The following is a 57,671-nucleotide window of genomic DNA, read 5'->3' on the forward strand; positions in this document are numbered from 1 at the left end:
AGAACTTCTCGTATTCGCACTACAGCCGCCCCGGACTTGTGCGCCTCGGCTATTCGGGTCAGGCGATGCCCGACGTCGAATGCAAGATAGCCGAGAGTGGCGAGATTCTGCTGAAGTCGCCGACGATGATGCTCGGGTACTATCGCCAGCCCGAGCTGACTGCGGACAGTTTCACGGGAGACGGATTCTTCAGGACAGGCGATCGCGGTGAACTGGACGAGATCGGCCGGCTGAAGATCACCGGTCGAGTGAAGGAGATTTTCAAAACGAGCAAGGGCAAATACGTGACCCCGGCGCCGATAGAGAACCGGCTGAGTCATCCGAAGGTGGAAGCGGTCTGCGTCACGGGACCGGCATTCGCGCAGCCGTTCGCGCTCGTGATGCTGTCGGCGGCGGCACAGGGCGATCTCGACGCCCCCGCGACGCGCGAAGCCTTGCGGGCGGAACTACGCGCGTTGCTGGACAACGTTAACGCGACGCTCGAAGACCACGAGAAGCTGGACTTCATCGTGGTCGTCAAGGATTCGTGGCGGATCGACAGCGGCCTGCTCACGCCGACGATGAAAATCAGGCGCGGCAGTATCGAGGAGCGTTACCTGTCGGCTGCCCGCGCGTGGGCCGAACTCGGGCAATCGGTCATTTTCGAGGACGAAGTCCTGCAAGCGCAACACTGACGCTGCGGGAGCGTCGCCCGAAACGCCGCGCGCGTGCCAGAGCGCGCGGCGTTTCGCTTATCGGAGCGCGTCTTTTATCGAGGCCAGGCCGAGAAGCGATATTTCACGTCGTTCGCGAGCATGGGCCGAAACGCCGACGCTCACCATCTCGCAGTCCCACGCGAGTTGATGCTTCGTCGAGAGCAAGGGTTTCCTGGAGGTATCGGCCGAAGGGGTGAGCCGTTGCAGGCCGGCCGCGTCGGCGCCGCTTTGCACGTACGCGACGCGCGCGCACACGCAGCCTTGCTGATGCCGCGCGCCGATATCGCTCGCGAGCCGCATCGCGCGCTCGTCGTCGAACGTCTCGCGGCCGATGATGCTCGCGCTGCGCAACGAAGTAGCACTTCGAAGCGCCTGCCGCGCCCAATGCCCGCCGCCGACGTCCAGCGCCGATCCGTACGGATATGGATTCCAAGCCATACCCTCCGGCCAGCCCAAGCGCGGCCGAATGCTGCAGTCAACGGCTATGCGCCCGCTCGGCCTTCCACTCGCTCTGGTCCATCGCGAGACGGAAACCCAGGTGCGACATGCCGTTCATCGGGTCGGTGCCGCGCCGCGCGCTCACGCGGTAGCTCTGGCAATACGTTTCGCTGCACAGAAAGGAGCCGCCGCGCGTCACGCGTTCGGGCGCGTAGGCCGTGGGGCCGTTCTCCGGATCGAAACTCTGCGTCGGTCCCGCCGGATTGCTCACGACATCGCCGCGAGCCGCTTCGATGCGAAACGCGTCGGCGCGATACCAGTCCGCGACCCACTGCCACACGTTGCCGGCCATATCGAAGAGGCCATAGCCGTTCGCCGGAAAACTGCCGACCGGCGACGTGCCGACCTGCACCTTCTCGTGCGCGTCCGGCAGGTTGACGGGAAACGTGTGCGCGCTGTCGTTCCACGTGTTGGCCATTTGACGGCCGCCCGGTGTAAATTCCGCGCCCCACGCGAAGTCCGCCTGTTGCAGGCCGCCGCGCGCGGCGTACTCCCATTCGGCCTCGGTCGGCAGCCGCTTGTGCGCCCAGCGCGCATAGGCGAGCGCATCCTCGTACGACACCTGCACGACCGGGTGATTCTCCTTGCCGGCGATGCTGCTGTCAGGCCCGGTCGGATGCCGCCAGTTTGCGCCGGGCACGAATGTCCACCAGCGCGTGTAGTCGTTGAGCGGCACGGGGGCGTCGGTGCCGGTAAAGACGAGCGCGCCGGGAACCAGCGTGCTCTCGGGCGGACGCGGCGTGCCCGGCGGCAACTGCACTTGCAGATCTTCCCAGCGTGGCTTGCGCTCCGCCGTGGTCACATAGCCGGTCGCCGCGACGAAGCGCGCGAACTCGGCATTGGTCACATCGTGCCGGTCCATCCAGTAGCCGCCGAGCTTGACCGTGTGCGCCGGGCCTTCGTTCGGCAGCGCGTGCGGGTGAGCGCTGCCCATCGCGAACGTGCCGCCCGGTATCCATACCATGTCGTTCGGGCCGCTGCGGCCGTCGCCGACGGTCAGCGCCGCGGGCTCGCGCCGCTCGTATTCGTAGTAAGCGAAAGCGGAGCCCGCCAGCATGACGGCAAGCGCCACGACGCTCGCAAAGCGCCGTTGTCGAATCGTGAGCTTCATCTCGAGTCTCGTTCGCGCCTGAGCGCCCGCTCTCGCGGGAGAGCGGGCGCCGCGCATCACTTCAGGGAGATTACGTGGCGTGGCGGGTATTTCTTGAGCACCTCGCGATACCGCTGCATTTCCGCCACGAGCGGCACCGAGACCGGAATGTGACGAATCGCAACGGACTCCTCTTCTTTCGGGTCGCTGTACAGATTGAAGACGAGCGCGGTCCACGCCGACTGCATCGTGCCGGAGAAGCCGCCGTTGTAGCCTTGCCGCGTGACCGAATCGCCCACTTGCATCTTCTGCATCAGCTTGAATTCGTCGACGCGCACGGCCGACAGTTCGTCGTTCCAGAAGTAGAAGATGCTGCGCCGGTTCGACACGCCTTTGTCGGCGAGCAGGAACGAAGTCTGGTCGATGCCGTCGATATAGCTGCTCGCCGGCACGAGCTTCGACACAGCCGCGCCGGGCTGACCGGCGAGGGCGACCGACGTATTGAAGATGTCGGCGAAATCGAACAGGCCGTCCGAGCGGCGCGGCTCGACCATGCCTTTCCAGTAGACGAAAAACGGCGAGCGCACGCCGCCTTCCCACGTCGAACCCTTGCCGCCGCGAAACATCGTGCGTCCGGCGGGCTGCACTTCCTGTTCCGGCCCGTTGTCGGAGGCGAAGAAGATGATCGTGTTGTCCAGCTCGCCATTGGCTTCAAGCGTGTCGATCATCTTCTTGAAGATGTCGTTCACCTCGACGATGCAATCGCCATAGTTCGTGCGCGCCGCCGACCGGCCGCGGTAGTAGTCGTTCGGATAGTTGTCGAAATGGCAGGCGCGCGGCGCGTAATAGAGAAAGAAGGGCTTCGCGGCGTCTTTCTGCCGGTCGAGGAACGCGACCGTGTAGTCCAGCCACTTCTGATCGAGATCCCTGATGGTGTCCGTGTTGATCTCGTAGAGGCTCTCGATCTTGCCGCCTTTCACGGCATGAACATCGCTCTTGTTGAACGGCAGATTCAGGATGTAGCGATACCGCTCCGGACTGAGCGCGACCTCGGGGTTGTACTGCGGATCGCGCCATTCCGTGTACATGTCGGACACGGAGAGGAACCCGCGGAAATCGTCGAAGCCGACGTTCTGCGGCTGGGAGCCCTCGTTCTCGCCCATATGCCACTTGCCGACCGCCTGCGTCGTGTAGCCCGCGCGCGACAGCAGTTCGGGCAGGGTGGTGAGTCCCGCGAGTCCGCCGGGCTGGCCGTACATCGGCGGCACCTGGATGCCGTGGTGCGCCATGTTCTGCCCGGTCATGATGGTGGCGCGCGTGGGCGAGCAGCTCGGCTGCGAATACGCTGAACTCAGAATGAGGCTTTGCTTTGCGATGCGGTCGACGTCCGGCGTCGCGTTGCCCACGGCGTCGCCGCCGCCGTTGAAGCCGAAGTCGCTGTAGCCCACGTCGTCGAGCAGAAAGACGACGATGTTCGGCCGCTTGCCGGTCTTGCCACGCAGCGCAGCGAGCTTTTGCGCTGCCTCGTCGGCCTGATCGGCGTGCTCGACGACGGGCTCCATGTTGTCCGCGATCTTCGTCGCGCGGCGCGCGAGATACTGGTTCGGCTGGTTGTAGCCGGGGAGGTTGTCGACCCGGGTGGGCTGCGTGATGGAAGGGCTGCTGGACGTCGCCGCGAGCGTCTGGCTCGCCGCGATGACGGCCGCCGACGCGGCCAGCAGCAGAGCCGGGATGAAACGTTTCATGCTGTCTCCGATGGTTGTTTCCGCGCCGGACGGCGGCGAGTCCGTGCCGGCGAGCGCGGCGCGCGACGCGCTGGCAAGCCGATGCCGCAAGCCCGACGCGCGATGTTCGCGTCGCTGCTGGCGCCGGCGATGCGGCACGTTGCGAGAATAGCAATGCTGAACAATGCGCCGCCCCCCTCTGAAATGGGGGGCGACGCGTGTAGTCCGTGCGCGGCTTTCGCTGCGAGCGAAAGCGCCGTCGCTCAGAACTGCTCGTCCAGCAGCGCGAGCACGCCGTCGTCGCCCCGTGCGCTCAGAATCGCGACTTCGAGCGTCAGCGCGCGGGGCAAAATGTGCGTCGCGTAGAAGTGCGCGGTCGCCTCCTTCGCGCCGTAGAAGAGCGGATCGCCCGCTTCCAGCGTCGCTGCGGCCATGAGCGCGCGCGCCATCTGCCAGCCGCACAGCACGGTGCCGGAAAGCATCAGATAAGGCACGCTGCCCGCGAAGATGGCGTTCGGGTCCGACTTCGCATGCGTCAACATGAAGTCGATCGCACGCGCGAGCGCGGCGCGGCCCGCATCGAGATGGCCGTGCATCGCCGCGAACGCCGGGCGGCTGCCGAACGCCGGATGCGCGCGCAGTTCGCCGAGCGTCCGGTCGATGCGCGCGAGCATCTGCGTCGCGACCGCGCCGCGATCGCGCAGCGTCTTGCGGCCGAGCAGGTCGTTCGCCTGAATGGCCGTGGTGCCTTCGTAGATCGGCAGAATGCGCGCGTCGCGGTAGTACTGGGCCGCGCCGGTCTCTTCGATGAAGCCCATGCCGCCGTGCACCTGAATGCCGATGCTCGTCACTTCCACCGACAGTTCCGTGCTGAACCCCTTGACGATCGGCACGAGGTATTCGTAGATCGCGCGGTGTTCGGCGCGCACGGCGTTATCGGCGTGGTGCTGCGCGAGATCGTGATGCGAAGCCGCTGCGTAGGCGAGGGCGCGCGCGCCTTCCGTGAGCGCGCGCATGGTGGCGAGCATGCGCTTCACGTCCGGATGGCGGATGATCGGAACCGCCCGCTCCGACGAGCCGTCCACCGGGCGGCTTTGCACGCGTTCCTTCGCATACGCGGCGGCCTTCTGGTAAGCGCGGTCCGCCATGCCGATTCCCTGCAGGCCGACAGCGAAGCGCGCCGCGTTCATCATCACGAACATGTATTCGAGGCCGCGATTTTTCTCGCCGATGAGAAAGCCCGTTGCGCCGCCGCCGTCGCCGAATTGCAGCACCGCCGTCGGGCTTGCGCGGATACCGAGCTTGTGTTCGAGCGAGACGCAGTGCACGTCGTTGCGCTTGCCGAGCGAGCCATCCGCGTTCGGCACGAACTTCGGCACGAGAAAGAGCGAGATGCCCTTGATGCCCTCGGGCGCGTCCGGCGTGCGCGCCAGCACGAGATGGACGATATTCGACGCCATGTCGTGCTCGCCCCACGTGATGAAAATCTTGGTGCCGAAAATTCGATACGCGCCGTCTTCCGCCGGTTCCGCCCGCGCGCGCAGCAGGGCGAGATCGGAGCCGGCTTGTGGCTCGGTCAGGTTCATGGTGCCGGTCCACTCGCCGCTGATGAGCTTCGGCAGATACCGCGCTTTCTGCTCGGCCGAACCCGCGAGCAGCAACGCGTCGATGGCGCCGTCGGTGAGCGAAGGACACGTGCCGAACGATAGATTAGCCGCCATCAGCATTTCGAGGCACGGCGCGGCGATCAACTTCGGCAGACCCTGACCGCCGAATTTCACCGGACGCATCAAGCCTTGCCAGCCGCCTTTCACAAATTGCGCGAAGGCCTCGGCGAACCCCGGCGACGCGCTGACCTCGCCGTCGCGCCAGACCGGAGGATGACGGTCGCCCGCCGCGTTCAACGGCGCGAGCACCTCCCCGCACAGCCTCGCGCCTTCTTCGAGAATGGCCTGCGCCGTGTCGCGCGTGGCATCGGCGCAACCCGGCAGCGCGGCGACCTTATCGAGTCCGGCCAGCTCGGTCATCACGAACATCATGTCGCGAATGGGCGGGGTGTAGCTCATGGTTCTTCCTGAGTGGTCTGAGTGCATGACGACGCCGGCCTCAACACGATTGCGATCGTGGCGGACAACGACTCCGCAGCCGTGCCGGTTCCGACCGGCATGGTGGCGCATCGGTGCGACGCTGCCGCCCCTCGAAACGAGGGGTGAACGCGCGCGGGCGCCATCATCGCGAGGGGAAGGGGTGCATCGAACCGGTTGTTCAGCGACACAAGTCGAGCACGACTGCGTGGTCCGCGTGAAGCGGCCGTCGGGGCTTCGCAAGGCGCCGCGGCAGGTGCGCTCCGTCCAAAGAGACGGGCCGCGGCATTGTGGAAAACGAACGGGCGCGAAGCGCTGACGGCGTTGCGCGTGGCCGAAAGCGCGGGCGTCGCCATCCGCTCGCTCGACGAATACTTCCCGACCATGGATTCGCTGATCGGCGCAATGTTCGACGACTACAGCAACGAATTGCGCGATGCGCTGCTCGCGGGTATCGCGGCGTTGCCGGCAATGGCGACGCTCCTCGACGGCATCCTGCTGACGCTGACGGTCGGGCTCGGCGTGCATCGCAAGAGGATGCTGCTCTATCCGGCCTTCAATGTCCGCTCGATCCACTATGACCAACTTGTGCGGCTGCATCTCGTGAAGGCGGACGAAATCCGGCATCCGTGCGCCACGCCGGCGCTGATGGCGCGCTGCACACGCTGCTTACGCTGCCCCGCGCGATGATGCCCGAACGCCCCGACTATCTCGCCGCGCCGGACACGCCGACGCTGCTTGCGCGGATGATTCACGCGCTCCTCACGACGGAATCGCGTTGAAGGCGCGGCTTTGCCTACCGCTCGCCGGCCGCCCCCTATTCGCGAGGGGGGCGGGGCATCGAGCCATGCGCCTATGCTTGCGGTGCAAAGAGCATGGTGGGCGACGGAGCTTCGCGGTACGAATGATTTCGGATTCGACAGCGGGCGATCGTTGCAGGTCCAGCGTTCAAGAACATCTGCCGCGCTTCGCGTCGACTGGCGCGGTCATTTAAGGGGAACACGTTGAAGCAATTGAAGAAATGCCTCCTTCTTCCGGTGCTGTGCGCGACGGTCGCCCTGGCGCACGCGCAACCCGCGAGCGACGTTTCAGCGAGCGCCGAATCCGCGTCCGCCCCTCGTCAGAAAGACAAGGCGGCTGATCGCGCGCTGCGCAAGGACGTCATTCGCTCGCTCACCCGCACGAAAGGGCTGAACACTGCGCGCATCACGGTGCGCGTGAAAAATGGCGTGGTGATGCTGCAAGGTTCCGTCGCGGACCAGTCGGAGATCGACGTGGCAACGCGCGCCGCTGCGACCACGCCGGGCGTCGCGTCGGTCAAGAACAGCCTCACCATTCAGGGGCCGATGGGTAGTGAGTAGACAGCGAGTAGGCCCGCGCGCCCGCGTGACGAAAACACGCGCGCAGAATGAAAAAGCCCGTCGCGATGCGACGGGCTCTTCGCTTCGACATCGGCAGCAGCGTCAGTCCGCGGTCGTCGAGAGTTCGAGGCGTAGTTCGTTCATCGACATGACGACGCCCGTCGGCGAATTGTCGCCGTTCACGCGCACGAGCGAGACGACGACTTGCTTCAGTTCCGCAGGCGTCAGGCCGCGCAGGGCATCGTTCGCAGGCAGCGTCAGCGTGCCGCCGGCATGGTGCATGGCCGCCGACACTTCGAACGGTCCGACCGTTCCGACGAAGCGCGCTTGCGCGCTCGGATCGGCGTCTCCGGCAGACGGCAAGTTGACGTACACGTTATAGAAATAGCCGCCTTGCTTGCCGAGCGACGTGACCGTCACCGTGTCGAGCACGATCTTCGCGAACTTGGCCTGGCCGGGCGCGGCCTGCGCGTTCGGGCTGGCGTTCGAGGCTGCCGGAGTGGTCAAAGTCGAGGTCACCGCGGTTTGCAGCGCCGTCACATCCGACGTTGCCAGCGAAACCGCCGCGCTCACCGATTTCTCGTTGAGCTTGACATTCGCCACGCCGCCGAGCGAGCGGCGACCGTTCCCGATCGTGCGGGGCCCGGTCGCACTGAAGTTGCCGATGGCCGGGCGCGTCCGAATCGGCGGAATCTGCGCCTGCACGCGGATGATTCTGCCCACCTGCGCGCTAGGCGGCATGGACGTCGGCAACGAATTATTCGCGTACGAATAGCCCAGCAGCGAAGGCTGATACGTCTTCGACTTCGCTATCGTGAGTCCGGACGCATACGTGAACGAACCGTTCCAGTACGAATCCGTCGGCGACGGATAATTGGTTCGCGCGAGGCCCGCCCATCCGTCGAACAGGCGGTCGACGTTTGCGTGATGCAGGTAGAAGATCGGATCGGTCGGCGACTGCATGTCGGCCATCCATCCACCGATAATGTCGTGCACCGGATTGTGCGGCGCATTTTCGAAAGACGCTTCGTACGAGTTACTGGTGCCGCGCTGGAAGTTATTGACCTGCGTCGAGAACGGCGCCATGGTCAGCGCGTTATAGACGTTCGAGTTCTGGCGGCCCGACACGTACAACGGATTACCCGTCGCGCTATCGAGAAACTCGCTCGGAATGGTCGGATGCGCGTAGTAGTCCCAATAAGGCAACGTGAGCGAGCTGTCTCCGCTCACGGTTCGGAGCTGCTGCTCGAAATAGTAGAGATAGCCGCGGTGCCATGCAAAAAAGTACGGCGCCATATGCGGGCAGTAGTTCAAGTGAACATTCACCCAGTACGTCCACGAAGTCGGCTTGCTTGCATCCGTGACGGCCTTCATCAGCTTGATGGCGTTGAGGAACGACGCATATTGCGGCGTCGTTTTGAACGTTTGCCATTCGACCCGGACGTGGCCCGTGGTAGCCGTCATGCCGGGAATGGGAAGCGACATCAACGCCGCGGCGGACGCCGAGCTTTTCAGGAAAGTCCGGCGGCTATAGGGGTTCTTGGCCATATTGATTCTCCTACGGCTAAATCGGTGTTTTGTGCGCGGGGACGCGTTAGGGCCGTGTGCACCGGCAGATGCACAGGCGAGATCATGAGTGCGGTATCGGACCGACCGGACATACGATACCCGTCATCGCGCGCGCGGTAAGCCGCAGTTGCCGCCAGAATGTGGCACGCCGCACACTAGGCAGTTCTGCCGGGCAGCGGGTGAAGGGCATTTGTAGGAAAGCCCTCGACGGGTGCGCAATCCGACCGGTCGGTCGTGCAAAGGTGCCGCGGCTCTCGCGCAACACTTTGCACGTGTGCGCTCCGGTAAATGTCGCGCTCACCGAGAGTTGAGGAGCGCGCCGGCCCGCTCAGCGCTTGTATTGGTTCTATTGACCGGCGGGTCTTAGGCGCGTTCAGTCGTTGTCAAGCTCGGCGTTCGCATCATTGCGCACGAAGCCGGCATCGTGTAGTTGGAAAGTATCCTGCGGCAGACGTTCACGGTCGACCGCCGTCACGCGCCAGACGACGCCCTGCGACGAGGACCAGATCACGAGCGGCAAGCGGTCCTTCTCGCTCCAGCAGACGCGATGCGTCTCGCCCGCCTGCTCGATCCCATACCACCGACACGTCGACAAGGGCGCGTCCGTCTTCGGCGGCGCTTCGGCCGGCACGATGCGGTACGCGCCGACCGGATGCCGCAGTCCGTGCGAGAGATCGAACCAGTCCGAGAAGCGCCCCAGACGCACGAGATTGTTCCGGTCGATGCGCGTCGTGATGCGCTTGTCGTAGTCGACGACGATCATTTGATAATCGTTCGGGTCCGACGCGTCGCGAATGACGTAGGTGTCGACGGCATCGTCGGTACGGCGGCGCAGGCGCGACTCGCCGTCGCGCCAGACCTGCATCGTGTGAAGGCCGTCGCGCGCCGAATACTTCACCGTGAAGTGAAGCGTCGGCGGCTCGCCTTGCGCGGAAAACGCGGACTCGAACGTCGGCGCATGCGCCTTCTTCGGCGAGCCGTGCGCGGGAGAACAGAGCAAAAACGCGCCGCACAGCGATGCGAGCATCGCCGCGCGGCCGCGCTTAACGACGAATGGCCTTGGCATAGTCGAAGTAGCGATATGTCTTGTTGTCCACGGTCAGATCCTTGACCGCGAGGTTGATGGTGTAGGTGCCCTGCGCGAGCGACGTGTCGGCGGTGGCGCCGGTCGGGTCCGTGGGCAGTTCGAAGCGCAAGCCCGTGGCCACCGAAGGCGGCGTGACCACCGACGCCGCCACGCTCGGCGTCGCACTGCTCGCGGCATTCTTGAGCGATTCGTTGATGATGCGGCCATCAGCCTGCGGCATCGAAAGACCGAGCAGGTAGGCTACCGTCGGCGCGACATCGACGTTGCCGGTCGGCGTGCTGACGACCGTCGACGGCTTGAACGACGGACCGTTCGCGATCAGCGTGTTGTGCACGTCGTTGATGCCGAAACTGCCGTGCATGCCGCGCTGTCCGCCGACGCTTTCGAACTCGATGCCAGGCATGCCCTGAACGCTCGTCTGATCGTCCCACGTGAAGCTCGCGACCACGTCCGGCTGGCCGTTGTTCTGGCGCTGGGCGTTTTCGAGGTTCACCATCGACAACGGCAGGGTGCCTGGCAGGTTGCCGTAGCGGCTATCCACGAAGATGGCGCCGAACTCTTCGCGCTGTTGCAGCACTTGCACGAGCTTACGGATGGTGGCGGGATCGTGGCCCGGCACGTAAAAGTAGTCGGAACCGCCGTTCGCCGCAATGACGATGCCGTTCGCCGGCAAGCCGCCGACCGCGGGCACCTTGAAGCTCGCGACGGGCGCGGGCAGGTTCGCGCTGATCGCCTGATACTTCGTGTTGGCCGCGCCGCACAGCGTGCCGGTCGTATCGTTCTTCACGGGCACGGTGGGCGTGCCGTTTGCCGTCAGACCGTACATGGCCGAGGTGACGCAGCCGGAGCCGTCGTAGGCGTTGAAGCCGCGGAAAGTGAGGAGGTCGGCCGAGCGCACGTCGCCGGAGAACGAGTAGCCGTTCGCGTTGACGGCGCCGAGCGCGGCGGCGTCGGTGCCGCTCGTCGAGCCGTTGACGGGGCTGCCCGAAGGCGGCGTCGCGGACGGCGTGATCGCGCGCAGCGGATACAGCGCGAGCGGACCCGACACGGTCGAATGCCCGTGGTCCGACACGACGACGATGTTGGTCGTCTCGTAGAGATTGTTGGCTTTCAGGCCTGCGATCAACTCGCCGAGCCGCGCGTCTTGCGAACGCAGGCCGGCCTTCATGTTCGACGTGCCGGGACCATAGCCGTGCTCCACGTTGTCCGGCGTGCGGAACCAGATGAGCGACAGCATGGGCTGCTTCTTCGGCAGGATGTACTGCGTGAAGACGGACATCATGTACTTGTTGGCCGCGTCTTCCGGCGCGCCTTGCGTCGTGTCGGCGCTGTCGCGCGCGGCGACCGTGAGCTTGCCCGCCGGGTCGTAGGCAGTGGTGTTGAACGTGACGTAGCCGGCGCGCGCGGTCGGATCGCCGTTGCTGGACGCGAGCGTGACCGCGTCGTTGCCGGAATAGCCGAACACCGTGTTCTTCGGCACGGCGATGTTCGCGGCCTGGAGTTCGGACACGAGGCTGCGCGGCTGCACGGTGTTTTCGTCGAGGAAGTAGCCGCCCTGGTTCAGGTTCTGGATGTATGCCGCGCCCGATTTGCCGATGGCGGCCGTCACCATGCCGGCGGCCTGCGCGGTGGCGAACAGACTCTTGACCAGCAACAACTGGCCGCCGTAATAGTTATTGAGCGTGGTCAGGACTTGATAGTCCTCGGTGAACACAGGATCGACGTAATCCTGGCTCCCACCCGAAGCTGACTTGCCGACGGGGATAGTGTTCGACGCGCCTTGCGGCGGTGTCCAGAACGTGTTGCCGTAGAAGCCGCTCGTCTTCGGAAACGAGCCCGTCGCGAACGACGAGCCGTTCATCATCGTGAAGGTTGGATACGTCGAGTGATTGTCGGTGAAATTGACGCCGGCCTGACGGAGCGCGTAGAGGTTCGGCGTATCGGCCTGAGTGACCGAGTCGGGGCGCAGTCCATCCCACACCATGATGACGGTGCGCGTTGCCTGCTGGGGATTCGGATGCGACGCATCGTGTCCGCCGCAACCGAGTAGAGACACACTGCCCACCAGGGCCATTGACCAGAAACGCAAGCTCGCCATTCGATTCACTCCGTTAGTCTTGGACATCGTTTAGAGGAGCGAGGCTAATGACGTTGGATTACAAGGAAGTGACAAAGCTTGCGATTGTGTGTATCGGGCGCTTCATGGATTACTAAAGCGATACATTCGATGTACGGACACAGCCTTCCTCCGTTGCATGAAAGATGCGGAGGGTCTTACGATCGTCGCTGTTCCACCGGTTGCGGGTGCGCGAAGACGGCTGATGGGCTCGTGCGGAATGCGGTCGTCGGTGAATGGTTCTGTAAGCCTTGCTTCGTTTTGCGTTGCTCATGTCCAGTGTTCTGCGTCTCGGCGGTCAACTAGTGCCACGAGCGGCGAGAAGGCACAAACCGGGAGCATGCTTGCACAGGCGCGCAACTTTGAGACCGCGCGTCGGTCCGCACGACCTAGTTGACATAAGGTTTATTAACATCGATTGCGAAGTTTCGGCAAAGTAGTAATGTCAGATCCAGGCTCGTTAGAAATGTCCGATTTCCGCCCTTGGGCGTATGCTGGCCCGATGCGTCGTCGCGGGCTCAATCATGGACAGGCGTGGACTGATCACGGCAAGCATACGCGAACTGGAACGAATCGAGGTCATCGAGGCGCTCGAAGTTAGAACGCGAGGTCATTAAGACTGGCCTGAACTGGGCACAAGCAAGGCAGGCAGAACAGGAGCAATACGTCCCCGATCAAGAACGTTGGTGCAGGCTTTCAGCGCACGCTATACAGTTGCTGACGAAAGCACAAGAGAGCTTGACGGTCTCTCTATCGGACTCGAAACGCTCGAGTTCGGGCCCGACACGACGTCCTTCTGAATGAGTTGAACGTCGGCTGCTTCAATGACCGACTGTCGTTCTGTTCGACCACTGGCGCACAGAGATCCGCAAGCATCATCTCAACATTTCGCTTTCCGTCCGCTGGCTACAGACGCGCCCTGACCGAGCAGCCGTTCAGCGTGTAGCGGCGCAGGTGATGCAACTCAGCGAGTGCCCCTCGATCTCGCGCTCATGCCGTGCGCAGATAACCATGAGGTGGTCGTCGAAGTCCGGCAGCCGGCGTTGATACTTGCCCGCCAGATGTGCCGAAGCGTTACCTATCAGTCGCCGGGAATATTCAGCTTTGGGTCTTAGGCGTCAACGCCGTCTTGGGCTGACGCCGTTACGGTATCGCAGCGGCGCGTTGCCTAGCCTGGGCTTGCAAATGCAAATGGTTATGCAACTGCGTTGCGAGCACGCGCTCGGCCGACCGTTGCTTGATTCGCCCGGCATGACCTACTTGCCCGGATCCACTCGGCGTTCCCGCCTTGGTTCTGCGCGAGCAATCGATGACGAGCCCGGAAGAGCGCAGGATTAACAAACCCCCGCCCCCTCGCCTCATGCCCGAATCGCCGCGCCGCTGACGACGCGCGTTTACCTATACTGCGATTGCTCATTGGCCGTCGCGCAGACTTCCCGATTCACCCGCGTCTACGGCCTAGCCACACAATAGAAACAGCGGCGCGCATCGTTGCGCCCGCGCGTAACGGTGCGAGGCGATGGTATGCGCATACAGCGAAATAATAAGCACATCTATGCAGTTAACACGATCCCCCTCCGCCCGCTCGCCGCGGCAATGCTGATCGGGCTCCCGTTTCCCCTCCACGCGCTGACGGTGGTCCCATCGAGCGACACATCGCAGACTCTTTCGACTGATTCCGTTTATCAAATCAATAGCGGTACGGTCATCACGACAACGTATCAGAACGCGATCAGCGTCGACGGCATCGCTCCCGTCACAATGACAAACGGCGGCTCGATAACCAGTTCGCTCGACAATGCGGCCGCCGCCGTGCGATTCAACGTGCCCGGCACATTGTTCAACCTTTCATCGGGGCAACTGCTCGGCAACACCTTCGGCGTCGCCTTCAACTCCGGAGATAACAACGCGCTCTCCAATCAAGGCGATATCAGCGCGCGCGCCAGTCACGCCGTCGCCTATCTATCTACAGCAGGCGGCGTAGTGGACAATTTCGGCACGCTGAACGGCAGCCCCTCGACAGGCACGACGGTCAACGGCGTCTTCGTACAGACGTCCGGTAACGTGGTGGTGAACAATCACGCTGGCGGCGTCATCAAGAGCGGCGCCGCAGACGCGACGTATGGCTCCGGCGTACTGGCCGTCGCCGGCTCGATCACCGTCAACAATGACGGATTGATCGACGCATATCACGAAGGCGTCGACGTGCAAGGCGCCAGCTCGGCGCGCGTAACGAACAGCAGTACCGGCGCCATACGCGGCAATATTGGCTCCGGCGTGGTGCTCGGGCCGGGCGGCACGCTCGACAATCGTGGCCATATCTCGAGCGCGACGCAATCGGCGGTGCTGATGAGCGGCGCAAACGGCGTAGTGACGCTCGGAACCGGGTCCGTGTTGAACGGCGGCAACGGCACGGACATCCTCAGCATTTCGCCGGGAAACGCGATCATCCTGAGCGGCTCAGGCACTGAAACAGGCAGCTTCGATGCGAATTCGACTTCCAATGGATTCGCCACGTTGAGCGCGAGCACAGGCAGCAACTGGACGCTCAAAGGATTCGTCAGGATGTCCGATCAATCCTCGACGGCGGTGCGCGTGGACGGCACGCTGACACTCGCCAACACATTGATCAACGACACTGGCAGCACGACCGTATCTCCGGGCGGCGTGCTCACGCTGGGGACGGGCGGCAGTAGCGGCAGAGTGACCGGCAACATCATCAATAACGGAGTGTTGCGCTTCGACCGCAGCGACGCATTCACTTTTGACCGCATGCTTTCCGGCAGCGGCACGCTCACGCAAATCGGCAACGGCGCGGCGGTGCTGACGGCCGCCGGTTCGTCACAAGGCGCAGTAAGCGTGAACTCGGGCGCGCTCTCGCTGGCCCAGCCGGGCGCCTTCTCCGCCAACACCTATGAAACGCAGGCCGGCGCGCGGACTATCATTCCCGCCAATTCGACACATGCAGTCGCCAACGGATTCACTCAGCAGCCGGGTTCGACGCTCATCGTCGGACTGCGCAGCGCAGAGCCGGTCATCTCGGCATCGAGCGCCACGCTGAACGGTGCGCTGCTGATCAATGGCTTCGCCCCTTCCGTACCCGTGTCAGCGACTGGTCTTTTGAATACCGTATTCACCGTTATTCATGCAGCGAGCCAAGGGGGCCTGTCCGGGGATTTCACGACAGTCCGTTTCGCCGGATCCAGCCCCGTCGACTATCTGCTTCCGGTGGGCGCGAAAACGCCCGACGCGCGCGATTACGACGTCCGCCTCGGCTTGACGTGGCGCGCGGGCGCGGCGCAGGGCAACGGCACGTTCACGCTCGCCAACGCCGCGGATACCTTCAACGTCGACGTCCCGCTGACCGATCAATCGGGCCCGTTCGCGAGCGGTTGGGACGGCCGCACGCTGACGAAGAACGGCGCGGGCCTGCTGATGTTGTCGGCCGCGAATGCCTACACCGGCGCAACGCTCGTCAACGATGGCATTTTGCGAACCAGCGTGGCGAACGCGCTCATCGACAGCGCGAGCGTCAACATCGGCAGCGGCGCGACACTCGATCTCGCCAGCCTGCCGCAGCAGGTCAACAACCTGAGCGGCAGCGGACGCGTCTTACTCGGCAGCGCGGACGTGACTGCACAGAACTCCGCCGACTCCGCCTTCGGCGGCGAAATCGTCGGCAGCGGCCGCCTCATCAAAGGCGGCGCGGGCGCATTGGCGCTCGGTGGCGCGAACACGTACAGCGGCGGCACCAACGTGCTGTCGGGCACGCTCGTCGCGCAACGCGGCGGCGCGCTCGGGAGCGGCCCGGTCGAAAACGGCGCCACGCTGCGTCTGGATTTCGCGGGCGCGGGCATCGTGCCCAACGTGCTGTCGGGGTCGGGCGCGCTCGTGAAGACCGGCAGCGGCGCGGCCATGCTCGTGGCGGCGGGCTCGCAGCAAGGCAGCGTATCGGTCGATGCGGGCGCATTGGGCTTCCTGCGCAGCGGCGTCTTTACGACCACCGGCGACTTCGCCACCGCACCCGGCGCGACGACCTTGATCGCGTCGCAATCGCAACTGGCGGTCGGCCGGAATTTCTCTATGAACGGCACACTGGACAGCATCGCGGGCCCAGCGGACCCGGTCGTCGCCGCGAATACGGCATCCATCGCGCCGAATGCAATATTCAATCTGAGGGGTTATTCGGCGCCAGCGACAGCGAGCGCGCGCGAACTGGCCAACAGCTTGTTCACGGTAATCCGGGTCGCGTCGCCGGGCGGTCTCACCGGAACATTCGGCGCGACGCGCATCGGGGGATCGGTCAGCGCGCCGGATTTCCTGACCTTGACGAGCGGCTACACGCCTCAGAGCTTCGTGGTCGGCGTCGCGCCGACGTGGTATGCCGGACTCGGCGCAACGCCTCAATCAGCCAACGGCGTTTTCACGTTGCCGGACGCGATGGATTCATTCGACATGGACATCGTTCTGGCCGATCAGGCCGCCAACCCCGCGACGGGCTGGGACGGCAAGACGCTCACGAAGGCTGGGGCCGGCACGCTTCAGTTGTCGAAGGCGAACACGTACACCGGCGGCACCTCGGTGACCGGCGGAACGCTCGCGGCAGGCGCGCCGGACATCATCGCCCGAAGCTCGCAACTGAACGTGGCCTCGGGCGCCACGTTCGACCTGGGCGGCTTCGGCCAGCACGTGAACAATCTCACGGGTTCCGGCAGCGTCGTGCTCGGCGGCGCGGCGCTGAACGTGAACAGCACCGCGGATTCCACGTTCAGCGGCGTCATCAGCGGCGACGGAAGCCTCACGAAAACCGGCGCAGGCGCATGGACGCTCGCGGGTGACAACACCTTCGCGGGCGTCACGACCATCGCCGCCGGCAGGTTGCAACTGGGGGCGGGCGGCGCGAGCGGCAGCGTCACGGGCGATATCGTCGATGACGGCACGCTCGTGTTCGATCGCGGCGGCAACGTCACGTACGGCGGCGCGATCAGCGGATCGGGCGATGTCGTCCAGCAAGGCAGCGGCACTGTGACGCTCACGCGCACGCATAGCTACGGCGGCAACACCGCGGTCAACAGCGGCGCGCTGGTGCTGGCGGGCGGCGCGCAGCTCGCGAACACGCGGCAAGTGACGATCGCGCCGGGAGCGACGTTCGGCGGTTACGGCGCGGTCGGCGGCAGCATCGTCAACAATGGCCTTTTCGCCGTCGCCGATGCCGCGCCGGGCTTCGCAGGCGGGCCGGCCGGTCAGTTCGCGGTGGGCGGCGCGTTAGCGAACAATGGCGAGATTCGCATGGCGAGCCCCGCGCCCGCGAGCGTGCTGACGGTGAACGGCAACTATTCGAGCAATAACGGTACGCTCGCGCTGTCGACGGTCTTGGCCGGCGACGCATCGGCCACGGACAGGCTGATCGTGCGCGGCGACACGTCCGGTCAGACGCGCGTCAGGGTGACGAACGCGGGCGGCGCGGGCGCGGCGACAAGCAACGGCATCCAGATCGTGGAAGTCGATGGCCAGTCGAGCGGCGTGTTCAAGCTCGACGGCCGCCTCGTCGCAGGCCCTTACGAGTACGTGTTGCAGCAAGGCGGCGGTGACTGGTATCTGCGTTCGCTATCGGACGGCCCCTCCCCCGCGCCGCGCCCTGAGCCCGGCGCGTATCTCGGCAATCAACAGGCGGCGGCCAGCATGTTCATGCTGACGCTGCACGACCGCGCCGGTTTCGCCGATCCGTTCGCCGCGCGGCGCGAAGACGGCGGCGCGTCGACCGCGTGGGCGCGAACGCGCGGCGCGCACGTCGACAGTGAGGCGGCGGGCGGAAGAATCGGCGAATCGACCGATACGGCCATCGTTCAGGCGGGCATCGACGTGCTCAATCGCGTGCGCGACGGACAGCGCTGGCAGCTGGGCGTGATGGCGGGCTATGGCTCGTCGACGACGGACACGAGAACGCGCAACGGCGCCGCACAGGCGCGCGGCAACACGAACGGTCTGGGCGGCGGTCTGTATGCGACATGGCACGGCATGGCGTACTCCGCAGCCGGTCCTTATGTCGATACGTGGCTGCAGTACGGCCACTTCGACAACAGCGTGAAGGGCGACTCCCTCGCCGGCGAAAACTACGCGAGCCACGTGTGGTCCGCATCGGTGGAAGGCGGCTGGGCGCTTCCGCTCGGCCAGACATCGACCGGGCCAGTACTGCTCGAACCGCAATTGCAACTGGTCTATACGCACTATCATGCGGACGATCACACTGAAACCGGTGGCACACTCGTCAGCACTCCGAATAGTAGCAACTGGACGACGCGGCTCGGCATGCGGCTCTTTCATGCGCCGGGGACGACGGCGGCACGGGGATGGCTGCCCTTCCTCGAAGTGAACTGGCTGCACGACACGCGCGTGGCGAGCGCGGCCTTCAATGGCTTCACGGTGTCGCAAGACGGCCCGAAGAATCGCTTCGAAGCGAAGATCGGTGCGCAAGGATTGATTGGCCGGCAGTGGCGCGTGTGGGGTAACCTCGGGTATCAGCAAGGCGCGGGCGGCTTTCACGCATACGAGGGTTTGTTGGGCGCGCGCTACGAGTGGTGAATGCGCGAGTGCCTTCGGCAAACGCTCGACAAGAGGCTACCGTCTTCTCGTCTCGACATACGCGTCGCGGAAAATATGGCTGCTCGCTCGGCTTCCCCTTTCTGTGTTCGCGGGTAAACGATAGTGACATCGGTCGATGTGTCGTCCATATTTACTTCGTTTTACTGATGTAAATAACACGAACGAAACGGAGGGACACATGAAACACCGATTCTTTGCGCGCACCTCTTGCGGTGCTCTGGCTGCGTGCACTGCGGCCTTGTTAATGCTCGTCGCGCCACTGGCTTCGGCGGACCGACCGGATGCCGAAGCACGAGATGGCTGGGTCGCAACCTGGACCGCCAGTCCCGATCGCAACAACAACATCACGACGCCGCAGAACTTCCCCGCCGCGACGACCATTCGTCAGATCGAGCATGTGAGCGTCGGCGGCGATCGCGTGCGCGTGCGACTCACAAACGAGTTCGGGACCGCGCCCGTGACCGTGGGACCGGTGCATATCGCGCTATCGGCCGGCGGCGCGAAGATCGCGCCCAACACCGACCGCACGCTGACGTTCGGCGGCAAGACCACGGTGACGCTGTATGCGGGCGCGCCGATTCTGAGCGATCCCATCGACATGCGACTCGCGCCGTTGTCTGATGTCGCGATCACCTTCTTCCTGCCCGACGCCACGCCCGCCTATACCGTGCATCAACTCGCCGTACAAAACGCGTATGTGTCGAGCGGCGACAACACCGCCGCGCCCGACCAGCCGTCTCCTCACAAGTACACCAATCGTTTCTTTCTATCTGCAATCCTAACGGATACGGATCGTCCGACGCCCGCTGTCGTCACCTTCGGCGATTCGATCACGGACGGCTATGCATCGACCGTCGATGCGAACCGGCGCTGGCCCGACAATCTCTCCGCGCGCCTCAATAGCGCGGGTCCGCGACGCGGCTACGCGGTGTTGAACGAAGGCATCAGCGGCAATCGCGTGGTGAGCGACGGCGCGGGCGTGAGCGCGCTCGCGCGGTACGATCGCGACGTGCTGAGTCAGTCGGACGTCAAGTGGGTGATCTTCCTCGAAGGCATCAACGATATCGGCTGGCCGAACACGGCGCTGGACCCGTCCGGGCGCGTGGTGTCCGCGGAAGAGATCATCGACGGCTACCGCCAGATCATCGCGCGCACGCATCTGCGCGGCATCAAAATAATCGGCGGCACGCTCACGCCCTTCCGCAACGCGCTGCAAGGCACCGCCAACGAGGGCTACTGGACGCCGCAAAAAGAAGCCATCCGTCATGCGGTGAATCACTGGATTCGCACGAGCGGGGCTTTCGACGCAGTGGTCGATTTCGATGCCGTGCTGCGCGATCCGGCGCATGCCAACGACATGCAGGCGGTGTACGACAGCGGCGATCATCTGCATCCGAACGACGCCGGCTATGTCGCGATGGCCAACGCCATCGATCTGTCCTTGCTGTTGCGCGGCAACGGCGATCGGAGCGGCGATCGAGGCGATTGACGAGCAGGAAAGCGTGATCGTCGCCGGTGGCTTACGGGCTACTGCGACGATCGCGCGGCGTGCGGCATCTGCCGCCAGCGCTGCCTCTCCCGATTTCCCGGCAATCACCCCCTCCCGCCTTCAGCAAGAACTCACGCGGCCCGACATACTATCGGGCTTGCGGCCTGTCACGCCATCGTCCTCGTAATCGGCGACGATCATGGCCCGCGCCCGCTGCGGCACAGCAATTGCACTGCAGGGCACCGATCCGCATCGACTGCGTGCGGTCGACCAACATTTCTCGAGAGGACCTTATGAAGACGGCAAAGATGAGCATTCTCCTTTCCGCGCTGGTGCTGGCCGTATCGAGCGGCGCATTCGCGCAAGGCTCGGGCGGCGGCCTGCCGGGCGGCAACGGCGCGGGCCAGGGCGGCGTCGGCGTCGGAACGCCGAACGGCAACGGTGAAACTGGCTCGCCGGCCGGCCCCACGGGCAAGCATGCGACGCGCAAGCACTCGAAGAGCAAGAAAGCGAATGTCTCGGGCGACGGCTCCTCCGGGTCCACCGGCTCGACCGGCTCGGCCACGACGACGCAATAAACGGACGCCGCTGTCCGCGTGCCCACGCGGTGTCCTGGGCGCTGGCGCGCGGTAACTTGCGCGCCGGTCGCGGAAAGGAAGCCGCAGTTTGCGAATACTTCGACGCGACGCATTTCGGCGTCGAACGGGCCGGCATGCGCGGACGGCTCCCGCGCGCAGCGTTCCTTCATACCGGTGACAAGCGCGCGAAGCGGCCATGCGGCTACGTTCGAATCAACAGACCCTCGGCGTGTGCGCCCCATGACGACGATAACGAAGACAGTCCCTTGACAACGTAGAATCTGCCATCACGTCGAGCATCGTTCACCGCACGCCCGCCGCTGACGCCCCTTGTCGACCGCATCCGACCGCATCCGACCGCGAAGCGCTGAAGTCCGACGCCATCCACCGTCCGCTTCGCGCAATGTCGTTGCTTATCCGTCTCATACATAGCACAGTAGCGAAGCCGGCCTGTGCCCGGCGCGCGGAGACCACACAATGGAAGCAAAGGCAGCAGACCACCCGAAGAGCTCGGGCCCCGACTTCTCGGTGGTGGGAATCGGCGCTTCGGCCGGTGGCGTCGAGGCGCTTTTGCGGCTTTTCGAGGCGGCGCCCGCGTCGCCCGGCGTGGCCTTCGTGGTCGTGCTGCATCTCTCGCCGAATCACGCGAGCCATGCGCACGAGGTCATTCAGCGCGTGACTCCGTTGCGCGTGCGACAGGTGAACCAACCGGTTCTTCTCGAAACCGACACGGTCTACGTCATCCCGCCCGGCAAGCATCTTTCGATGATCGACGGCCAGTTGCGCCTGAGCGATCCGCACTTGCCTCGCACGCCGCCGACATCCATCGACGTGTTCTTCCGCAGCCTCGCCGACGCGCACGGCTCGCGCGCATTCGCCGTCGTGCTGTCGGGATCGGGCGGGGACGGCTCGGTGGGCATCTCGCGCGTGCGCGAACGCGGCGGGGTCACCATCGCGCAGCAACCGGACGAAGCCGAGTACGGCGACATGCCGCGCAGCGCGATCGGGACAGGCGATGTGGACCTCGTCTTGCCGCTCGATCAGATCATCCCAAAGGTTCTCGCGCTCTCGCTGAACGCGAAGCAGATCGAGCTGCCCGCGCCGTCCGACGAGGAACCCGCGCTCGATGCCCGCGTGCCCGGCCCGCAGGTCGACGCCATCAACGATGTGCTCGACCTCGTGCGTGCCCGCACGCGCCATGATTTCGCGAGTTACAAGCGCGGCACGATCGTGCGGCGCATCGAGCGACGCATGCAGGTGAACGGACTCGCGACCGCGGCCGCCTATCGCGACTATCTCGCGCGTCACAGCGAAGAAACGCCGAAGCTGCTCGCCGACCTGCTTATCGGCGTCACGCATTTCTTTCGCGACACGGACGCCTTCGCCTCGCTCGAAAACACGATCATTCCCGAACTGATGAACAACCTTCGCGGGCGCGATAAGGTGCGCGCGTGGGTTCCGGCCTGCGCGACGGGCGAAGAGGCTTTCTCGATCGCAATCCTTCTGGACGAAGCCGTGCGCCGTTTGCCGCATCGCGTTCAGGTGACCGTCTATGCAAGCGATATCGACGAACGCGCCGTTGCGCTCGCCCGGTCGGCGAGCTACCCGCTCGCCATTCAGAACGATGTCAGCCCTGCGCGCCTCAGCCAGTATTTCACGCGGGACGGCAATCGTTACCGGCTGGTGAAGTCGCTGCGCGATACGGTGATCTTCGCCGCTCACAACCTCTTGCGCGATCCGCCGTTCTCACGCATCGATCTCGTTTCGTGCCGCAACGTGCTCATCTACATGGAACGCCGCGCGCAAAGGCAGGTGCTCGACACCTTCTTCTATGCGTTGCGTCCGCATGAAGGCTTCCTCTTTCTGGGCACCGCCGAATCGGCCGACTTCGCCGAAGAACTGTTTCGCCCCGTCGACAAGCAAAGGCGCATCTATCGCGCACGGCACAGGCCGATCGCGCCGCTCGCCACGGCCACGAGCGCGCTTTTCGCCGACAAGGAAGAAAGCGAAAGCCACGCGTTCGGCGGACACACATTCTTTCACGATGCGTCGGACGCTCGCCGCGCCGTGCCGCGTCTGCCCAGTCAGGCGCGCGCGCTCGACCTGTTCGGCCCCGCCGTCATCGTGATGCGCCCCGATGGCGCCATCGTGCATCGCTCGGCGCGCGCCGATACGCTCACCGAAAACGTCCGGCACACGCGCGTGACCAACGTCTTCGACATCGTGCGCCGCGATGCCGAGGAGCGCGTGCGGCAGGCGGCAGAGCGTTGCATCGCCAGCAAGCAGCGCGAGGACGAGCTCTCCGTTCCCTTCATCACGGCGGCGGGCGAGATCGAAGCGGACCTCTCGCTGCGGCCGTATCGCGATTTCGCCTACCGGCAGCAACTCGTGTCAGTGATCTGCGACTTCGCCTCGCCCGGCGACGCGACGGATACGCCGCGCGCGCCGACAGGCGTGGAGACGGTGGACTCGCTGCGACAGGCGCTCGAGGGAAGCGAAGAACGTCTGCGCACGTCGATGGATCATCAGCAGGCATCGAGCGAGCAACTGCGAGCGTCCAACGAGGAACTTCAGGCGATGAACGAGGAACTGCGTTCAGCGACTGAAGAGCTCGAAGCGAGCCGGGAGGAATTGCAGTCGCTCAACGAGGAACTCTTGACGGTCAACGCCGAATTGATGACCAAGGTTCAGGAATCGTCGCGCGTCAATGACGACCTCCAGAATCTGATCGCGCTCGTCGGCGTGGCGACCGTGTTCGTCGACCGGACGCTGAGGATCAAGCGCTATACAGCGCCTGCCGATTCGTTCTTCAACATCCGTCCGATGGATCAGGGACGGCCGCTCGAGCATCTGACGCATCAGCTCGACTATCCGGACATGCTCAAGGATCTTCGCGAGGCGTTCGAACAGTTGAAGCGTTCGGAGAAAGAAGTGAAGAGCAAGGACGGCCGCACGCTCCTCGCCCGCGTGCTGCCTTACCGCACCGACGACGACCGCATCGACGGCGCGGTGCTCGCGCTCATCGACATCACCGAACAAAAGGCCGCCCAGGATCAGGCGCGAGTCAGCGAAGAGAAGCTGCGGCTTGCGGCGCAGGGCACGCATGACTTCGCGATCATCGTGGTGGACGAGGACGGCACCATCGTGAGCTGGAACGTCGGCGCCACGCGCATTTTCGGCTTCGACAGCGTGGAGATGGTCGGCAAACATCTGGACCCGATCTACACGCCGGAGGACATCGCCGACGGCGTGCCCGCGCGCGAACGCAAGAAGGCGCGCGAGCGCGGGCGCGCCGAAGACGAACGCTGGCACGCCACGAAACGCGGCACGCCTGTGTTTTGCAGCGGCTTTCTGAGCCGCATCGAGGCGTCCGGTTTCTCCGGCTACGCGAAGATCGTTCACGACGCGACTCAGCGCCGCCTCGCCGAAGGCCGCAAGGACAACGTGATCGAGCAGGAGCGCGCGAACAACATCGAGATACGCAAGTTGAGCCGCCTGAAGGACGAGTTCATCGCGGTGTTGTCGCACGAACTCAAGAATCCGCTCAATCTCATTCACATGAAGGCCGAGATTCTCGCGCGCATTCCGGAAGCGCGTCATATCGGCCGCGTTCAGGACGTCTCGGATGCCATTCAGAAGTCGGTGCTCGCGCAGGCGCAGATCATCGACGACCTGCTCGACTTCTCGCGCATTCAGACGGGCAAGCTCTCGTTGCGCTTCGCGCCGACCGACGTGGCGGCCATCGTCCGCTCCATCACCGATGCGATGCAGCGCGATTTCGACGAAGGCGGCATCGACCTGAGACTTTCGCTCGCAGACGCGCCGGTTCTGATTCGCGGCGATGCGATCCGCGTCGAGCAGATCGCCTGGAATCTCCTGAGCAACGCGCTCAAGTTCACGCCGCGAGGCGGCTGTGTCACCGTGACGCTCGAGCAGCGCGACGATGTCGTGCGGCTGCAAGTGATGGACACCGGCTGCGGCATCGCGCCCGCCGCGATTACGTCCATCTTCGACATGTTCCAGCAGACGCCCAACGTGCCCTACCGCGCGCGGCCCGGCGGACTGGGCATTGGCCTGTCGCTCGTGCGGCAACTGGCGCAACTGCACGGCGGCAACGCCGAAGCGTTCTCGGATGGCGAAGGACACGGAACGCGCTTCGTAGTGTCGCTTCCCGCCGATGCCTCGTTCGCTCACCGGCAGGCCGGCGACATGCCCGCCGATCTCTCCGTGTTCAGGAACTTGCGTATTCTGCTGGTAGAGGACTCGGAAGAGTCGCTGACCGCGATGGCCGACCTTTTGTCGCTGTACGAAGCGGTCGTCGTTTCATCGGCGAACGCGGACGATGCGTTGCAGAAGGCGTCGCAAACACAGTTCGATCTCGTCATCACGGATGTCGGCCTGCCGGACATGGACGGTTATCAACTCGTCAGCGCGCTCAGAAAACTGCCTTTGTGCGCGGCGATTCCCATTGCGGCGCTGACGGGCCGTCCCGTCGCGCAGGAAGAAGCGTTCGCGCAAGAGGCCGGATGCGACGCGTGTCTTGCGAAGCCGTTCAATTTGCAGGCCCTTGCGGATGTCGTCCACCGCCTGCGGTCCGGTCGATAAACTCCCCGGTCCGCGCGCGAACGCTCGCGCCTGCTTGCAAGAATTGCCCGGTTTCGCCGTCAAATGCGCTGGTTTCCACCGGCTGCAGCGGTCCAGAGGCCCGTATTGCACGGGCTTTCGCGCATCACGCATAACAGGCCCGGTCCTTGCTCATACAAAACCGTGGTCACCCCCACGTAACCGATAGGAGAAACACCATGAATAAGGACCAGGTCAAGGGTACAGCCGAGAAGGTGAAGGGGAACGTCAACGAAGCCGTTGGCAACATGACAGGCGACACCAGCCAGGAAGTGAAGGGCCAGGTGCAGCAGGGCGTGGGCGAAGCCCGCAAGCAGTACGGCGACGTGAAGGAAGACGTCAAGAAGGATCAACGCTAGGACGCCCGTCCCGCAGCCATGCGGGCTTGATCAACGAGCCGCGTGCCGGACAGACGCGGCTTTCGCACATATGGGGCGCGGCGTAATGCGCGATGATTTCGAAGTTTCTCCCAAGTGTGCGATCTGGACATGCCGCCGATGCCATGGCGCGCTGCCGCCTCGCGTGCTTGTCGTCGACGACTATGTCGATACGGCCGACGCCATCGGGATGGTGCTCGCCGTCGATGGCTTTCCGACCGAAGTCGTTTATAGTGGCCAGCAGGCCATCGAGGCATCGGAACGCTGGCGGCCCGATATCGTGCTGCTGGACATCTGGATGCCGGATTTGTCGGGATTGCAGGTTGCCGCCTATCTGCGCTTATCCACCACGCTTGCGCAACCGATATTAGTCGGCCATTCGGCGCTTTCGACGCCTGGCGACTTGCAGGCAGCGAGGCAAGCCGGTTTCGATGCCTACTGCGCGAAACCGACGGACGCGGACAAACTCGCTCCGTTACTGCGTTATTTGTGCGGCGCCGATCCCGCTTACGGCGCGCCGCCCGCGTGACACGTTGAACAGGACTCCATGCAGACCGTGAAGGCCCGAGCGATATGAAACCAACGCACATTCACTCCGAGCCCGTTGCAATAGAAGGAGCCGCCGACCGGGCCGGCCCCTGCCCTGCATAATGCGCGAGCCTGGCGTTGATGCGCGACGCGACCTCTGGCGCAAGATGGCGGCACTCGTAGCCGCTTCGTTGACGTTCGCCTGCGCGCGCGCCGACGACGCAACGTCCCCGCCTTCCATCGCATTGTTCTATGGCGCGCCGGTGCCGGTCGGGCAACTCGCGTCGTTCGATCACGTCGTCGTCGAACCGGACAGCGGCTTCGATCCCGCCGCGCACGCGCCGGCTTCCGGCCAGACAAAGTGGCTGGCCTACGTGAGCGTCGGCGAGGTGACGCCCTCTCGCAGCTACTTCAAGGACATGCCGCCGGCATGGCTCAAGGGCAGCAATGCGGCGTGGGCGTCGCGCGTCATCGACCAGACCGCGCCCGGATGGCCGCAGTTCTTCGTCGAGCGCGTCATCGCGCCGTTGTGGGACATGGGCTATCGCGGCTTTTTTCTCGATACGCTGGACTCGTATCAGACGATCGCCACGACCGACGACGAGCGTGCCCGCCAGCAAGCCGGACTCGTCGCCGTCATTCGCACGCTGAAGGCGCGTTATCCCGAGGCGCGGCTCATCTTCAACCGCGGCTTCGAACTGATGCCCGATGTGCACGATCTGGCCTATGCGGTCGCGTTCGAATCGCTGTATCGCGGATGGAATCAGGCGAAGAAGCGTTATGTCGCGGTGCCCGAAGCGGACCGCGACTGGCTGCTGGCGCAAGCCCAGACATTGCGCGAGCGCTACGGCCTGCCGGTGCTCTCCATCGACTACTGCCCGCCTGCGGACCGCGCCTGCACGAACGACGCGATCCACGAGATCAGCGCGCAGGGCATCATTCCGTATGTCACCGACGGCGCTTTGCAGACCGTGGGAACCGGCCCGGCACGCGCGGCATCGGCGGCGAGCGAAAGCGCCGCGCCGCTGTCCGCATCCGATGCCGCCGCCCGGCGCGACTTGCCGCGCACGATCCTCGTCGTGCAGAACGTGCAGCCCGGCGCGAGCCTCAATGTGACCGCCGGCGTGCGTTACGTGTCGATGCCGCTCAACTGGCTCGGCTACCGCGTCGAGTTCGCGGATATCGCAAAGCCGCTGCCCGAGGGGGACTTGTCGAGCCGGTACGCGGGCATCGTCATGTGGCTGGACTCGCCCGCGCCGGATCGCGCGGCGTTTCACGACTGGCTCGAAACGCAGGTCGATCATCACGTGCCCGTCGCGATGCTGACGACATTCGGCATCGACATTCAGGGCGATCTCGCGCAAAAGCTCGATCTCGTGCCCGTCGCGGGCCGGCCGGGCAATCGTTTGCGCGTCGAGTCGATGGACACGTCGATGATGGGCTTCGAGATGAAGCCGCAGCCCGATCCGCACGATACGACCAACGTGCGCGCCGGCCCGCGCAGCCATTCGCTGCTCAGGCTCGCATCGGCGGATGCGGGCAACGACTTCGCGATCGACGCCGCCGCGATCATGCCGTGGGGCGGCTACGCGATGCGCCCGTTCGCCGTCTTCGACATGCGGATGGCAAACGAAGCGCGCTGGGTGCTGCAACCGATACGCTTCTTTCGCGCGGCGCTGCGCCTGCCCGACGACATGCCCGCGCCCGATCCCACGACGGAGAACGGCCGGCGTCTTCTGATGACGCATATCGACGGCGACGGCCTCGCCTCGCGCGCCGAATTCGACGTGAACGGCGGGCCGATGAAGGTCTCGACATCCGCCCCGCCGCAGTATTCCGGCGACGCGCTCTACAAGGTCATCCGTCAGTTCGGCCTGCCAACGACCGTGTCCGTCATCGAAGGCGAGATCTCCGACGACGGCCCGTATCCGAAGGATGCGCCGCGCCTGCGCGCGATCGCGCGGGACATCTTCGCGCTGCCGAACGTCGAGATGGCGAGCCACACGTACACGCATCCGTTGCAGTGGATGCGCGTGACCGGCCTCGGCAAGTCCGGCGGCGACACCGACACGGCCGAGGGCGGCAGCCGCGCGAACTACAACGGCCTGTCCATCGACATTCCCGGCTACCGGTACGACACCGACCGCGAGATCGGCGGGTCGATCCGCTATATCGACCGGCTCGCGCCCGCCGGCAAGCGCGTGAAAGTGCTGCTGTGGAGCGGCGACTGTCAGGTGCCCGCGCCGGTCATCGCGGCGGCGGACAACGCGGGCGTCTACAACATGAACGGCGGGGACACGCTCATCACGAAACGCTATCCGAGCTGGGCCGCCATTGCGCCGCTCGGCGTGGACAAGAACGGCTTCTTTCAGGTGTTCGCGCCGAATCAGAACGAGGAGGCGTACACCGCGCTCTGGCAGGGTCCGTACTACGGTTACCAACGCGTGCTGGAAACGTTCGACATGACCGAGCGCCCCATCCGCTTCAAGCCGGTCGATGTCTACTACCACATGTTCTCGGGCACCAAGTACGCGTCGGTGAAGGCGTTGTCGGACGTGTATCGCACGCTGTCGACGCAACCGCTCATGCCCGTCTACGTCTCCGAATACGCGCAAAAGGTGCTGGACTTCGAGCGCATGGATATTTCGCGCGATGGCGACTTCTGGCGCATCCACGGCAGCGGCGCGCTGCGGACCGTGCGGCTGCCCGAAGGACGCGCGCCCGATCTCGCAAGCGCCGAGGGGGTGGCGGGCTATTTGCCGGGGCCGGGCGGCGTGTATGTGCATCTGACGGGCGCCGACGCCCGCTTTCGCGTGATCGATGCCGCGCGCGCCGCGAAGCTGCCGTATCTCGCGGAAGCCAACGGCGTGATCGATCACTTCGCGCGCACGCCGCGAGGCTTCTCGTTCGATCTCGCGTCGCACGCCGCGCCGCGCTTCGCCATCGGCGGCGAGGCGCACGCGAACGCTTGCATGGTGAAGGCGGATGGCCGCCCGCTCGCGCCTGGCATGGCGCAGGGACGGCGCGTGTATTCGCCGTCCGGCTCCGCTCACGCAACGAATTCCGTTCATGTCGATGTCGTCTGCGCAACCTGACCGCCAGCGGCTCTTCTCGCCGTTCGTCGTCGCGGCTTTCGGGCTGCTGGTCGGGCTCGTGCTCGTGCTCGCGTTTCCTCGCGAGCGGCTGGAAGAGCGGCTGCTCGAAGGCCGTCAGGTCGATACGCTGACCGTCGCTTATCTCGAAGCGTGGCTGCGCATCGAGCCGAACAACGCCGAAGTCCTGACCGAGCTGACGCAGGAGTATCTGAAAGCGCAGCGCATCGCGGACGCGCAGAAGATGCTGCGCCGCCTGTCCGTTTCGTCCGATCCGCAGGCGCAGTCGAGCGCGCTGCGCACGCGCATCGACCTCGCCGAGGCGCAGGCTTATGCGCTGAAGCCGGGCGATCCGGCGCGCGCGGCGCGGCTTGCCGAACTCGATGCCCTGCTCGCCGAGGCGCTCGACAAGCCGTGGGATGCGGCGCAGATGCAAACCTTCGCGAAGAAGGCGCGCGCGTTGAACGACAGCGCGCTCGCCGGGCGCTACTACGAGCGGCTCGCGCGGATGGAGCCGGCGCAGGCGCCGCGCTGGCTCGCTGAGGGCGCGCGACTGAAGCTCGCCGCGGGCGACTACGCCGGTGCCGCCGATGCGTTCTTCGCGGCGCAGGCTCACGCCGCGACGCGCGAGGACGAGCGACGCCTATACCTGTCCGCGTTGCAGGCGTTGCAGTCGGCCAACCGTCCCGCCGATGCGTTAGCCGCCGCCGACGCGCATCTCGGTTCGCTCGCGCGCGACCGCGAGACGCTGCGCTATCTGACGCGGCTCGCGCTCTCGGCGGGCCGGCCGGATATCGCGGACCGCTACGCGCGACGCCTGCTCGACATGTCGTCGGGCGAGCGGCGCGACGGGGCGTCGAGGCTCGCGGGGTGGCGTGGGGGGCGCGAGGCTGTGCGGTTGGCCGAGGGCGCGCTGAACGTGCGGAACCTGCGGAACGGGGCGAGCGTGGGAAATACAGCGATCGCAGGGAACGCTCTGCTCGTGGTAAGTCCGGGGGACGCGGGAAGCGGGCTGAACGCGGCCGATGCGACAAGCGCGAGAAACCCAGCCAGCCCAGCAAACGCAGCGAATGCGAAGAGCATGCAAAATGCAGTCTTTGCGGTGAACGCTTCGCTCGCAGTGGGCGCAGCGCACGCAGGAAGCGTGCTGAATGTGGGAACTGTGGGGAACGCGGCCAGCGAGGCGAGCGTGGTCGGCGCGGCGGACGCAAGGAGCGCGAAAAGCGCGATGAGCGCCGGTAGCGTGGCTAGGGCGACAAGCGCGAGAAACGCAGCGAGCGCGGCGACCGCGAAGAGCATGCAGCATGCAGTCTTTGCGGTGAACGCTTCGCCAGCAGTGGGCGCAGCGGACGCGGGAAGCGTGCTGAACGCGGGGACTGTGGGGAACGCGGCCAACGAAGCGAGCGTGGTCAGCGCGGCGGAGGCAAGAAGCCCGAGAAGCGCGGTGAGCGCCGGTAGCGTGGCTAGGGCGACGAGCGCGAGAAACGCAGCGAGCGCAGCGAACGCGAAGAGCATGCAAAATGCAGTCTTTGCGGTGCACGCTTCGCCCGCAGTGAGCGCAGCGCACGCGCGAAGCGTGCTGAACGCGGCGACTGTGGGGAACGCGGCCAACGAAGCGAGCGCCTTGCGCGCGAGCGACGTGGCGAGCGAAGCGCCTGCGACGAACGCAACAAAGCTCAGCACCGTCCTCTGCACACGCGCCTGCATGACCGGCCGCGCCCACGCGATCCCCGCCGTCCTCCGCGCCCGCGACCGCTTCGCGATCCTCCGCGTGGCGAATCAGGAACCGTCCGCGCCCATCGAAGCATCGGACTACGAACTCGGCTTCAAAGTCTTCCTGGCCAACGGCGATCTCGCTAGCGCCCAGCGCGTCGCGCAGGACGCAGTGAAGCGCGACCCGGCATCGACCGAATGGCGCGAGCGGCTCGCGCAGGTCGCCGAGTGGAATCACGCGCCCGATGTCGCGCTCGCCAACTATCTCGCGCTCGCCCGCGCGCGCAACGACGAGCGCGACTGGAAGCAGGTCCAGCGCCTCGCCCCCGCGCTCGGAGACAACGACGCGATGCTCGCCGCCGCCATCCACGAATCGGACCGCGCGCCGGGCGACATGAAGCAGCTCGACCGCGTGGTGAGCGCGTACGAAGCGCAGGCCGATCCCGACGCCGCCCTGCGCTTCTTGCAAGCCCGCGCCAACGGCGCCTATCGCCGGCCGGTGCTGGAGCGCTACGCCCGGCTCGCCGAACGAAAGGGCGACGACGACCTCGCCATCGCCACCTACGAGCGCCTGATGCGCGAGTTCGGACCCGATTCGGCGTACGCGCTGAAACTGAGCCTGATGTACTACACGCGCACGCAGTTCGACCGCTCGCTCGCCGTGCTCGATTCGGCCAAGAGCCGCGCCCCTGCATCGGATGCCGACTTCTGGCGCTTCTACGCGATGCTTGCGACCGTCGATCAGCAGGACGGCAAGGCGCGCGAAGGCTACGGCAAGCTCGTGCAAGCGGGCGTCGCGACGCCCGACGATCTCTCCGCGATGGTGTCGCTCTACGACAATCAGCCGCTCGAAGCGGGACGCATCGCGGAGTTCGCGTATCGCAAGACGGGCAGCGAGCGCCTGCTCGAACTTGCCGTCTACGACTATCTGCGGGCGCGCGCGACGGGCCGCATCCGCGCGTTGCTCGCCTCGCTCGATCCGGCCTCGCTTGCCGCAGCCGAGCGCTCGCCGCGCTTCTTGCTCGCTCGCGCGCAATACCTGCGTCGCGCGGGCGATCCCGACGGCGCGCTCGTCGACACGCGCGCTGCCGCGGCGCTTGCTCCGGGCGACGACGAGGCCCGCGCCGCGCTCATCTGGGCGCTCAACGAACGCGGCAGCAACGCGGAACTGCGCGCGACGCTCGCCCGCCACGCCCGCGATGCCGAACGCGACAGCACGCTCTGGGCGCCGTACGCGGCGTCGTATCTGCGCCTGGGCGACGCGCGCGGCGCGCTCTCCATGATGCACAAGGAAGCCGCCTCGCGCCGCGACGACCCGCTGTGGGCGCTCGGCTATGCGGACGCGCTGGAACTGAACGGCCGCATCGACGATGCCTGGCGCGTGCGCAACGCCGTGTGGAAAAAGCAGATGGCGCAGCGCGCGGCGGGCAAGCAGCCTGTAACGCTCGACGACGAGCAGCGCGAAGACCTGCGCGCGCGCATGGTCGGCCTCACGGACCAGTTCGCGGGCGGCGACGCATCGCGGCAAGTGCTGATCGAGCTGCTGCGCGCCGATGGCGGCGACCATGCGGACGACGAACCTGCGCAACCGCCGTTCGCCTCCACCGACGACGCGATGCAAAGCGTCGCGCATCGCGAAGACAAGCGGCGGCGCGTCTACTCGGCGGTGGCGCGCGAGGCCGCGCTCGGCTGGCTGCAATCGCACGACGCCTACGACGCCGAAAGCCTCTGGCTGCTGCGCCAGTACATCGACAGCGCGACGCGTCCCGTGTATGCGGAAGTGACCATCGCGCTCGCCGAGCACGACCGCGCGACGCTGAATCGCCTGCTCGATACCGAAGCCGACTGGATTCCACGCCAGAACCGCCTCGACGCCGAAGCGACGACCGGACGTTTCGGCGACGTGCAGACGCATGCATACGAGCAGCAGTTCGCGCTGCCCGACGACGAAATCGTCAATCAGATTCTGCGCGAGCAGTTGCTGCGCAACGCGCAGGCCATCGCACCGCGTTTTCGCGTGGTGGAGCAAGGCGGGCTGTCGTACACGGAGGCGGGCATCGGCGCGGGCTTGCGGCTGTCGCCGACGCAATCGCTCGCGCTCGATTACGCCGAGCGCAATCAGCACGGCGACGCGTCATTGCCGAACGTGCCGCGCCACGACCGCCAGTTGTCGCTCGCGTGGCGGCATCTCGGCCTCGACGACACCGAGCGCGTGAGAGTCGGCCGGCGCAACGCGCTCGACGACTTCACCACCTTCCGCCTCGACGGCACGCTTTTCGAGCAGCAGAACCTGAGCTTCAACTACGCGCTCGGCTTCAATCAGATGGCGACCGAAACGAGCCAGCTGATCGTCGGCGGCGTGAAGCATCTGGCGAGCGTGGGCGTGAACTATCGGCCGGACCCGCATGTGTTCGCGGGCGGGCGCGTGGAATATGCGCGTTTCTACGGACAGGACAAGTCGTTCCTCGGCACGGGCGCCGTCGCGGACTTCAACGCGGGCTACAAGCTGCGCGTCGATTATCCGGACTACACCGTTCGCGCCGTGCTCACGCACGGGCAGTACAGCGCGTCGGGCAATCCGGGCGGACAACTCGCGCGTCTGTTGCCGGCGGGCGCGCCGCTCATCGCGCAGCAGTTCATGCCGCAGACCTTCACGCAGGAAGGCCTGCTGTTCTCGTTCGGCGACGATCTGGAAGAAGGCTACACGCGCGCGTGGCGGCCGTTCTTCGCCGCCGGGCCGATCCACGATTCGAATCAGGGCTGGACGGCCCAGGTGCGCGTGGGACTGGCGGGCAGCGTCTTCGGCAACGATCAGGCGACCATGTATTACGAGCACGCCGGCGTCACGTCCGGCCGCACGCAGGCTTTCACGGAGTACGGCGTGCGCTATCGCTGGCTGTATTAGCCGCGGTCGCGTCACGGGCATCGAAAAACGAGGCAAGCGGAGCACACATGAAAACGACACGACAATTCGAACGATGGGCGGGCCTCTTGCGCAGCGTGTGGGTCGCGCTCGCGTTGAACGCCTGCGCGGTGGTGGATCGCAGCGACAACGCCAGCGCCGCGCTCGACAAGAACGCGAGCTGGACCGTGCTGCCGATCACCAATCGCACGGAAACGCCGCAGGCGGGACTGCGCGCGTCGGCCATCGCGCAGAGTCTGCTGACATCGGGCGGCGTGGCGCTCACGCGCTATCCGGATAGCGGCGACGAGGAAACGCTCTTCGATACCGCGAAGCCCGGCATCGACACGAAGGCGCTCGCGTGGGCGCGCTCGCAGAACGTGCGCTATGCGCTGACCGGCACGGTGACGGAATGGCGCTACAAGGTCGGCGTGGATGGCGAGCCCGCCGTGGGCCTGACCTTCGATGTCGTCGATGTCGCAAGCGGCAAGGTCGTCTGGAGCGCCGCTGGCAGCCGCACCGGATGGAGCCGCGACGCGCTCTCGGGCGTGGCGCAGAAGCTCGAAAAAGAGCTGCTCGGCGCGCTGACGAAGTAGCGCCATGGGTACCGTGGACGGCAAACCGCAGGCATCGGCCAAGCCGGGCGGCGCGGCGCGCCCGCGACGGCAACGCGCGGCACAAAGCGGGCAGTCGGTCTCGCGCGACATGCCGTGGGCGCGCGTCATCGCGCCTTCGGGCATTTCGGGCAGGCGGGCGGCGTTCATCGCGATGGAAGTGGCCGTCGCGACCGTCGTCATGGCGGGCATCTGCTGGCTGGTCGATCCCGCCGATCCGCTGCTGTTGCGCACGGGCTTCGGCTGGGTGTGGCTCCTGCCGGTCGTCTTCGCGCTGCGCTACGGCACGCTCGCCGGCATGGCGAGCGCGCTCATGCTGCTGCTCGCGTGGTATGTGTCGGACGCGGCCGGCCCGCCTCGCCCGCACGCGGCATTTCCCGGCAGCTTCTTCTTCGGCGGATTCGTGCTGACGCTCCTATGCGGCCAGTTCGCCGATATCTGGATCGGCCGTCAGCGGCAGGCGCGCATCGCCAACGACTATCTCGCCGAGCGTCTTTCCATTCTCACGAAGAACCAGTTCCTGCTGCGCCTGTCGCATGAACGGCTCGAACAGGACGTGCTCGCGCGCCCGGCCACGCTGCGCGATTCGCTCGCCCGCCTGCGCACGCTCGCGCTCAACGACGAGGACGACGGCCCGCTCATCGGCGCGTCGCGCTTTCTGAAGACGGCCGCGCAGGCGTGTCAGCTGGAAACCGCGAGCCTCTTCGTCTGGAACGGCAACACGGTGCAGACGACGCCCATCGCGAGCGTCGGCGAACCGTTCACGCTCGATCTCGCCGATCCGCTCGTCGCCGAGGCGCGCGAAACGCTCGCGCTCACGCATCCGGAGTCGCGCGGGATATCGGGTGGCGCGGCGGGTGGCGCGGGCGCGGAAGCGAACACACGCTACCGCGCCGTCGCGCCGCTCCTCGATGCAGGCGGCCGGCACGTCGCGCTGCTCGTCGTCGAGCGCATGCCGTTTCTCGCGATGACCCGCGACAACCTTCAGTTCCTGCTCGTGCTCGGCGGCTACTACGCGGACAGCGTGCGCCACGCCGAGATCAGCCGTTCGGTGTTGCAGGCGTTCCCGCGCTGTCCTTACGACTTCGCGCTGGATTACGCGCGCCTCGTGCGCCTGTTGCGCGATACGGGCGTGGAGTCGTCGCTCGTCGCGCTCGTCTTCGACGCGAGCGAGCTCGGCGTCTCGCTACACGAACACGTGCTGCGGCTGCGGCGCTCGCTGGATGCGCAATGGCCCATCTTCACGGCGACACAGCGCGTCGTGCTTACGCTGATGCCGCTCTCCGGCGAAAGCGCGGTCGCGGGTTATCTGCTGCGCATCGAAGAAAACCTGCGCGCGCAGTTCGGCGCGGACTTTGAATCGGCCGGCGTCGCGACGCATTCGATGCGTCTTTCCGCCGATTCGCCGATCGACGCGCTGCATCAGTTCCTGAGGCTGTGTCATGCCGACGCGTGAACGCCCTATCCATCGCGCGACGGCGTGGCTGGCGTGGCTGGCGTGGCTCGCGTGGCTCGCCGCGCTGCTCGGCGTCGCGGTGCAGATCGGCATGTTCGTGCTGGCCTCGCGCGACGGGCCGCCGACGCGCGTGCTGCTCACCTGTCTCGCCGCGCAGGCCGTGGCGGCCACGCTCCTCGCGTTCGCGTGCTGGCGGACGCTGCCCGCGCGCTATCGCTCGAAGGGCGCGTGGTGCTATCTGTGGCTCTTCGTGTTCGCGGTGCCGGTGGGCGGCGCGCTGGTTTCCGTCGGCGCGATGGTGCTCGCGCTCGCGTTGCCGCGCCGCGTGACGGCGAAAGGCATCGCCTATATCGAGGAGCCGGAGTTCGCGACGCATCTGATTCCGCATGTGTCGTACGGACGCGGCGCGCGCCTCAAGGCCGAGTTGCAGAACGCGGAAGCAGCGACGTCGCTTCGCATGACGGCGCTGCTCGCCATGCAGTCGATGCCCGCGCACACCATCAGTCCGCTGTTGCGCGGCATGCTCGCCGATCCGCTCGACGATATTCGCCTGCTCGCCTACGGCATGCTCGACAGCCAGGAGAAGCGCCTCACGCAGCGCATTCTCGCCCAACGCCCTCGCCTGTCTGAACCGCTCACGCCGCGCGAGCGTTACGAAGTGAACAAGACGCTCGCCGAACTGTACGGCGAACTGATCTACGCGCATCTCGTGCAGGGCGACGTGTATCGCAACGCGGCGGAGCAGGCCGATGCCTACGCCGCCGCCGCGCTCGATATCGAACCGGCGGACGCGGCGCTGTGGCGCATGCGCGGACGGCTCGCGCTCGATCGCGGCGATCTCGACGCCGCCGACATGCTGCTCGAACGCGCGATTCAACACGGCTTCGCGCGCGACCGCATGCTGCCTTATCTGGCCGAAGCCGCGTATCTGCGCGGCGACTTCGCCCGCGTCAAGACGCTTCTCGGACAGATGAGCCCGTCCGCGGTCTTGCCCGTCATGAAGCCCGTACTCGATTACTGGCGCGGCTCGCTCGCCACGCTGCGCAAAGGCGCCTCATGAACGCAAACATCGCCGATATTCCGCCAACATCGTGGCCCGCGTTGACGACGACGCTGCCAAAGGCCCCGCGCGCCGACGTCGTGCTGCTGCTCGAAGGCACGTTCCCGTATGTGAGCGGTGGCGTGTCGAGCTGGGTCAATCAGATGATCCGCGCGTTTCCGGACCTGAGCTTTGCGCTGTGCTTTCTCGGCAGCCGTCCGCAGGATTATCCGAAGGCTTCGTATGCGCTGCCGGAGAACGTCGTGCATCAGGAGAATCACTTTCTCTACGACTTCGCCGCGAACCCCGAAGTGGCGAAGCGCCGCGGCGATCGGGCGGCCTTCGCGCAATCGGCGCAACTGCACGAAGCCATGCGCAATCCCGCGATACGCGCCGCGGCCGGCTCCATGCTGCGCGACATGCTCAAAGACCTCGCGCCGGACGGCCGTCTCTCCGAGAGCGAGTTCCTCTACTCGCGCGAGGCGTGGAACTACGTGACGGAGCAGTATCGCGAGCGATGCACCGATCCTTCGTTCGTCGATTATTTCTGGACCGTGCGCGTGATGCACAAGCCGCTGTGGCTGCTCGCGCGCATCGCCGACGGTCTGCCGGATGCGGGCGTCTATCACACGGTGTCCACCGGCTATGCGGGCTTTCTCGGCGCGCTCGCGCACTATCGCACGGGCCGGCCGTTGCTCGTGTCGGAGCACGGCATCTATACGAAGGAACGCAAGATCGACCTGTTCCAGAGCCAGTGGATACGCGACAACCGCAGCATCTTCGAGCGCGACGTGTCGCAAGTCGGCTATTTCCGCGATCTGTGGGTGCGCTTTTTCGAAACGCTCGGGCGCGTGTGCTACGACGCGGCGGAGGACATCATCGCGCTCTACGAGGGCAATCGCCAGCGGCAAGTGGCCGACGGCGCACCCGCGCAAAGGACCGCGAGCATCCCGAACGGCGTGAACCTGCCGCGACTCGCGCCGCTGCGCGAAAAGCGCGCGCCGGGCGTGCCGAAGACGCTGTGCCTGATCGGGCGCGTGGTGCCGATCAAGGACATCAAGACCTTCATTCGGGCGATGCTGACCGTGGTGCGCAAGGAACCGCTCGCGGAGGCGTGGATCGCCGGACCGGAAGACGAGGACGTCGAATACGCGAAGGAATGCCGCAGTCTCGTCGACAGTCTCGGGCTCGAAGGCAAGGTGAAGTTTCTCGGCTTCCAGAAGATCGAAGAACTGCTCCCGAAATGCGGCGTGCTGGTGCTCAGTTCCATTTCCGAGGCGCTGCCGCTCGTGGTGCTCGAAGGCTTCGCGGCGGGCGTGCCTTCGGTGACGACCGATGTGGGCTCCTGCCGACAACTGATCTACGGCCTGCCCGGCGAAGACGCGGCGCTCGGCGCAGCGGGCCGCGTCGTGCAGATTGCCGATCCTCGCGCGCTCGCCGACGCCGCGCTCGATCTGCTCGACGAGAACAACTGGCGCGCGGCGCAGGCGGCAGGCATCGCGCGGGTGGAACGCTTCTACACGCAGGAGCGGATGGTCGGCGCGTATCGCGTGCTGTACGAGCGGCTGATCGGCGGCGAAACTACGCGCGAAACAATAAAGGATACCTAAACGTCATGGCGGGAATCGGCTTCGAACTGCGCAAGATGCTTCGGCGCGACACGCTCGTCGGGCTGATGCAGGCGTATGCCTACGCGGGCCTCATCAGCGCGGGACCGTGGATTCTGTCGATCATCGGCATGCTGCTGATCGGCATTCTGAGCCTGCCGTTCGTGCTGCCGACCGGACTCATCACGCAGTTCCAGGTCTCGGTGACGTACCTCATTTCGCTGTCGCTCGTGCTGACCGGGCCGCTGCAACTCGGCTTTACACGCTTCACCTCCGACCGCCTCTTCGAGAAACGCGCCGACATGGTGCTGCCGAACTATCACGGCGCGGCGCTCGTTTCGACCGTCGCCGCGACGCTGCTCGGCGGCATCGCGGTCGTCTTCCTGTTTCGCGATCAGTCAGCGGCGTACCGTCTGCTGATGCTCGCCGGCTTCGTCGTGATGAGCAACATCTGGCTCGCGACCATCTTTCTGTCCGGCATGAAGCAGTACATGTCGATTCTGTGGGTGTTTTTCATCGGCTATACGCTGACGGCGGGCGCGGCGATCACGCTGAATGTGTTCGGCCTGACGGGGCTGCTCGGCGGGTTCGTGTTTGGGCAGACGGTGCTGCTCGCGGGCTTGCTCACGCTCATTTATCGCGATTACACGAGCGACCGCTTCATCGCGTATGACTTCTTCTCGCGGCGTTACCGCTATCCGACGCTGATGGCGACGGGCTTTCTCTACAACCTCGGCATCTGGGTCGACAAGTTCATGTTCTGGTACGCGCCGGGCACGGGGCAGACGGTCATCGGGCCGCTGCGCGCGTCGATCATCTACGACATTCCCGTGTTCCTCGCCTACCTCGCGATCATTCCCGGCATGGCCGTGTTTCTGATGCGCATCGAGACGGATTTCGTCGAGTACTACGACGCGTTCTATGGCGCGGTGCGCGAAGGCGCGTCGTTGCAACACATCGAGCGCATGCGCAACGCCATGGTCGAGGCGCTGCGCAATGGGCTCTACGAGATTGTCAAGGTGCAAGCGACGGCCGCGCTGCTGCTTTTCGCGATCAGCGCGACGCTGCTCAGCTGGCTGCGCATTTCGACGCTCTATTCGCCGCTGCTTTATGTCGATGTGATCGCCGCGAGCCTGCAAGTGCTCTTCATGGGCGTGATCAACGTGTTCTTCTATCTGGACAAGCGGCGCGTGGTGCTGGCGCTCGTCGCATTGTTCGTCGCGTCGAACGTGGTGCTGACGGGACTGACGCTCATGGCGAATCCCGGCTGGTACGGCTTCGGATTCGCGGGATCGCTGCTCGTCGTGGTGCTCGCGAGTTTCGTCTGGCTGGATCGAAAGCTCGATTCGCTGGAATACGAGACCTTCATGATTCAGTGAGCGTCCTTAGCGCGAGTCGAGGCGCGCGTTGATCCGCCCGGAGCGAAAAGCGTCCACCACGAAATCGACGAACACGCGCGTTTTCGGCGGCAAGAGTTTCTTGCTCGGGTAGTACAGACTGATCGCGCCCAGTTCGGCGAACCAGCCCGGCAAAAGTCGTATGAGGCTGCCTTGCTGGATCCAGCGCGCGGCGTGCGGCATCGGAATCAGCGCGATGCCGAGCCCTTGCATGGCGGCGGCGGCCATCGCTTCCGGATCGTCGAAGATCAGGCGCGTGCGATGCCGGACGAGACACTGCTCGCCCACGGCGTTGCGCAGCTTCCACGCGAAGACGCGCCCCGACGACACCGAACGGCGCGCGATGCCGTCGAACGCTTCGAGCTCGGACGGATGCGCGGGCATCGGCTTGTCCGCCATGTACGCGGGCGATGTCACCACGATCACATGCGCCGGCGCGAGTTCGCGCGCCACGACGCCTTCGTTCAGTTCGATACCGCCGCCGATCGCGGCGTCGTAGCCCTCGCCGATGAGATCGACAGGCCGGTTGTCGAAATGCACGTCCGGGACGATGGCCGGGTAACGGTCCAGAAATTCGCCGAGGATCGGCACCAGATACTCGCGCCCGAAACCGACGCCCACGCTCACTTTCAGCGTGCCGGACGGCGCGCCGTTTTGCTCCGCCGCGTGCGAGACGGCATCGCGCAGCGCGTCGAACGGCGCGCGCACTTCCTGATAGAAGCTCTCGCCGCTGTCCGTCAGCGTCAGGCTGCGCGTGCTTCGATGAAAGAGCCGCAGCCCGAGCTGCTGCTCCAGCCGCGCGACGTTCTTGCTGACGCCGGCCGGTGTCATCCCGAGCCTGCGGGCCGCCGCCGAGAAACTGCCGGTCTGCGCCGTGACGACGAACGACTCCAGAAAGTTGAACGATTCCACGGCGCCCTCGCCTGATACTGCCGGTTGAAACTGCTTGCCCGCATTATGCGCTACCGGGCGATGAATCCGACGGCCATACTGGCTTCACTTTCACTCAACCAGCAGGAGCAGATCATGGCAAACAGTCTCAGCGGCAAAATTGCTTTCGTCACGGGCGGCGCGCGCGGCATCGGCGCGGCGGTCGTCAGCCGGCTCGCGGCCGAAGGCGCGGCAGTCGCGTTCTCCTATCGCGGATCGACGGCGCAGGCTTCGGCGCTCGCCGCGAAAATCGAAGAAGCCGGTGGCCGCGTACTCGCGATCCAGTCCGACGCCGCCGACGCCGACGCGCTGACTCGCGCGATCGATCAGGCCGCGCGCCACTTCGGCAAGATCGACGTTCTCGTGAACAACGCAGGCGTGCTGTATCTCGGCCCGGTCGATGCCTTCTCGCTCGACGACTTCGACAAGACCGTGGCCGTGAACGTGCGCGCCGTGTTCGTCGCGACGAAAGCGGTGCTGCCGTACATGCCGGCTGGCGGACGAATCGTGAACATCGGCAGCACGAACGCGGATCGCATGCCGTTCCCGGGCGGCGCGGCCTACGCGATGAGCAAGGCGGCGCTGCAAGGGCTCGTCAAGGGTCTCGCGCGCGATCTCGGCCCGAAAGGCATCACCGTGAACAACGTGCAGCCCGGCCCGGTCGACACCGACATGAACCCGGAGCAAGGCGAGTTCGGCTCCGCGCTGCACGCGCTGATGGCCGTGCAACGGCACGCCAAGGCCGACGAGATCGCTGCGATGGTGGCGTACGTCGCGGGGCCGGAAGCGTCGTTCGTGACGGGCGCGAGTTTGATGATCGATGGAGGCTTCAGCGCCTGACGGTGAGCTTCGCTGGCATCGAAACGTAAGGGCTGCGTAGCTAATCGTCGGCGTTGCGTCGGCGTTGCGTCGGGCGGACGGAATCTTCGCGTAAGTCTCGCGCGAAGCGGTGGTTGGACGGAAGAAGGTGGCAGCTTACGGGCACGCGTCATGCGTCGCGGCATGGCGCTTCTCGCCCGTTCCGTTCAACCACAAAGAGGCTCGTTCATGAAACCGATTCGCCCGCGCTATCGCTCGCGCCTGGCCACGGCGCTTTTCGAGTGGCTCAATCCGATTCCGTATGGTCTCTTCGTCGGCACGCTGATCTTCGACATCATCTATGCGATCAACGCCGTCATCTTCTGGGCGAAGGGCGCGGCGTGGCTCGTTACGGTGGGCCTGCTCTTCGCGATCATTCCGCGGTTCATCAATCTCGGTCACGTCTGGTTCGGCGGGCGCGGCACGGTCACGAGCCTCGAACGCACCGACTTCTGGCTGAATCTTCTCGGCATCATCGCGGCGGTCGTGAACGCGTTCGTTCACTCGCGCGATGCCTACGCGATGGTCCCGCTCAGCGTCATCCTCTCGGTCGTCACGGTCGTCCTGCTGAGCGCCGGACAAGTGATGCTGGCCTTCGACAAGTTCAACCGCTTCAACCTGCCGGAGGCCGTCCGTGAATAACATCATGCGCACAAGCCTCGTTTCGATGGCCGTTGCGGCCTGCCTCGCCGGATGCGACGAGCACGCGTCCTACGAATCGCAGCAGCAGGCCGGCGCGAATCCGCCGCTGCCGAACGCGCGCAACTTCCTCGCCCCGCCGATGCAGGTGCCGAAGCACGTCGGCTGGAAAAGCGGCGAGACGCCCAAGGTTGCGGACGGGCTGAAGATAGAAGGCATCGCATCGGGGCTGGAGCATCCGCGTCAGGTGTACGCGCTGCCGAACGGCGACATCCTCGTGGCGGAATCCAGCAGTCCTGACGAAGAGCCGGTCACGACGCCCAAGCAGCTCATCGCGGGCATGGTGCAGACGCGCTCGGGCAAGGAAGCGAAAGGCGGCAACCGCATCACGCTGCTGCGCAAGCCCGCGAACGGCAGCGGCGAATGGGAGAAGCACGTTTTCATCGACCATCTGCATTCGCCGTTCGGCATGCAACTGGTCGGCAATACGCTCTTCGTCGCCGATACCGACGCGATTCTCGCGTTTCCGTATCAGACCGGCGCGACGCATATCGACGGCACGGGCGTCGAGCTTACCGATCTGCCGAGCACCATCAACCATCACTGGACGAAGGCGCTGCTTGCGAGCCCCGATGGCAAGAAGCTGTACGTGGGCGTCGGCTCGAACAGCAACGTCGGCGAGAACGGGCTCGAAGTGGAATACCGCCGCGCGGCCGTGCTGGAAGTCGACATTGCGACGGGCGGCAGCCGCGTGTACGCCTCCGGCATCCGCAATCCGACCTCGCTGCAATGGGAGCCGAAGACGGGCAAGCTGTGGACGGTGGCGAACGAACGCGACGAGATCGGCGCGGACCTCGTTCCCGACTATCTGACTTCGGTGAAGGAGCACGCGTTCTACGGCTGGCCGTATAGCTACTATGGACATCACGTGGACGAGCGCGTGCATCAGCAACGACCCGATCTTGTCCAGAAAGCCATCAAGCCGGACTACGCCATCGGCTCGCACGTCGCGCCGCTCGGGCTGCTGTTCTATACCGGCAACAACTTGCCCGCGCAGTATCGCGGCGGCGCGTTCATCGGCGAACACGGCAGCTGGGACCGTTCGCCGCTCGCGGGCTATGCGGTCGCGTACGTCGCGTTCCAGGACGGCCAGCCGCTCGGCGCGCCGAAGCCGGTCGTGACCGGTTTCGTGTCGGCCGACGAGAAGCAGTTGCGCGGCGCGCCGGTCGGACTGGCCGAGGACAAGGACGGCGCGCTCCTCATCGCCGACGACGCCGGGAACGCCGTCTGGCGCGTGAGCAAGGCAGGCGGCTAGCGCGTCCTCCGTGCGGAAACGAACACGGCGGGCCTTCGTTTCGAGGGCCCGCTGTCTTTTTTGCGGTCGTTGTCGCCGGTTATTGCGTCAGGTTCTGTTCGGGTACGCGATATCGCGATCACGCGACACCGCGCCCGGATGCTCTCGATCGCGACCAGCGGCCATGCGGTGTTGAAGCCAGTCGCGCGCGAGCACGATGCGCAAGGTACTCATTGCGACCAGCCAGATGAAGCCCGATGCGAGCGCATCGAACAGGCGTATCAGCGTCGTCCTTTTCATTCACGATCCCCGAGAAACGTGCGGTCTTTCGCATCTTTGCCGGCGTGCTTCGTTTTTGTATGGCATGTATCGCGCGGCTGTGCGTTTGCGCTGACGAGTCTAGCCCGGTTGTGGTGTTCGCCGTTATCTCTTTGTCAAGTTGTGAGCGGTCGCGAACGATTCGGCGCCGGGCGCGGGACGGCGGCGCATCTGTATGGCGAATGCGGGTTTCTCCTCACGGCGCATGGGCGCCAAGTGACGCGCGTCGCTTCGCCGTCTATCGGCAGCTCCGACTTCGCCTTCAACAGCGGCCGCTTCTCGTTCCTCCCCATTCTCTCGATCTGCGTTGCATGTACCGTCTTCGCCGCATCTTTCGGACGACGAACCTTAAATATGCGACGCCGATGCGAAATCTCCTACTCCGCTCCGAATTCACGTTAAGATAAATCCGACATTTCTTGTCGAGCTAACGCTTGCTTTTGAGCAGCTTTATCGATCACAAGATCGACACTTCGGATTGCTTGCTAGCCAGCAGTAACGGCGTTCGACTCGCAACCACGCTCGGATATTCAATAGCTCGTTGCTGTTGCGATCGCAAGGAGACCTTGCAGCACGACTTCACAGATGCATAAGAAAACGAGGGGAAGAATGAACAATAAAACCGCATCCGCCACGGCCTATTCCAGATTGATCCGCCCGCTGCGAACCTGCGCCGACGCGATCGTTTGTTGCAGCCTCCTGCCCGGATGCAGCGGGAGCAGTAGCAGCAGCTATGCGACCGTTCCCGCAACGACGGCAGCGCCCGTTGCATCGTCCGCGCCTGCTTCACAGGCCACCGCCGCTGCCACCGGCTACTTGCCGATTTCGATCGAAAGCCTCAGCTATCCGATCAACTTCCTGCAAGCCTTCGGCCCGACGACGCAAGCGGCGCAACAGCGTCTCGTCGGCCGGGTCGGCGCGATGTGGTCGTCGGGCTACAGCGCGCAACCCGGCATTTACTCGATGTCCTACGCCCCCGCGTACCGCCTTTATTTCATGCCCGCCGGATGGACGGGGGCCGGCGCCGACTATCCCGCGACGCAACTCGGCTGGCTGTACTACCACCACCCGGACTGGATCGAATACGGCTCGGATGGCAACGTGCTGTACGAATTCGGCGACACGCGCTATCCGGTCGTGGACATCGCGAATCCCGCCGTCCGGCAGCACCTGTTTCAGTCGATGGCGGATAACGCGAGCGGTTATCAGGCGCTTTCTCTCGACAACGTTAGTGCTGCTAACGTCAGGAACGGAGCCGTGTATCAAGCCGGGCACTATAGCGACACCGTTTCCCCGTGTCCGGCTTCGTTGCGTCCTGCATGTGGCGGAACGTTCGTCACGCAGTACGCATCCGCCGACGATGCCAACTGGAGCGCGGCCAACCTCGACTACATCAAGTATCTCAGCGCGCAAGCGAAAACAGTGGGCCTCGCGACCGTGGCCAACGTGAGCTATCAAGGCGGCGTCATGTGGACGCAGATCGCCGATGCGGTGAGCGGCGCGATCGAAGAGAACGTGCCTCAACATCAAGGCACGACCTTGGCGAACCGGTGGTACAACGGCTTTATGATCGACGATCTCTTCGCCGCGCATCTCTACAACGCCGAACGCGCGAGCCAGAAGTTTTACGGCGCGATCAGTTACCTCGACGGGCACGACACCGGCGGCATGACGCGCGCCGAAGAGACGTGGGCGACCGCATGGCTGCTGCTCATCATGCAGAGCGCGCAGAACTACCTTTCTGCCGGGCGAATCTCTTCGCGCGCGGCGCAAACGTATCCACCGTCGATGGGCGGCTACGTAGACCTTGCGCTGACCGGGACATTGACGCGCGGCAGCGCGACTGTCACGGGCCTCACCAGCACGCGCGGCCTCGCGGCGGGACTTCACGTGAACGGTGCGGGCATCGCGCCGGGTACGAGCATCGCGACCGTGGACTCATCGACGAGCGTCACGCTAGACACCGCCGCAACCGCAAGCGCAGCGAGCGCAAGCCTCGCGTTCAGCGGTTTCCCGCCGCTGCCGGTCGGCCGGCCGGTTGCGCCGCCGCCGTCGGTCGATCCGTACGCGTCGCCGCCTGCGGGCGCATGCGGCTGGGTGAACGGCGCCAATGCCGGCGTCTGCGCGCGGCAATATGCGAACGGATGGGTCTACATGAATCCGGTCTGCCAATACGACGGCAGCGCGTGCGCGGTTGCATCGACTGCAATCACGATACCGCCTGCCACATCGGGAAGCCGCTGGTACGACCCATACTGCAACGTGGTGACTGACGGACATTACATGCTCGCGGCGGCAACGGCGCTTGTGCTCGCGCGAGGTTCCATAAGCGTGTGTCCCTGGCCGCAATGACGCGTGCGCGACGCATCGCACTACCGTATTCGTATGCCAAAAGACGCCTTATTGTCTGATCAGGCCGCCCGCCAAAACTAAGCCGTTTCGCGCCACGATGCCTTTCCTTAAGGGTTTCGTCAGTTACGACCGGTAGGCTCTATCGCTCAATAAGGTCAAACAAACAAAGCTCAACCCGAGCGGAACCACCATGCCCGCACCCTACGTCGAAAGCCTCGTCAAGATCTCGTGGAAGAACCTATCGCAGCATCGCTTTCATCGGAAGCATGCGCGGGAAGCGCGCGAGGTGCTCCGCAGCATCGAGAGCAGACAGGGCAAAACGAATGCCGGACAACTGCGGCTCGCGGATGCGTACGCGCGCGACGTGCTCGGCGACGCGTGCTATGCACCGTGGCTGCACGTCTACACCGCATTGAACGGCACGTTCAAGGAAGGCTGGATTCCGGACAACTATTACGGCTGGATCGTGGTTCCGAAGATGAAGGGCCTATACGGGCAGATGTCGCATCTGAAGCCCGTGTCGCGGCTGCTCTTTCAGGACGACGCGTTCCCCGATCTCGGCTACTACGTGAACGGCATCTTCTACACGGCCGATCACACCGCCATTCACAAGTCGCAAGTCGCGAACTTCGTTTTCAGCACGACGGACAGGATCGCGTTCAAGCTCGATCACTCGATGCAGGGCAAGGGCGTCTTTCTGATGGACCGCAAGGACTTCGATGCCGAGCGCATCAGCCAGCTCGGCAACGGCGTGCTGCAACGCTTCATCGTCCAGCACGCGACATTCGACCAGTTCGCGTCGAAGGCGGTCGCGACGGTGCGCCTGACCACCGTCGTCGACGATGCGGGCCATATCTCGCTGCGCGCCTGCTTTCTCCGCCTCGGCCGGTCCGCGGACACGTACATTCGCCCCGACAGCGAAGTGTGCGTGCCGGTGCATCTGGAGAGCGGGCGGCTCTTCAGCACAGGTTATCTGAGCGACTGGACCCGCGTCGACGCGCACCCCGATTCGAAAATCCGCTTCGACGGCGTGACCTTGCCCGCGTTTTCCAAGTGCGTGGAGAAAGTCATCGCGCTGCATGCGAAGGCGCCGTTTGCGCGCTGCGTCGGCTGGGATCTGACCGTCGATATCGACGAAAACGTGCTCGTGATGGAGTGGAATGCCGAGCACAACGACGTAAAGTTCAGCGAGGCCACGCAAGGGCCATGCTTTACCGATCTGAAGTGGGAAACGTTGCGGCCGATGGCGTAAGCGTCGTTTGCGTTATGGTCTGAGTGAATGCGTGGGTTCATAGTGCATTGCGTCACCGCTTTCGCACCGATCGCCCGTACAATCGTCGCAACGGAGGTCGCACATGCACACATCCACCCGGCATCCCGTCCTGGGATGCATCGCCGACGACTTCACCGGCGCCACCGATCTCGCGAGCATGCTCGTGCGCGGCGGCATGCGCACGGTTCAGACCATCGGCGTGCCCGCCTCGGACATGCGCCTCGATGCGGACGCCGTGGTCGTCGCGCTCAAATCGCGCACGATCGAAGCGGCCGATGCCGTCGCCCAATCCCTCGCGGCGCTCGACTGGCTGCGCGCGCAGGGTTGCCGCCAGTTCTTCTTCAAATACTGTTCGACGTTCGATTCCACCGATGCGGGCAACATCGGCCCGGTCGCCGAGGCGCTGCTCGATGCGCTCGGCGGGCAAAGCGGCGCGGACTTCACGATAGCCTGCCCTGCGTTCCCCGAGAACAAGCGCACGGTCTATCGCGGGCACCTTTTCGTCGGTGACGCGCTGCTCAGCGAATCGGGCATGGAGCACCATCCGCTCACGCCGATGCGCGACCCCAACCTCGTTCGCGTGCTGCAACGGCAAAGCAAATCGAAAGTCGGTCTGATCGCGAGCGATACGGTCGCCGCGGGCGCCGATGCCGTGCGCGGCGCGATTGCCGCCCTGCGGGCCGACGGCGTGCGCCTCGCCATTGCCGACGCGCTGACCGATGCCGACTTGCGCACGCTCGGCGCGGCCTGCGCCGATCTAGCGCTCATCACGGGCGGCTCGGGCGTCGCCATCGGCTTGCCGGAGAACTTCCGGCGCGCCGGACTCATCGAGCCGAACGACAAGGCAGCGGATCTGCCCGCCGTGGAAGGCGCGGCGCTTGTCTTGGCGGGCAGCGCATCGAAGGCCACCAACGCGCAGGTGGCCGAGTGGATCGCGACGCGGCCGGCGTTTCGCGTCGATCCGCGTGCGCTCGCACGACGCGAGCCGGTCGTCGACGAGGCGCTCGCCTTCATCGACGCGCACGCGCCGCAGCCGGTGCTGGTGTACGCCACGGCTTCGCCCGACGAAGTCAAAGCGGTGCAGCAGGAACTCGGCAGCGCGGCGGCGGGCCAGCTCGTCGAAGATGCCCTCGCTGCCATCGCTCGCGAAGCTCGCGCGCGCGGCGTGCGCAAGTTCGTGGTCGCGGGCGGCGAGACATCGGGCGCGGTGGTGCAGGCGCTCGGCGTGCAGATGTTGCAGATCGGGCCGCCCATCGATCCGGGCGTGCCCGTGACCGTCAGTGTCGGCGACACGCCGCTGGCGCTCGCGTTGAAATCCGGCAACTTCGGCGCGCGCGATTTCTTCGACAAGGCGTTGCGTTACATAGAAGGAGAGCGCGCGTGAGCGACACCGTCATTGCATCATCCAGCGACGCGAAGCTGCGCGAGGAAATCTGCACGGTCGGCGAAAGTCTTTACGCGCGCGGCTACACCGTGGGCACGGCGGGCAACATCAGCGCGCGCTGCGAGGACGGCTGGCTCATCACGCCGACGGATGCCTGTCTCGGCCGGCTCGATCCCGCGCAGATCGCCAAAGTGGATGCGCAGGGACGCCACGTTTCCGGCGCGCGGCCTTCGAAGACGCTGGAGTTGCATCGGCGCATCTACGAGAGCAACGTGGACACGCGCGGCATCGTGCATACGCATTCGACGTCGCTGGTTGCGCTGACGATCGCAGGCGTCTGGAGCGACGACGACGTGCTGCCGCCGATCACGCCGTACTACGTGATGAAGGTCGGCCACGTACCGCTCGTGCGATACCGCCGCCCCGGCGACCCGCAGGCGGCGGCCGAAATCGCGGCGCGCGCAGCCGACGTACGCGCCGTGCTGCTGGAGCGGCTCGGGCCCGTGGTGTGGGAGCGCAGCGTCTCGCATGCGTCGTATGCGCTCGAGGAACTGGAAGAAACCGCCCGCCTGTGGCTCATGACCACGCCGCGGCCCGCGCCGCTCGACGATGCCGCCATCGACGAACTGCGGCAGAGCTTCGGCGCGCGCTGGTAGCGTTGGCCCTGGAAAGCGCCTATTCCAGGCGCTTGCCGGCGGCGCGCCCGTCCGACGCCGCATCGGACAACTGCGCGAGCACCGCGTTCAGGCTCGAGAGCGTATAAGGCTTCGCCAACACCGTGCCGATGCCATCCGCGCCCGCTTCGATCGCCTCGCCGTAGCCTGTCGCATAGATGACGCGCAGGCCGGGCCGCTCCGCCTTGAGCCTTCGCGACAACGCGACGCCGTCCATGCCGGGCAACCCGACATCGGTGAAGAGAATGTCGAAATCGTCCTTGGCGAACGACGCGAGCGCTTCCTCCGCGCTGGCGGCCGCCGTCACCCGATGCCCCAGCGCCCGAATGAGTTCGACCGCCATCTCGCGCAATTCCGGGTGATCCTCGACGACGAGCACGCCCGAGCGCTGCGGCAACGGCGCGGCCGCAGCCACCGTCTCCTTTGCGGGCTGCGAACGCGCGAGCGCGACCTGCTTCCGGTTCGACAGCATGTGCCGGATCTTGCGCGCAAGCTGTTCGCGCCGATAAGGCTTCGTCAGCAGTTGAACGCCGGCGTCGAGCCGTCCGCCGTGCACGATCGCGTTTTGCGTGTACCCGGAGGTGAACAGCACTTCGATGTTCGGCAACAGCGCCTTCGCGCCTCTCGCGAGCTCGGGACTGCGCAGCTTGCCCGGCATCACGACATCGGTGAACAACAGGTCGATGGCCAAGCCGCTCTGCAAGATGCCGAGCGCGCTCTCGGCGTTGTCGGCCTTGAGCACCTGATACCCGAGCTCGCGCAGCATCTCGACGACGGTGGTCTGCACGGCCCGATCGTCTTCCACGACGAGAATCGTCTCCGTGCCGCCGACGACCGGCGCCGCTGCGAGCGACGTGGTCTGCACCACGGCTTCATGCGAGCGCGGAAGATAGATTTTGATCGTGGTGCCGTGCCCTATTTCGCTGTAGATCTTGAAGTGCCCGCCGCTTTGCTTGACGAAGCCATACGCCATCGAGAGGCCAAGCCCGGTGCCGACGCCTTCCGGCTTCGTCGTGAAGAACGGATCGCATGCGCGTTCCATCACTTCGCGCGTCATGCCGGTGCCGGTATCGGAGATGGCGAGCATCACGTACTGGCCCGGTTCCAGGTCGGCGTCCGATGCGACGTAGTCGTCGTCCAGCATCGAATTGCTCAGTTCGATGGTGAGCTTGCCGCCGTCGGGCATGGCGTCGCGGGCGTTGATCGCGAGATTCAGCACGACGTTTTCGAGCTGATGCGGGTCGACCTGCACGTTCCATAGCCCGCCCGCCAGGACCGTCTCCATGACGACCGACTCGCCCAGCGCGCGCCGGAGCATGTCGTCCATGCCCGCGACCACGGGCGCGAGGTTCGTGACGACCGGCTGCAACGGCTGACGCCGCGCGAACGCCAGCAGTTGCGAAGACAGTTTCGCGCCGCGCTCCACGGCGCTCGCCGCGGTGTCCACGCGCTTGATCGCCGTCTCGTTGCCGGCAACGGAAGCGGACAGCAGTTGCAGATTGCCGCCGATCACTTGCAGGATGTTGTTGAAGTCATGCGCGATGCCGCCGGTGAGCTTGCCGATCGCCTCCAGCTTCTGCGAACGCTGCAATGCGGCTTGCGTCTGTTCGAGTTCTCGCGTGCGCTCTTCGACCAGCACTTCGAGGCTCGTCTGATATCGCTCGACTTCGTCCTGCGCGAGCTTTTGCACCGTGACGTCCTGGCCCTGAACGAAGATGCCGACCACTTCGCCGTCGTTGCCTGCAATGGGCTGATACACGAAGTCGAGAAAGCGCGTTTCGAGCGGCGCGCCGTCGCGCGGGCGGATCATGACCGGCACGGCCTTGCCGACGTAAGGCTCGCCCGTGTCGAAGACGCCCGACAGCACTTCGATGAAGCCTTGTTCGACCACTTCGGGCAACGCATCCCGCACGCGCTTTCCGACGAGATCGCGATCGCCCGTCAGGCTGCGATACGCCGCGTTCGCCAGTTCGAATATGTGCTCGCGCGTGCGCAACACGCAGACGAAACCCGGCGCCTGCTCGAAGAGCCGCAGAAGGCGCGCGTTGTCGACGTGCAGTTCCTTCGCCAGTTCCAGCGCCCGGCTCGTGCTTTCCAGTGCCTCGGTGCGCTCGACGATGACCTGTTCCAGTTCGCCTTGCTTGCGCCTGAGCGCCTCTTGCGCCGCGACCTGATCAGTGACGTCGTTGCCCTGCGAGAAGATACCGACGACCACGCCCGCGTCATCGACGATAGGCTGGTACACGAAGTCGATGAAGCGCACTTCGCTCTCGCCGCCCGCGAGGGGGTCGACACGCAACGGCACGGCGCGGCCGACATACGGGCAGGCTGTTTGATACACCTCGTCGAGCAACTCGAAGAAACCTTGCCCCGCGAGCTCGGGCAACGCCTCTCTTACAGGCTTGCCGATGATCGGCCTGAACCCTGCGAGCCGATGGTGTGCGCCGTTCTGGAGTTGATACACATGGTTCGGACCCCGAAAGAAACACACGAAGCCCGGCGCCTGCTCGAAGAGCCGCAACAACTCTTGATATTCGCGCGTGCGCGCATCGAGCGCCAGGGCTTTCTGACGCTCGGCGATCTGCCTCGCTTCGTGCTGCACGGTAATGTCGCGCGTGATCTTGGCGTAGCCGACATGGTGCCCTGAATCATCAAACAGAGAATCGAGCACCACGTGCGCCCAGAAACGGGAACCGTCCTTGCGCACGCGCCAGCCTTCCGATTCGAACTTGCCTTCGCGAACCGCCGTGTCGAGCGCGCGCGAAGGTAAGCCGGTCGCGCGGTCCTCTTCGGTGTAGAACCGTGAGAAGTGCTGACCAATGATTTCCTCGGGTGCATAGCCTTTGATGCGCTCCGCACCGACGTTCCAGCTCGTGACCAGACCGGTCGGAGAAAGAAGATAGATCGCGTAGTCCCTGACCCCCGCGATCATGCGCTCGAAGTGTCCGCTGCCCGAACCGGCAGAACCGACGAGACCTTGATCCTTAACATCCATTTGGCATTACCCTGGCACTTCGGCGTTTTTCGAGTGCTGCATTTTACTGCGCCTGGGGGGCCTTCGCCCGTGGCTGACGGCGTTGCGCGAGACGATGGCGTTCTGGCGTCGCGCGTCGCGTAGTTCTTACATCGGCGATGCAGGCAACAGGACGGTTTTGCCGCCCGCGCGTCATGTCCCCGGCGAAAAGCGCAGCGTTCAGCAAGGATCATCGCTATCCGTCACACTGGCGCATCGATCAATCCACCAGCAAGGCTGCAATGAACAGACAAGCCCTCATCATCGGCGCCACCGGCGTCATCGGACGCAATCTGGCCGAACACCTTCAAACGCGTGGCGACTGGTCCATCACCGGCGTGTCGCGCGGCCGCACGCCTGCGCCCGCCGGCGTCGAATCGATCGTCGCGGATCTCACGTCGGAGTCATCGGTCGCGCAGGCATTGAGCGGACGCGACTTCACTCACGTCTTCTTCACCGCATGGTCGCGGCAAGCAACCGAAGCCGAAAACATCCGCGTCAACGGCGCAATGGTCGCCAATGTCCTCGCGGCATTGGGGCCGTCGGGCGCGCTCGAACATGCGGCGCTCGTCACGGGCCTCAAGCACTATCTCGGGCCTTTCGAGGCCTACGCCAAAGGCGAGATTCCAGCCACGCCCTTCCGTGAGGAACAAGGCAGGCAGCCCGTCGACAACTTCTACTACGAGCAGGAAGACCGCTTGTTCGATGCAGCGCGCCAGTTCGGCTTCGGATGGAGCGTGCATCGGCCGCATAGCATCATCGGGTTCGCCATCGGCAACGCAATGAACATGGGCGTCACGCTCGCCGTCTATGCCAACTTGTGCAAGGCGACCGGCGAACCGTTCGTGTTTCCCGGTTCTGCCGCGCAATGGAACGGCCTGACCGACATGACGGACGCGCGTCTTCTCGCGCGCCATCTGGAATGGGCCGCGACGTGGCCTGAAGCGCGCAACGAAGACTTCAACGTCGTGAATGGCGACGTGTTCCGCTGGAAGTGGATGTGGGAACGCATCGCCAATTACTTCGGTATCGAACCCGCGCCTTTCGACGGCGAAACGAGACCGCTGGAAGGCCGCATGCAGCATGCCGGCAAGACGTGGGCCGAGATTGCGGCACGGCACTCACTGGCAGAGCCGAACGTAGACAAACTCGTCTCCTGGTGGCATACGGATGCGGACCTCGGACGTCCGATGGAAGTCCTCACGGACATGACGAAGAGCCGCAAGGCCGGCTTCCTCGATTATCAGAGCACGCCGGATGCGTTCTTCGCGCTGTTCGACCGTCTGAAGCGCGAGCGCATCATCCCCGAGTGAGTTCGTCACGCTGGCTTCTCAGCGACGCCTTCTTAGTCGATCACATCGCGCATGGTGCGCGTTTTCTTCCGAGGAAAGCACATGGCCAAGCATTCAATCGCGGACTATCTGGCAAAGACACTCGCCGCAGCAGGCGTCGAGCGCATCTGGGGCGTGACGGGCGATAGCCTCAACGGTCTTGCGCACAGCCTCGACGAGTTGGGCAGTATCCGCTGGATGCATACTCGGCATGAGGAAGCGGCTGCGTTCGCGGCAGGCGCGGATGCCGCGACCACGGGTCGGCTTGCCGTGTGCGCGGGCAGTTGCGGACCCGGCAATCTGCATCTCATCAACGGGCTTTACGACTGTCATCGCAATCGTCAGCCGGTGCTTGCCATCGCGGCGCATATTCCGTCGACAGAGATCGGGCTCGGGTACTTTCAGGAAACGCACCCGCAGACCTACTTCAGCGAATGCAGTCACTTCGTCGAACTGGTATCGAACGCTTCGCAGTTTCCGCGCGTGCTGGAGCGCGCCATGCGTACCGCGCTGGAAGAGCGTGGGGTCGCAGTGATAGTGCTGCCGGGCGATGTCGCCTTGTCCGAGGGCCCCGACGCGCCCGCGCATTGGACACCGACCGCGCCGCATACCATCGTGCCCGCCGACTCAGAACTCGACAAACTCGCGCACATGTTGAACGGCTGCGATGCGGTGACCATCATGTGCGGCAGCGGCGTTGCGGGCGCGCATGACGAGGTGGTCGCGCTCGCGGATACGCTCGGCGCGCCGATTGTTCACGCGTTGCGCGGCAAACCGTTCATCGAATACGACAATCCTTTCGATGTCGGCATGACAGGTCTCATCGGCTTCAGCTCGGGCTATCACGCGATGATGTCGTGCGACACGCTGCTGCTGCTCGGCTGTGACTTCCCCTATCGTCCGTTTTATCCGCCGAACGCGCAGGTCGTGCAGGTCGACAACCGCGGTTCGCAACTGGGCCGGCGCGCGCCGCTCGCGCTTGGCCTCATCGGCACGGTGAAGGAAACCGTCACGGCGCTCATGCCGCGGCTGCAACGCAAGACGGAGCGGCGCTTTCTGGAAAACGCGCTGAAACACTATGCCGATGCGCGCAAGGAGCTTGACCATCTCGCCACGCCGTCCGCGCCTGATCGCCCCATCCATCCGCAATATTTGACCAAGCTCGTCGACGAGGCCGCAACGGACGACGCCATCTTCACCGTCGATGTCGGCACGCCCACGCTATGGGCCGCGCGATATCTGTCGATGAACGGCAAGCGTCAGTTGCACGGATCGTTCAATCACGGCTCGATGGCGAACGCCATGCCTCAGGCGCTCGGCGCGCAGGCGGCGAATCCGGGGCGGCAGGTGGTGTCGCTTTCAGGCGACGGCGGCCTGTCCATGCTGCTCGGCGATCTGCTCACGGCCGTGCAGCATGAGTTGCCGATCAAGGTCATCGTCTACAACAACAGCCTGCTCGGTTTCGTCTCGATGGAGTTGAAGGCTGCGGGGTATCTCGACACCAACGTCGATCTATCCAAGACGGACTTCTCACAGATCGCGAAGGGCGCGGGCATCTGGTCGGTGCGCGTGGAGCAATCGGAACAACTGGAAGGCGCGCTCAACGATGCGTTCGCGCATCCGGGTCCCGCAGTCGTGGACGTGGTGACCGCCAAGCACGAACTCGCGATTCCGCCGTCCATCAACTTCGCGCAGATGAAAGGCTTCAGCCTGTACATGTTGCGCGCGGTGTTCAGCGGTCGCGGTGACGAACTGATCGAACTAGCGCGGACTAATCTGCGCTGAAACGCCGAGGGATGCATCGCAACGCGGCGAGCGGTTCGCCGCGTTGCGATCGTCTCCGACTACGGCGCATCCGTGCCGAGTTCAATGCGCGCCTCGTTGATCGAGACGGCCATGCCCTTCGGCGAGTTCGCCCCGCTTACACGCACGAATGAAAGCACCACATCGCTCACATTGGAAATGCCGAGACGCGCGAGCACGTCAGTGACGTCATAGTCGATCTCGCTCATTCCGTGGTGCGCAGCAGTGGCAACCTGAAACGCGCCTAAGGTGCCGATGAAGTGCTGCGACTTCACCGCGTCGACGTCGCCGCTCGCAGGAAGATTCAGATAGACGTTATAGAAGAAGCCGCCTTTTCGGGCCGCCGCGGGCATCTTGACCCCATCGAGCACGACCTTCACGTATTGGAACCCGCTAGTTGCCTGCGGCGCGGCCTGCGCTGCATCCGAGGATTGACTCAGTCCGACAGCCGGCGAATTCGCCAGCACATCCTTCAATGCGGTGGCGTTTGCGGCCTGAAGCGGGATGCTGGCGCTGATAGAGAACTCGTTCAATTCGACGCCTTTCACGCCTCCCAGGGAACGGCGAGTCGATGACACTGTGCGCCCGGGACTCGCCGTGAATGCGCCGGTCTTCGGCCGCGCCTGAATGGCGCCGATCTGTGCTTGCACGCGAATAATCCTCCCTTGCTGCGCCTGGGGCGGCAGCACAGCGGGCATGGTGTCGTTGGCGTAGTCATAACTCATCCCCGTGGTGGTGCGCGTTTTCGACTTCGAGATCGTCAGGCCTCGCGCATACGTGAAGCTGCCGTTCCAGTAGCTGCTCGTGGCCGACGGCACGCGGCTCGTCGAGCGCATCGACCATGCGTTCCAGAGACGGTCGATATTGCAGTGATGCAGGTAGAAGATCGGATCGATGGGCGCCGTGGCGATATCGGCCATGTTGTTGCCGATGATGTCATGAACCGGATTGTGCGGCGCGTTCTCGAGCTTGGGCTCGAATGCGTTGTTGGTGCCGCGCTGGAAGTTGTACACGCCCGACCCGAAAGGACCGAGATCGAGCGCCTGATAGACATTGGTATTGATTCGCGAGACGTAGAGCGGGTTGCCACGCGCGGTATCCGTGAACTCGGATGGAATGACCGGGTACGAGTAATAGTCCCAGTACGGCAACGTGAACGTTGCATCGCCGGATACGGTGCGCAACTGTTGCTCGAAGTAGTAAAGGTAGCCGCGATGCCAGGTCAGAAAGTAGGCCGCGCTGTGCGGGCAATAGTTGTTGTGAACATCGACCCAATACTGCCACGATGCGGGGCTCGTTCTATCGGTGGTGGCTTTCATCGTGCGCACAGCGTTCAAATACGACGCGTAGTGCGGCGTGGTTTTGAACACCTGCCATTCGAGCCTGATGAATGGAACAGTGGCGGCAATGCCCCACCGAGGAAGCGATGCAACAGCGAGTGCGGACGCCGTTCCTTTCAGAAACGCGCGTCGCTTAGTGGAATTGGAGACCATACACCCCCCAGGGAGCGCATAAAGAGGACCTGCAAAGCGGCCCGAAGCGGGTGCGTTGCAGCAGAAC

General features: G+C 64.9%; 36 protein-coding genes (1 of these 36 only partly in view). 25 read left to right on the forward strand and 11 right to left on the reverse strand.

All coding sequences use genetic code 11. From position 1 onward, the window contains the following. A protein-coding gene (locus tag HWX53_RS23420) for an AMP-binding protein (RefSeq protein WP_175945408.1) crosses the window boundary here: on the forward strand, positions 1 to 674 show its 3' portion. 1,033 nt of this gene lie to the left of the window's left edge; the window shows 674 of its 1,707 coding nt (coding positions 1,034–1,707); its start codon lies off the left edge, out of view; its stop codon occupies positions 672 to 674. 57 nt (positions 675 to 731) lie between these two features. Here the strand turns inward: HWX53_RS23420 and HWX53_RS27470 are convergent, their stop codons facing one another. The 4 genes from HWX53_RS27470 to HWX53_RS23440 form a co-directional block, all read right to left on the reverse strand. After that, complete coding sequence (locus tag HWX53_RS27470) at positions 732 to 1,133, reverse strand: hypothetical protein (protein ID WP_208454812.1); 402 nt, start codon at positions 1,131 to 1,133, stop codon at positions 732 to 734. A 37-nt stretch (positions 1,134 to 1,170) separates the two neighbouring features. After that, positions 1,171 to 2,304: a formylglycine-generating enzyme family protein gene (locus HWX53_RS23430; RefSeq protein WP_175945410.1), complete on the reverse strand. Its 1,134-nt coding sequence runs from the start codon at positions 2,302 to 2,304 to the stop codon at positions 1,171 to 1,173. Positions 2,305 to 2,360: 56 nt separating this feature from the next. Next, entirely contained in the window at positions 2,361 to 4,028 is a 1,668-nt protein-coding gene (locus HWX53_RS23435; RefSeq protein ID WP_175945412.1) for a sulfatase-like hydrolase/transferase, read from the reverse strand. Between the two features lie 242 nt (positions 4,029 to 4,270). Further along, complete coding sequence (locus tag HWX53_RS23440) at positions 4,271 to 6,073, reverse strand: acyl-CoA dehydrogenase family protein (RefSeq protein ID WP_175945414.1); 1,803 nt, start codon at positions 6,071 to 6,073, stop codon at positions 4,271 to 4,273. Positions 6,074 to 6,379: 306 nt separating this feature from the next. Here HWX53_RS23440 and HWX53_RS27475 point away from each other — a divergent pair, with 306 nt between their 5' ends. Next, positions 6,380 to 6,781 carry a hypothetical protein gene (locus HWX53_RS27475; protein WP_208454813.1) on the forward strand — a complete coding sequence of 134 codons (402 nt, stop codon included), beginning with the start codon at positions 6,380 to 6,382 and terminating at the stop codon, positions 6,779 to 6,781. A gap of 314 nt (positions 6,782 to 7,095) precedes the next feature. Further along, positions 7,096 to 7,452: a BON domain-containing protein gene (locus HWX53_RS23450; RefSeq protein ID WP_175945416.1), complete on the forward strand. Its 357-nt coding sequence runs from the start codon at positions 7,096 to 7,098 to the stop codon at positions 7,450 to 7,452. A 102-nt stretch (positions 7,453 to 7,554) separates the two neighbouring features. Here the strand turns inward: HWX53_RS23450 and HWX53_RS23455 are convergent, their stop codons facing one another. The 3 genes from HWX53_RS23455 to HWX53_RS23465 all read right to left on the reverse strand — a co-directional run bounded on the left by HWX53_RS23455 (position 7,555) and on the right by HWX53_RS23465 (position 12,206). Further along, positions 7,555 to 9,000: a tyrosinase family protein gene (locus HWX53_RS23455; RefSeq protein WP_175945418.1), complete on the reverse strand. Its 1,446-nt coding sequence runs from the start codon at positions 8,998 to 9,000 to the stop codon at positions 7,555 to 7,557. Positions 9,001 to 9,394: 394 nt separating this feature from the next. Next, positions 9,395 to 10,087 carry a hypothetical protein gene (locus HWX53_RS23460; protein ID WP_175945420.1) on the reverse strand — a complete coding sequence of 231 codons (693 nt, stop codon included), beginning with the start codon at positions 10,085 to 10,087 and terminating at the stop codon, positions 9,395 to 9,397. Continuing rightward, positions 10,065 to 12,206 carry an alkaline phosphatase family protein gene (locus tag HWX53_RS23465; RefSeq protein WP_175945422.1) on the reverse strand — a complete coding sequence of 714 codons (2,142 nt, stop codon included), beginning with the start codon at positions 12,204 to 12,206 and terminating at the stop codon, positions 10,065 to 10,067. The genes HWX53_RS23460 and HWX53_RS23465 overlap by 23 nt, the downstream gene beginning before the upstream one ends. A gap of 1,614 nt (positions 12,207 to 13,820) precedes the next feature. Here HWX53_RS23465 and HWX53_RS27790 point away from each other — a divergent pair. The 13 genes from HWX53_RS27790 (at position 13,821) to pelG (ending at position 40,224) form a co-directional block, all read left to right on the forward strand. Next, positions 13,821 to 18,806, forward strand: coding sequence for an autotransporter outer membrane beta-barrel domain-containing protein (locus HWX53_RS27790; protein WP_244140230.1), 4,986 nt, complete (start codon positions 13,821 to 13,823; stop codon positions 18,804 to 18,806). Between the two features lie 199 nt (positions 18,807 to 19,005). After that, the gene (locus tag HWX53_RS23475) at positions 19,006 to 20,316 is read left to right on the forward strand and encodes an SGNH/GDSL hydrolase family protein (protein WP_175945424.1); all 1,311 of its coding nucleotides are present in this window, start codon (positions 19,006 to 19,008) and stop codon (positions 20,314 to 20,316) included. 308 nt (positions 20,317 to 20,624) lie between these two features. Beyond that, entirely contained in the window at positions 20,625 to 20,894 is a 270-nt protein-coding gene (locus HWX53_RS23480; RefSeq protein WP_241270138.1) for a hypothetical protein, read from the forward strand. 477 nt (positions 20,895 to 21,371) lie between these two features. Beyond that, positions 21,372 to 25,499, forward strand: coding sequence for a chemotaxis protein CheB (locus HWX53_RS23485; RefSeq protein WP_175945426.1), 4,128 nt, complete (start codon positions 21,372 to 21,374; stop codon positions 25,497 to 25,499). A gap of 197 nt (positions 25,500 to 25,696) precedes the next feature. Further along, complete coding sequence (locus HWX53_RS23490; RefSeq protein ID WP_159834173.1) at positions 25,697 to 25,876, forward strand: CsbD family protein; 180 nt, start codon at positions 25,697 to 25,699, stop codon at positions 25,874 to 25,876. Positions 25,877 to 26,039: 163 nt separating this feature from the next. Continuing rightward, entirely contained in the window at positions 26,040 to 26,423 is a 384-nt protein-coding gene (locus HWX53_RS23495) for a response regulator (RefSeq protein WP_244140231.1), read from the forward strand. A 166-nt stretch (positions 26,424 to 26,589) separates the two neighbouring features. After that, the gene (locus HWX53_RS23500; protein WP_244140232.1) at positions 26,590 to 29,517 is read left to right on the forward strand and encodes a bifunctional glycoside hydrolase 114/ polysaccharide deacetylase family protein; all 2,928 of its coding nucleotides are present in this window, start codon (positions 26,590 to 26,592) and stop codon (positions 29,515 to 29,517) included. Next, positions 29,492 to 34,132: a tetratricopeptide repeat protein gene (locus HWX53_RS23505; RefSeq protein ID WP_175945432.1), complete on the forward strand. Its 4,641-nt coding sequence runs from the start codon at positions 29,492 to 29,494 to the stop codon at positions 34,130 to 34,132. The genes HWX53_RS23500 and HWX53_RS23505 overlap by 26 nt, the downstream gene beginning before the upstream one ends. A gap of 47 nt (positions 34,133 to 34,179) precedes the next feature. Beyond that, a complete protein-coding gene (locus tag HWX53_RS23510) occupies positions 34,180 to 34,725 on the forward strand; it encodes a penicillin-binding protein activator LpoB (protein WP_175945434.1) in 546 nt (181 codons plus the stop codon). A 4-nt stretch (positions 34,726 to 34,729) separates the two neighbouring features. Then, positions 34,730 to 36,199 carry a PelD GGDEF domain-containing protein gene (locus tag HWX53_RS23515; protein WP_175945436.1) on the forward strand — a complete coding sequence of 490 codons (1,470 nt, stop codon included), beginning with the start codon at positions 34,730 to 34,732 and terminating at the stop codon, positions 36,197 to 36,199. Then, the gene (locus HWX53_RS23520) at positions 36,186 to 37,259 is read left to right on the forward strand and encodes a sugar ABC transporter permease (RefSeq protein WP_244140233.1); all 1,074 of its coding nucleotides are present in this window, start codon (positions 36,186 to 36,188) and stop codon (positions 37,257 to 37,259) included. The genes HWX53_RS23515 and HWX53_RS23520 overlap by 14 nt, the downstream gene beginning before the upstream one ends. Next, positions 37,256 to 38,848: a GT4 family glycosyltransferase PelF gene (pelF, locus tag HWX53_RS23525; protein WP_175945438.1), complete on the forward strand. Its 1,593-nt coding sequence runs from the start codon at positions 37,256 to 37,258 to the stop codon at positions 38,846 to 38,848. Before HWX53_RS23520 ends, pelF begins: the two co-directional genes overlap by 4 nt. Before the next feature lie 5 nt (positions 38,849 to 38,853). Further along, positions 38,854 to 40,224 (forward strand): exopolysaccharide Pel transporter PelG, encoded by a 1,371-nt coding sequence (pelG, locus tag HWX53_RS23530; RefSeq protein ID WP_175945440.1) that lies wholly within the window; start codon positions 38,854 to 38,856, stop codon positions 40,222 to 40,224. A 6-nt stretch (positions 40,225 to 40,230) separates the two neighbouring features. On the opposite strand, the gene HWX53_RS23535 is transcribed toward pelG, so the two are convergent. Beyond that, entirely contained in the window at positions 40,231 to 41,154 is a 924-nt protein-coding gene (locus HWX53_RS23535; protein WP_175945442.1) for a LysR family transcriptional regulator, read from the reverse strand. A 114-nt stretch (positions 41,155 to 41,268) separates the two neighbouring features. Between HWX53_RS23535 and HWX53_RS23540 the strand changes: the two genes are divergently transcribed. From HWX53_RS23540 to HWX53_RS23550, 3 genes are all read left to right on the forward strand, one after another. Next, positions 41,269 to 42,012 (forward strand): SDR family oxidoreductase, encoded by a 744-nt coding sequence (locus tag HWX53_RS23540; RefSeq protein WP_175945444.1) that lies wholly within the window; start codon positions 41,269 to 41,271, stop codon positions 42,010 to 42,012. 207 nt (positions 42,013 to 42,219) lie between these two features. Beyond that, positions 42,220 to 42,672 (forward strand): DUF2231 domain-containing protein, encoded by a 453-nt coding sequence (locus HWX53_RS23545; protein ID WP_175945446.1) that lies wholly within the window; start codon positions 42,220 to 42,222, stop codon positions 42,670 to 42,672. 4 nt (positions 42,673 to 42,676) lie between these two features. After that, entirely contained in the window at positions 42,677 to 43,984 is a 1,308-nt protein-coding gene (locus HWX53_RS23550) for a sorbosone dehydrogenase family protein (protein WP_175946166.1), read from the forward strand. An 87-nt stretch (positions 43,985 to 44,071) separates the two neighbouring features. On the opposite strand, the gene HWX53_RS23555 is transcribed toward HWX53_RS23550, so the two are convergent. Further along, positions 44,072 to 44,263 carry a hypothetical protein gene (locus tag HWX53_RS23555; protein ID WP_175945448.1) on the reverse strand — a complete coding sequence of 64 codons (192 nt, stop codon included), beginning with the start codon at positions 44,261 to 44,263 and terminating at the stop codon, positions 44,072 to 44,074. 627 nt (positions 44,264 to 44,890) lie between these two features. On the opposite strand from HWX53_RS23555, the gene HWX53_RS23560 reads away from it, so the two are divergent. From HWX53_RS23560 to HWX53_RS23575, 4 genes are all read left to right on the forward strand, one after another. Further along, on the forward strand, positions 44,891 to 46,633 hold the full coding sequence (locus HWX53_RS23560) for a hypothetical protein (RefSeq protein WP_175945450.1): 1,743 nt from the start codon (positions 44,891 to 44,893) through the stop codon (positions 46,631 to 46,633). Positions 46,634 to 46,823: 190 nt separating this feature from the next. Further along, positions 46,824 to 47,885, forward strand: a complete 1,062-nt coding sequence (locus HWX53_RS23565) for a sugar-transfer associated ATP-grasp domain-containing protein (RefSeq protein WP_175945452.1) — start codon at positions 46,824 to 46,826, stop codon at positions 47,883 to 47,885. A gap of 103 nt (positions 47,886 to 47,988) precedes the next feature. Continuing rightward, complete coding sequence (gene otnK, locus HWX53_RS23570; protein WP_175945455.1) at positions 47,989 to 49,290, forward strand: 3-oxo-tetronate kinase; 1,302 nt, start codon at positions 47,989 to 47,991, stop codon at positions 49,288 to 49,290. Then, positions 49,287 to 49,946 carry an aldolase gene (locus tag HWX53_RS23575; RefSeq protein ID WP_175945457.1) on the forward strand — a complete coding sequence of 220 codons (660 nt, stop codon included), beginning with the start codon at positions 49,287 to 49,289 and terminating at the stop codon, positions 49,944 to 49,946. Before otnK ends, HWX53_RS23575 begins: the two co-directional genes overlap by 4 nt. A gap of 19 nt (positions 49,947 to 49,965) precedes the next feature. Here HWX53_RS23575 and HWX53_RS23580 read toward each other — a convergent pair whose 3' ends face one another. Further along, entirely contained in the window at positions 49,966 to 52,959 is a 2,994-nt protein-coding gene (locus tag HWX53_RS23580) for a response regulator (protein ID WP_208454814.1), read from the reverse strand. Positions 52,960 to 53,219: 260 nt separating this feature from the next. On the opposite strand from HWX53_RS23580, the gene HWX53_RS23590 reads away from it, so the two are divergent. Together HWX53_RS23590 and poxB are read left to right on the forward strand one after the other, a co-directional pair. Then, complete coding sequence (locus HWX53_RS23590) at positions 53,220 to 54,290, forward strand: SDR family oxidoreductase (protein WP_175945459.1); 1,071 nt, start codon at positions 53,220 to 53,222, stop codon at positions 54,288 to 54,290. An 81-nt stretch (positions 54,291 to 54,371) separates the two neighbouring features. Beyond that, a complete protein-coding gene (gene poxB, locus HWX53_RS23595) occupies positions 54,372 to 56,093 on the forward strand; it encodes a ubiquinone-dependent pyruvate dehydrogenase (RefSeq protein WP_175945461.1) in 1,722 nt (573 codons plus the stop codon). 59 nt (positions 56,094 to 56,152) lie between these two features. On the opposite strand, the gene HWX53_RS23600 is transcribed toward poxB, so the two are convergent. Next, positions 56,153 to 57,481, reverse strand: coding sequence for a tyrosinase family protein (locus HWX53_RS23600; RefSeq protein WP_208454815.1), 1,329 nt, complete (start codon positions 57,479 to 57,481; stop codon positions 56,153 to 56,155). Positions 57,482 to 57,671 lie beyond the last annotated feature (190 nt).

It is taken from the genome of Caballeronia sp. BCC1704 (assembly GCF_902833455.1).
GTDB lineage: Bacteria > Pseudomonadota > Gammaproteobacteria > Burkholderiales > Burkholderiaceae > Caballeronia.

Coding starts and splice junctions, on each gene's coding strand:
- HWX53_RS27470 (WP_208454812.1), bottom strand. CDS start 1,133: ATGGCTTGGAATCCATATCCGTACGGATCGGCGCTGGACGTCGGCGGC.
- HWX53_RS23430 (WP_175945410.1), bottom strand. CDS start 2,304: ATGAAGCTCACGATTCGACAACGGCGCTTTGCGAGCGTCGTGGCGCTT.
- HWX53_RS23435 (WP_175945412.1), bottom strand. CDS start 4,028: ATGAAACGTTTCATCCCGGCTCTGCTGCTGGCCGCGTCGGCGGCCGTC.
- HWX53_RS23440 (WP_175945414.1), bottom strand. CDS start 6,073: ATGAGCTACACCCCGCCCATTCGCGACATGATGTTCGTGATGACCGAG.
- HWX53_RS23455 (WP_175945418.1), bottom strand. CDS start 9,000: ATGGCCAAGAACCCCTATAGCCGCCGGACTTTCCTGAAAAGCTCGGCG.
- HWX53_RS23460 (WP_175945420.1), bottom strand. CDS start 10,087: ATGCCAAGGCCATTCGTCGTTAAGCGCGGCCGCGCGGCGATGCTCGCA.
- HWX53_RS23465 (WP_175945422.1), bottom strand. CDS start 12,206: ATGGCGAGCTTGCGTTTCTGGTCAATGGCCCTGGTGGGCAGTGTGTCT.
- HWX53_RS27790 (WP_244140230.1), top strand. CDS start 13,821: ATGCTGATCGGGCTCCCGTTTCCCCTCCACGCGCTGACGGTGGTCCCA.
- HWX53_RS23475 (WP_175945424.1), top strand. CDS start 19,006: ATGAAACACCGATTCTTTGCGCGCACCTCTTGCGGTGCTCTGGCTGCG.
- HWX53_RS23480 (WP_241270138.1), top strand. CDS start 20,625: ATGAGCATTCTCCTTTCCGCGCTGGTGCTGGCCGTATCGAGCGGCGCA.
- HWX53_RS23485 (WP_175945426.1), top strand. CDS start 21,372: ATGGAAGCAAAGGCAGCAGACCACCCGAAGAGCTCGGGCCCCGACTTC.
- HWX53_RS23490 (WP_159834173.1), top strand. CDS start 25,697: ATGAATAAGGACCAGGTCAAGGGTACAGCCGAGAAGGTGAAGGGGAAC.
- HWX53_RS23500 (WP_244140232.1), top strand. CDS start 26,590: ATGGCGGCACTCGTAGCCGCTTCGTTGACGTTCGCCTGCGCGCGCGCC.
- HWX53_RS23505 (WP_175945432.1), top strand. CDS start 29,492: ATGTCGATGTCGTCTGCGCAACCTGACCGCCAGCGGCTCTTCTCGCCG.
- HWX53_RS23510 (WP_175945434.1), top strand. CDS start 34,180: ATGAAAACGACACGACAATTCGAACGATGGGCGGGCCTCTTGCGCAGC.
- HWX53_RS23515 (WP_175945436.1), top strand. CDS start 34,730: ATGGGTACCGTGGACGGCAAACCGCAGGCATCGGCCAAGCCGGGCGGC.
- HWX53_RS23520 (WP_244140233.1), top strand. CDS start 36,186: ATGCCGACGCGTGAACGCCCTATCCATCGCGCGACGGCGTGGCTGGCG.
- pelF (WP_175945438.1), top strand. CDS start 37,256: ATGAACGCAAACATCGCCGATATTCCGCCAACATCGTGGCCCGCGTTG.
- pelG (WP_175945440.1), top strand. CDS start 38,854: ATGGCGGGAATCGGCTTCGAACTGCGCAAGATGCTTCGGCGCGACACG.
- HWX53_RS23540 (WP_175945444.1), top strand. CDS start 41,269: ATGGCAAACAGTCTCAGCGGCAAAATTGCTTTCGTCACGGGCGGCGCG.
- HWX53_RS23545 (WP_175945446.1), top strand. CDS start 42,220: ATGAAACCGATTCGCCCGCGCTATCGCTCGCGCCTGGCCACGGCGCTT.
- HWX53_RS23550 (WP_175946166.1), top strand. CDS start 42,677: ATGCGCACAAGCCTCGTTTCGATGGCCGTTGCGGCCTGCCTCGCCGGA.
- HWX53_RS23555 (WP_175945448.1), bottom strand. CDS start 44,263: ATGAAAAGGACGACGCTGATACGCCTGTTCGATGCGCTCGCATCGGGC.
- HWX53_RS23560 (WP_175945450.1), top strand. CDS start 44,891: ATGAACAATAAAACCGCATCCGCCACGGCCTATTCCAGATTGATCCGC.
- HWX53_RS23565 (WP_175945452.1), top strand. CDS start 46,824: ATGCCCGCACCCTACGTCGAAAGCCTCGTCAAGATCTCGTGGAAGAAC.
- otnK (WP_175945455.1), top strand. CDS start 47,989: ATGCACACATCCACCCGGCATCCCGTCCTGGGATGCATCGCCGACGAC.
- HWX53_RS23580 (WP_208454814.1), bottom strand. CDS start 52,959: ATGGATGTTAAGGATCAAGGTCTCGTCGGTTCTGCCGGTTCGGGCAGC.
- HWX53_RS23590 (WP_175945459.1), top strand. CDS start 53,220: ATGAACAGACAAGCCCTCATCATCGGCGCCACCGGCGTCATCGGACGC.
- poxB (WP_175945461.1), top strand. CDS start 54,372: ATGGCCAAGCATTCAATCGCGGACTATCTGGCAAAGACACTCGCCGCA.